The organism is Streptomyces sp. ID05-39B (assembly GCF_033794725.1).
Taxonomy (GTDB): Bacteria; Actinomycetota; Actinomycetes; order Streptomycetales; family Streptomycetaceae; genus Streptomyces; species Streptomyces bobili.
Map to the genome: position 1 here is coordinate 1 of NZ_JARGEF010000014.1, position 57,121 is coordinate 57,121.

General features: G+C 69.0%; 56 protein-coding genes and 1 pseudogene (1 of these 57 cut by a window edge). 31 read left to right on the forward strand and 26 right to left on the reverse strand.

The window, feature by feature from the left end; all coding sequences use genetic code 11:
- From P1P75_RS05755 to ftsH, 6 genes are all read left to right on the forward strand, one after another.
- Positions 1–1,001: hypothetical protein (locus P1P75_RS05755; protein ID WP_319252313.1), on the forward strand; the 1,001-nt coding region annotated here is incomplete at its 5' end.
- Positions 1,002–1,325: 324 nt separating this feature from the next.
- A complete protein-coding gene (locus P1P75_RS05760; RefSeq protein ID WP_319252314.1) occupies positions 1,326–2,666 on the forward strand; it encodes an ammonium transporter in 1,341 nt (446 codons plus the stop codon).
- Positions 2,663–3,001, forward strand: a complete 339-nt coding sequence (locus P1P75_RS05765; protein WP_003997576.1) for a P-II family nitrogen regulator — start codon at positions 2,663–2,665, stop codon at positions 2,999–3,001. The genes P1P75_RS05760 and P1P75_RS05765 overlap by 4 nt, the downstream gene beginning before the upstream one ends.
- 26 nt (positions 3,002–3,027) lie before the next feature.
- Positions 3,028–5,481, forward strand: coding sequence for a [protein-PII] uridylyltransferase (locus P1P75_RS05770; RefSeq protein WP_319252315.1), 2,454 nt, complete (start codon positions 3,028–3,030; stop codon positions 5,479–5,481).
- 155 nt (positions 5,482–5,636) lie between these two features.
- Positions 5,637–7,187, forward strand: coding sequence for a signal recognition particle protein (ffh, locus tag P1P75_RS05775; RefSeq protein ID WP_319252316.1), 1,551 nt, complete (start codon positions 5,637–5,639; stop codon positions 7,185–7,187).
- A 98-nt stretch (positions 7,188–7,285) separates the two neighbouring features.
- Positions 7,286–9,229: an ATP-dependent zinc metalloprotease FtsH gene (gene ftsH, locus P1P75_RS05780; RefSeq protein WP_319252317.1), complete on the forward strand. Its 1,944-nt coding sequence runs from the start codon at positions 7,286–7,288 to the stop codon at positions 9,227–9,229.
- A gap of 22 nt (positions 9,230–9,251) precedes the next feature.
- Here ftsH and P1P75_RS05785 read toward each other — a convergent pair whose 3' ends face one another.
- The gene (locus P1P75_RS05785; RefSeq protein WP_319252318.1) at positions 9,252–10,109 is read right to left on the reverse strand and encodes an SAM-dependent methyltransferase; all 858 of its coding nucleotides are present in this window, start codon (positions 10,107–10,109) and stop codon (positions 9,252–9,254) included.
- Positions 10,110–10,309: 200 nt separating this feature from the next.
- Here P1P75_RS05785 and proS point away from each other — a divergent pair, with 200 nt between their 5' ends.
- From proS to P1P75_RS05860, 15 genes and pseudogenes are all read left to right on the forward strand, one after another.
- A complete protein-coding gene (gene proS, locus P1P75_RS05790; RefSeq protein WP_319252319.1) occupies positions 10,310–11,725 on the forward strand; it encodes a proline--tRNA ligase in 1,416 nt (471 codons plus the stop codon).
- Positions 11,726–11,985: 260 nt separating this feature from the next.
- On the forward strand, positions 11,986–12,582 hold the full coding sequence (locus P1P75_RS05795; protein WP_086769908.1) for a hypothetical protein: 597 nt from the start codon (positions 11,986–11,988) through the stop codon (positions 12,580–12,582).
- Positions 12,583–12,915: 333 nt separating this feature from the next.
- On the forward strand, positions 12,916–13,335 hold the full coding sequence (gene rpsP / locus P1P75_RS05800; protein WP_086769907.1) for a 30S ribosomal protein S16: 420 nt from the start codon (positions 12,916–12,918) through the stop codon (positions 13,333–13,335).
- A 5-nt stretch (positions 13,336–13,340) separates the two neighbouring features.
- The gene (locus P1P75_RS05805) at positions 13,341–13,580 is read left to right on the forward strand and encodes an RNA-binding protein (protein WP_005479813.1); all 240 of its coding nucleotides are present in this window, start codon (positions 13,341–13,343) and stop codon (positions 13,578–13,580) included.
- A 121-nt stretch (positions 13,581–13,701) separates the two neighbouring features.
- Positions 13,702–14,286: a ribosome maturation factor RimM gene (gene rimM, locus P1P75_RS05810; RefSeq protein WP_319252320.1), complete on the forward strand. Its 585-nt coding sequence runs from the start codon at positions 13,702–13,704 to the stop codon at positions 14,284–14,286.
- Entirely contained in the window at positions 14,286–15,119 is an 834-nt protein-coding gene (gene trmD, locus P1P75_RS05815; RefSeq protein WP_319252321.1) for a tRNA (guanosine(37)-N1)-methyltransferase TrmD, read from the forward strand. Before rimM ends, trmD begins: the two co-directional genes overlap by 1 nt.
- Before the next feature lie 133 nt (positions 15,120–15,252).
- On the forward strand, positions 15,253–15,603 hold the full coding sequence (rplS, locus tag P1P75_RS05820) for a 50S ribosomal protein L19 (protein WP_007493339.1): 351 nt from the start codon (positions 15,253–15,255) through the stop codon (positions 15,601–15,603).
- Between the two features lie 45 nt (positions 15,604–15,648).
- Entirely contained in the window at positions 15,649–16,383 is a 735-nt protein-coding gene (gene lepB / locus P1P75_RS05825; protein ID WP_319252322.1) for a signal peptidase I, read from the forward strand.
- Positions 16,376–17,470, forward strand: coding sequence for a signal peptidase I (gene lepB / locus P1P75_RS05830; protein WP_319252323.1), 1,095 nt, complete (start codon positions 16,376–16,378; stop codon positions 17,468–17,470). Before lepB (P1P75_RS05825) ends, lepB (P1P75_RS05830) begins: the two co-directional genes overlap by 8 nt.
- Positions 17,358–18,338: a signal peptidase I gene (gene lepB, locus P1P75_RS05835; RefSeq protein ID WP_319252324.1), complete on the forward strand. Its 981-nt coding sequence runs from the start codon at positions 17,358–17,360 to the stop codon at positions 18,336–18,338. The genes lepB (P1P75_RS05830) and lepB (P1P75_RS05835) overlap by 113 nt, the downstream gene beginning before the upstream one ends.
- Before the next feature lie 108 nt (positions 18,339–18,446).
- The gene (lepB, locus tag P1P75_RS05840) at positions 18,447–19,229 is read left to right on the forward strand and encodes a signal peptidase I (protein ID WP_319252325.1); all 783 of its coding nucleotides are present in this window, start codon (positions 18,447–18,449) and stop codon (positions 19,227–19,229) included.
- Complete coding sequence (locus P1P75_RS05845) at positions 19,219–19,743, forward strand: NUDIX hydrolase (protein WP_319252326.1); 525 nt, start codon at positions 19,219–19,221, stop codon at positions 19,741–19,743. The genes lepB (P1P75_RS05840) and P1P75_RS05845 overlap by 11 nt, the downstream gene beginning before the upstream one ends.
- 56 nt (positions 19,744–19,799) lie before the next feature.
- Entirely contained in the window at positions 19,800–20,108 is a 309-nt protein-coding gene (locus P1P75_RS05850; protein ID WP_003965949.1) for a DUF2469 domain-containing protein, read from the forward strand.
- 88 nt (positions 20,109–20,196) lie between these two features.
- Positions 20,197–20,598 carry a YraN family protein gene (locus tag P1P75_RS05855; protein ID WP_319252327.1) on the forward strand — a complete coding sequence of 134 codons (402 nt, stop codon included), beginning with the start codon at positions 20,197–20,199 and terminating at the stop codon, positions 20,596–20,598.
- 1 nt (position 20,599) lies between these two features.
- Positions 20,600–21,712 (forward strand): annotated as a pseudogene (locus P1P75_RS05860) (YifB family Mg chelatase-like AAA ATPase); the annotation flags it as partial.
- A 666-nt stretch (positions 21,713–22,378) separates the two neighbouring features.
- On the opposite strand, the gene P1P75_RS05865 reads toward P1P75_RS05860, so the two are convergent.
- Together P1P75_RS05865 and P1P75_RS05870 are read right to left on the reverse strand one after the other, a co-directional pair.
- Positions 22,379–24,133, reverse strand: a complete 1,755-nt coding sequence (locus P1P75_RS05865) for an ATP-dependent helicase (protein WP_319252328.1) — start codon at positions 24,131–24,133, stop codon at positions 22,379–22,381.
- Positions 24,130–25,914 (reverse strand): AAA family ATPase, encoded by a 1,785-nt coding sequence (locus P1P75_RS05870; RefSeq protein ID WP_319252329.1) that lies wholly within the window; start codon positions 25,912–25,914, stop codon positions 24,130–24,132. The genes P1P75_RS05865 and P1P75_RS05870 overlap by 4 nt, the downstream gene beginning before the upstream one ends.
- Before the next feature lie 761 nt (positions 25,915–26,675).
- On the opposite strand from P1P75_RS05870, the gene P1P75_RS05875 reads away from it, so the two are divergent.
- Both P1P75_RS05875 and P1P75_RS05880 read left to right on the forward strand, forming a co-directional pair.
- The gene (locus P1P75_RS05875) at positions 26,676–27,398 is read left to right on the forward strand and encodes a hypothetical protein (RefSeq protein WP_319252330.1); all 723 of its coding nucleotides are present in this window, start codon (positions 26,676–26,678) and stop codon (positions 27,396–27,398) included.
- Positions 27,399–27,576: 178 nt separating this feature from the next.
- A complete protein-coding gene (locus tag P1P75_RS05880) occupies positions 27,577–27,786 on the forward strand; it encodes a hypothetical protein (protein ID WP_319252331.1) in 210 nt (69 codons plus the stop codon).
- A gap of 109 nt (positions 27,787–27,895) precedes the next feature.
- Here P1P75_RS05880 and P1P75_RS05885 read toward each other — a convergent pair whose 3' ends face one another.
- From P1P75_RS05885 to P1P75_RS05960, 16 genes are all read right to left on the reverse strand, one after another.
- A complete protein-coding gene (locus P1P75_RS05885) occupies positions 27,896–28,303 on the reverse strand; it encodes a hypothetical protein (protein WP_319252332.1) in 408 nt (135 codons plus the stop codon).
- Positions 28,300–30,420: a hypothetical protein gene (locus P1P75_RS05890; RefSeq protein WP_319252333.1), complete on the reverse strand. Its 2,121-nt coding sequence runs from the start codon at positions 30,418–30,420 to the stop codon at positions 28,300–28,302. The genes P1P75_RS05885 and P1P75_RS05890 overlap by 4 nt, the downstream gene beginning before the upstream one ends.
- A complete protein-coding gene (locus tag P1P75_RS05895) occupies positions 30,420–33,239 on the reverse strand; it encodes a hypothetical protein (protein WP_319252334.1) in 2,820 nt (939 codons plus the stop codon). The genes P1P75_RS05890 and P1P75_RS05895 overlap by 1 nt, the downstream gene beginning before the upstream one ends.
- Positions 33,236–34,708 (reverse strand): site-specific integrase, encoded by a 1,473-nt coding sequence (locus P1P75_RS05900; RefSeq protein WP_319252335.1) that lies wholly within the window; start codon positions 34,706–34,708, stop codon positions 33,236–33,238. The genes P1P75_RS05895 and P1P75_RS05900 overlap by 4 nt, the downstream gene beginning before the upstream one ends.
- A gap of 68 nt (positions 34,709–34,776) precedes the next feature.
- Complete coding sequence (locus P1P75_RS05905; RefSeq protein ID WP_319252336.1) at positions 34,777–35,901, reverse strand: hypothetical protein; 1,125 nt, start codon at positions 35,899–35,901, stop codon at positions 34,777–34,779.
- 102 nt (positions 35,902–36,003) lie between these two features.
- Positions 36,004–36,222, reverse strand: a complete 219-nt coding sequence (locus P1P75_RS05910) for a hypothetical protein (RefSeq protein WP_319252337.1) — start codon at positions 36,220–36,222, stop codon at positions 36,004–36,006.
- Positions 36,223–36,240: 18 nt separating this feature from the next.
- Positions 36,241–36,690: a hypothetical protein gene (locus P1P75_RS05915; RefSeq protein ID WP_319252338.1), complete on the reverse strand. Its 450-nt coding sequence runs from the start codon at positions 36,688–36,690 to the stop codon at positions 36,241–36,243.
- A 223-nt stretch (positions 36,691–36,913) separates the two neighbouring features.
- Positions 36,914–39,217 carry a hypothetical protein gene (locus P1P75_RS05920; protein ID WP_319252339.1) on the reverse strand — a complete coding sequence of 768 codons (2,304 nt, stop codon included), beginning with the start codon at positions 39,215–39,217 and terminating at the stop codon, positions 36,914–36,916.
- 94 nt (positions 39,218–39,311) lie between these two features.
- Positions 39,312–39,812 carry a hypothetical protein gene (locus P1P75_RS05925; protein WP_210960319.1) on the reverse strand — a complete coding sequence of 167 codons (501 nt, stop codon included), beginning with the start codon at positions 39,810–39,812 and terminating at the stop codon, positions 39,312–39,314.
- A 2-nt stretch (positions 39,813–39,814) separates the two neighbouring features.
- Positions 39,815–40,501 (reverse strand): hypothetical protein, encoded by a 687-nt coding sequence (locus P1P75_RS05930; RefSeq protein ID WP_319252340.1) that lies wholly within the window; start codon positions 40,499–40,501, stop codon positions 39,815–39,817.
- Entirely contained in the window at positions 40,489–40,692 is a 204-nt protein-coding gene (locus P1P75_RS05935; protein WP_319252341.1) for a hypothetical protein, read from the reverse strand. The genes P1P75_RS05930 and P1P75_RS05935 overlap by 13 nt, the downstream gene beginning before the upstream one ends.
- Positions 40,692–42,275, reverse strand: coding sequence for a hypothetical protein (locus P1P75_RS05940; RefSeq protein ID WP_319252342.1), 1,584 nt, complete (start codon positions 42,273–42,275; stop codon positions 40,692–40,694). The genes P1P75_RS05935 and P1P75_RS05940 overlap by 1 nt, the downstream gene beginning before the upstream one ends.
- Entirely contained in the window at positions 42,272–42,451 is a 180-nt protein-coding gene (locus P1P75_RS05945) for a hypothetical protein (protein WP_319252343.1), read from the reverse strand. Before P1P75_RS05945 ends, P1P75_RS05940 begins: the two co-directional genes overlap by 4 nt.
- Positions 42,448–42,666 carry a hypothetical protein gene (locus P1P75_RS05950; RefSeq protein ID WP_319252344.1) on the reverse strand — a complete coding sequence of 73 codons (219 nt, stop codon included), beginning with the start codon at positions 42,664–42,666 and terminating at the stop codon, positions 42,448–42,450. Before P1P75_RS05950 ends, P1P75_RS05945 begins: the two co-directional genes overlap by 4 nt.
- Positions 42,666–43,205, reverse strand: coding sequence for a hypothetical protein (locus tag P1P75_RS05955; protein ID WP_319252345.1), 540 nt, complete (start codon positions 43,203–43,205; stop codon positions 42,666–42,668). Before P1P75_RS05955 ends, P1P75_RS05950 begins: the two co-directional genes overlap by 1 nt.
- Entirely contained in the window at positions 43,202–43,567 is a 366-nt protein-coding gene (locus tag P1P75_RS05960; protein WP_319252346.1) for a WhiB family transcriptional regulator, read from the reverse strand. Before P1P75_RS05960 ends, P1P75_RS05955 begins: the two co-directional genes overlap by 4 nt.
- Before the next feature lie 254 nt (positions 43,568–43,821).
- Here P1P75_RS05960 and P1P75_RS05965 point away from each other — a divergent pair, with 254 nt between their 5' ends.
- The 3 genes from P1P75_RS05965 to P1P75_RS05975 all read left to right on the forward strand — a co-directional run bounded on the left by P1P75_RS05965 (position 43,822) and on the right by P1P75_RS05975 (position 45,269).
- A complete protein-coding gene (locus P1P75_RS05965) occupies positions 43,822–44,640 on the forward strand; it encodes a GntR family transcriptional regulator (RefSeq protein ID WP_319252347.1) in 819 nt (272 codons plus the stop codon).
- Entirely contained in the window at positions 44,637–45,029 is a 393-nt protein-coding gene (locus tag P1P75_RS05970) for a hypothetical protein (protein ID WP_319252348.1), read from the forward strand. The genes P1P75_RS05965 and P1P75_RS05970 overlap by 4 nt, the downstream gene beginning before the upstream one ends.
- A gap of 66 nt (positions 45,030–45,095) precedes the next feature.
- Entirely contained in the window at positions 45,096–45,269 is a 174-nt protein-coding gene (locus P1P75_RS05975; RefSeq protein WP_319252349.1) for a hypothetical protein, read from the forward strand.
- A gap of 68 nt (positions 45,270–45,337) precedes the next feature.
- Here the strand turns inward: P1P75_RS05975 and P1P75_RS05980 are convergent, their stop codons facing one another.
- Entirely contained in the window at positions 45,338–46,018 is a 681-nt protein-coding gene (locus P1P75_RS05980) for a YdcF family protein (protein ID WP_319252350.1), read from the reverse strand.
- Between the two features lie 236 nt (positions 46,019–46,254).
- Between P1P75_RS05980 and P1P75_RS05985 the strand changes: the two genes are divergently transcribed.
- Genes P1P75_RS05985 through P1P75_RS05995 form a run of 3 tightly spaced genes read left to right on the forward strand, consistent with a single transcriptional unit; the run spans position 46,255 to position 50,006 of the window.
- Positions 46,255–46,572, forward strand: a complete 318-nt coding sequence (locus tag P1P75_RS05985; RefSeq protein ID WP_319252351.1) for a hypothetical protein — start codon at positions 46,255–46,257, stop codon at positions 46,570–46,572.
- Positions 46,573–46,614: 42 nt separating this feature from the next.
- Entirely contained in the window at positions 46,615–48,534 is a 1,920-nt protein-coding gene (locus P1P75_RS05990) for a DEAD/DEAH box helicase family protein (RefSeq protein WP_319252352.1), read from the forward strand.
- The gene (locus P1P75_RS05995) at positions 48,531–50,006 is read left to right on the forward strand and encodes a hypothetical protein (protein WP_319252353.1); all 1,476 of its coding nucleotides are present in this window, start codon (positions 48,531–48,533) and stop codon (positions 50,004–50,006) included. Before P1P75_RS05990 ends, P1P75_RS05995 begins: the two co-directional genes overlap by 4 nt.
- Before the next feature lie 139 nt (positions 50,007–50,145).
- On the opposite strand, the gene P1P75_RS06000 is transcribed toward P1P75_RS05995, so the two are convergent.
- The 5 genes from P1P75_RS06000 to P1P75_RS06020 are packed head-to-tail and all read right to left on the reverse strand — an operon-like array spanning position 50,146 to position 54,354.
- The gene (locus P1P75_RS06000) at positions 50,146–51,276 is read right to left on the reverse strand and encodes a hypothetical protein (protein ID WP_319252354.1); all 1,131 of its coding nucleotides are present in this window, start codon (positions 51,274–51,276) and stop codon (positions 50,146–50,148) included.
- Entirely contained in the window at positions 51,273–52,208 is a 936-nt protein-coding gene (locus P1P75_RS06005) for an NAD(P)-binding domain-containing protein (RefSeq protein ID WP_319252355.1), read from the reverse strand. The genes P1P75_RS06000 and P1P75_RS06005 overlap by 4 nt, the downstream gene beginning before the upstream one ends.
- Positions 52,205–53,419 (reverse strand): phosphotransferase, encoded by a 1,215-nt coding sequence (locus P1P75_RS06010; RefSeq protein WP_319252356.1) that lies wholly within the window; start codon positions 53,417–53,419, stop codon positions 52,205–52,207. The genes P1P75_RS06005 and P1P75_RS06010 overlap by 4 nt, the downstream gene beginning before the upstream one ends.
- Before the next feature lie 30 nt (positions 53,420–53,449).
- Positions 53,450–53,908, reverse strand: a complete 459-nt coding sequence (locus tag P1P75_RS06015) for a hypothetical protein (RefSeq protein WP_319252357.1) — start codon at positions 53,906–53,908, stop codon at positions 53,450–53,452.
- The gene (locus tag P1P75_RS06020) at positions 53,905–54,354 is read right to left on the reverse strand and encodes an ATP-binding protein (protein ID WP_319252358.1); all 450 of its coding nucleotides are present in this window, start codon (positions 54,352–54,354) and stop codon (positions 53,905–53,907) included. The genes P1P75_RS06015 and P1P75_RS06020 overlap by 4 nt, the downstream gene beginning before the upstream one ends.
- A gap of 242 nt (positions 54,355–54,596) precedes the next feature.
- Here P1P75_RS06020 and P1P75_RS06025 point away from each other — a divergent pair, with 242 nt between their 5' ends.
- On the forward strand, positions 54,597–56,189 hold the full coding sequence (locus tag P1P75_RS06025) for a hypothetical protein (RefSeq protein WP_319252359.1): 1,593 nt from the start codon (positions 54,597–54,599) through the stop codon (positions 56,187–56,189).
- Here the strand turns inward: P1P75_RS06025 and P1P75_RS06030 are convergent.
- Entirely contained in the window at positions 56,150–56,704 is a 555-nt protein-coding gene (locus P1P75_RS06030) for a GNAT family N-acetyltransferase (protein ID WP_319252360.1), read from the reverse strand. The genes P1P75_RS06025 and P1P75_RS06030 overlap by 40 nt on opposite strands.
- A gap of 385 nt (positions 56,705–57,089) precedes the next feature.
- Between P1P75_RS06030 and P1P75_RS06035 the strand changes: the two genes are divergently transcribed.
- Positions 57,090–57,121: the start of a hypothetical protein gene (locus P1P75_RS06035; RefSeq protein WP_319252361.1), read on the forward strand. Its footprint extends 577 nt past the window's final position; the window shows 32 of its 609 coding nt (coding positions 1–32); its start codon is at positions 57,090–57,092; the stop codon falls past the right edge of the window.

A 57,121-nucleotide genomic window follows, 5' to 3' on the forward strand; every position in this document is an offset into this window, starting at 1 on the left:
CCCCGCACGAGGACAAGGACTCCCTCCCCACCAGCCGCGCCCGCGGCCGGCTCTCCAGGCCCGAACTGGATCTGCTGGAGTCCACCACCGTCATGTTTCGCCAGTGGGACGCCCAGTGCGGCGGCGGACTGCGCCGCAAGGCGGTCGTCGGTCAGCTCCACGAGGTGACGGACCTCCTCCAGGAACCCCAGCCCGAGGCCACCAGCAGGAAGCTGTTCAAGGTCGCCGCCGAGCTGGCCGAACTGGCCGGCTGGATGTCGTACGACGTGGGGCTCCAGCCCACCGCGCAGAAGTACTTCGTCCTCGCGCTGCACGCCGCCAAGGAGGCCGGTGACCGGCCGCTCGGCTCGTACGTGCTGTCCAGCATGAGCCGTCAGATGATCCACCTCGGACGGCCCGAGGACGCCCTGGAGCTGATCCACCTCGCGCAGTACGGCAGCCGGGACTGCGCGAGCCCGCGCACCCAGTCGATGCTGTATGCGATGGAGGCACGCGCCTACGCCAACATGGGCCAGCCCGGCCGCTGCAAGCGGGCCGTCAGGATGGCCGAGGACGTCTTCGCCGACGCGGACGACTGGGACGAGCCCGACCCCGACTGGATCAGCTTCTTCTCCGAGGCCGAGCTGTACGGGGAGAACTCGCACTCCTTCCGCGATCTGGCCTATGTGGCAGGCCGCAGCCCGACCTACGCCTCGCTGGCCGAGCCGCTCATGCAGAAGGCGGTGGACCTGTTCGCGAAGGACAGCGATCACCAGCGGTCCTACGCGCTGAACCTCATCGGCATGGCCACCGTGCACCTGCTGCGCCAGGAGCCCGCGCAGAGTGCCGTACTGGCCGCACAGGCCATGAAGGCGGCCAAGCGGGTCCGCTCCGAGCGTGTCAACACTCGTATCCGAAAGACCGTCGACACGGCCGTCCGCGACTTCGGGGACCTCGCCGAGGTCGTCGATCTCACCGACCGGCTCGCCGTGGAGCTGCCGGAGACCGCGGAGGCGGTCTGACACACGGCGAAACCCCTGAACCCCGGCCGCGGCCGGCCCTCCCGAACCGCCCGACTCGGCTCCCCCGTGCCAGGTCATCGGAAGGCCGACCGCGGCCGGTTTGCGTGTTCCGACGAAGGTTGCGCCACGATAACGATCCACTCGCACAACATCAGCCAGTTCATCGAGGCGTAACCCACGAGGTGCCTTCGTCACGGCGGCGAAACAACGAGGGGCGTCGACCGAAACGGCGCTGCGCCAATCTCATGGCGCATAACCGGCCCACCCCCGAATCCCGCTCTGGCTTCGCCCGCACGGGGCCGTACCAACGACGAGGAGACGCCGATGGCACCAGCCATCACGCTTGCGGCGGACGCACCCACGCTGTCGTCCGCGAACACAGGCTTCATGCTCATCTGTTCCGCCCTGGTGATGCTCATGACCCCGGGCCTGGCCTTCTTCTACGGAGGCATGGTCCGAGTCAAGAGCACCCTGAACATGCTGATGATGAGCTTCATCAGCCTGGGGATCGTCACGATCCTCTGGGTGCTCTACGGCTTCTCCCTCGCCTTCGGCACCGACTCCGGCTCGCTGATCGGCTGGAACTCCGACTGGGTCGGCCTCAGCAACATCGGCCTGACGCAGCTGTGGGACGGCTACACGATCCCCGTCTTCGTCTTCCTGGTCTTCCAGCTGATGTTCGCCATCATCACGCCCGCCCTGATAAGCGGTGCGCTCGCGGACCGCGTGAAGTTCTCCGCCTGGGCACTGTTCATCACCCTGTGGGCCACGATCGTGTACTTCCCCGTCGCCCACTGGGTCTGGGGCGCCGGCGGCTGGGCCTTCGAGCTCGGCGTGATCGACTTCGCCGGTGGTACGGCGGTGCACATCAACGCCGGTGCCGCGGCCCTCGGCGTGATCCTGGTCATCGGCAAGCGCGTCGGATTCAAGAAGGACCCGATGCGCCCGCACAGCCTCCCGCTGGTCATGCTCGGTGCCGGTCTGCTGTGGTTCGGCTGGTTCGGCTTCAACGCCGGCTCGTGGCTCGGCAACGACGACGGCGTCGGCGCGCTGATGTTCGTCAACACCCAGGTCGCCACCGCCGCCGCCATGCTGGCCTGGCTGATCTACGAGAAGATCCGCCACGGCGCGTTCACCACGCTGGGCGCCGCCTCCGGCGCGGTCGCCGGTCTGGTCGCCATCACCCCCTCGGGCGGTGCGGTCTCCCCGCTCGGCGCGATCGCCGTCGGCGTCATCGCCGGTGTCCTGTGCGCCATGGCCGTCGGCCTCAAGTACAAGTTCGGTTACGACGACTCGCTCGACGTGGTCGGCGTTCACCTGGTCGGCGGGGTCGTCGGCTCCCTGCTGATCGGCTTCTTCGCCAGCGGCAAGGGCCAGTCCGAGGTCCAGGGCCTCTTCTACGGCGGCGGCCTCGACCAGTTCTGGAAGCAGTGCGCCGGAGTCTTCGCGGTCCTCGGCTACTCGCTGGTGGTCTCCGCGATCCTCGCCTTCCTGCTCGACAGGACGATCGGCATGCGCGTCCCCGAGGACGACGAGGTGGCCGGCATCGACCAGGCCGAGCACGCCGAGACCGCATACGACTTCAGCGGTGCGGGTGGCGGTGCCGCCCGGTCCAACGTCACGGGCCCGGTGGCCGACACTGCGAGCAAGAAGGTGGACGCATGAAGCTCATCACCGCCGTCGTGAAGCCCCACCGGCTCGACGAGATCAAGGAAGCCCTCCAGGCCTTCGGGGTCCACGGCCTCACGGTCACCGAGGCCAGCGGTTACGGTCGTCAGCGGGGACACACCGAGGTCTACCGCGGTGCCGAGTACACCGTCGACCTCGTCCCCAAGATCCGCATCGAGGTGCTGGCCGAGGACGACGACGCCGAGCAGCTGATCGACGTCATCGTCAAGGCGGCCCGCACCGGCAAGATCGGTGACGGCAAGGTCTGGTCCCTCCCGGTCGAGACCGCCGTACGGGTCCGCACCGGCGAGCGCGGCCCGGACGCGCTCTGACCGCAGAACAGAACAGGAGCCACTGGGTGACGAGTACGGACGTGCGCAAGGATGCAGAGGACTCGGGACCCAGCGGCTACGCGGCGGCCCGGCTGCGCCTCCTCACCGAGGAGGCGCGGTCCGGGCCGCCGCGCCGTTCCGCCCTCTCCGAACTGACCGACGACTGGCTGGCGGGCCTGTTCACCGCCGGCAGCGAGGAACTCAGGGGCGTCTCCCTGGTCGCCGTCGGCGGCTACGGCCGCGGCGAACTGTCCCCGCGCAGCGACCTCGACCTCCTGCTGCTGCACGACGGCAGCGACCCCCAGGCCGTCGCCGCCCTCGCCGACCGCCTCTGGTACCCGGTCTGGGACCTCGGTCTCGCCCTGGACCACTCCGTGCGCACACCGGCGGAGGCCCGCAAGACCGCCGGCGAGGACCTCAAGGTCCAGCTCGGTCTGCTCGACGCCCGCCACCTCGTGGGCGACCTCGGGCTGACGGCGGGACTGCGCACGGCCGTACTGGCCGACTGGCGCAACCAGGCGCCCAAACGGCTGCCCGAACTCCAGGAGCTGTGCGCCGAGCGCGCCGAGCGCCAGGGCGAACTGCAGTACCTGCTGGAACCCGACCTCAAGGAGGCCCGCGGCGGCCTGCGCGACGCCACCGCCCTGCGCGCCGTCGCCGCCTCCTGGCTCGCCGACGCTCCTCGCGAGGGCCTCGACGACGCCCGCCGCCGCCTCCTCGACGTCCGTGACGCCCTGCACCTGACGACCGGCCGCGCCACCGACCGGCTGGCTCTCCAGGAACAGGACCAGGTCGCCGCCGAACTCGGCCTCCTCGACGCCGACACCCTCCTGCGCCAGGTGTACGAGGCCGCCCGCGTCATCTCGTACGCCAGCGACGTCACCTGGCGTGAAGTGGGGCGCGTGCTCAAAGCGCGCTCGGTGCGGCCCCGGCTGCGCGCCATGCTCGGCGGCGGCAAGCCCGTCGCCGAACGCTCCCCGCTGGCCGAAGGCGTCGTGGAGCAGGACGGCGAGGTGGTGCTCGCCCGCGCCGCGCGCCCCGAACGCGACCCCGTGCTGCCCCTGCGGGCCGCGGCTGCCGCCGCCCAGGCCGGCCTCCCCCTCTCCCTGCACGCCGTACGGCGTCTGGCGGCCACCGTGCGCCCGCTGCCCACACCCTGGCCCGCCGAGGCCCGCGAGCAGCTCGTGACCCTGCTCGGCTCGGGGCAGCCCACGATCGAGGTCTGGGAGGCGCTGGAGGCCGAAGGGCTGATCACCCGGCTGCTGCCCGACTGGGAGCGGGTGCGCTGCCGGCCCCAGCGCAACGCCGTGCACATCTGGACCGTCGACCGGCACCTCATCGAGACCGCCGTGCGCGCCTCCGAATTCACCCGCCGCGTCAGCCGTCCCGACCTGCTGCTCGTCGCCGCCCTGCTGCACGACATCGGCAAGGGCTGGCCCGGCGACCACTCCGTGGCCGGCGAGATCATCGCCAAGGACGTGGCCGCCCGCATCGGCTTCGACCGCACCGAGGTGGCCGTCCTCTCCACCCTCGTACGGCATCACCTGCTGCTCGTCGAGACCGCCACCCGGCGGGACCTGGAGGACCCGGCCACCGTCCGCTCGGTCGCCGAGGCGGTCGGCTCCCAGGGCACCCTGGAACTGCTGCACGCGCTGACCGAGGCGGACGCGCTGGCCACCGGCCCCGCGGCCTGGTCGTCCTGGCGGGGTTCGCTCGTGGCGGACCTGGTCAAGCGCGTCTCGGCGGTGCTCGCCGGGGAGCTTCCGGAGGAGCCCGAGGCCCCCGCGGCCACCGCAGAGCAGGAGCGGCTCGCCATCGAGACGGTCGCCACCGGCAGTCCCGTCCTGTCCCTGCGCGCGCAGACCGAACCCCAGGCCGACCCCGCGGACCAGCCGGCCGGCGACCCCGAGCCGCTCGGCGTGGAGCTGCTCATCGCCGTACCCGACCAGCCGCGGGTGCTGCCCGCGGTGGCCGGCGTGCTCGCCATGCACCGGCTGACCGTGCGCACGGCGGAGCTGCGGGCCCTGCCCCTGCCGTCCGGTGTCGAGGGCTCCGTGCTGCTGCTGAACTGGCGCGTCGCCGCGGAGTACGGCTCACTGCCCCAGGCCGCCCGGCTCCGCGCCGACCTGGTGCGCGCCCTGGACGGCTCCCTGGACATCGCGGGCAGGCTCGCGGAACGCGACGCGGCCTATCCCCGGCGCCGGGGCGTGGTGGCGCCCCCGCCGCGGGTGACCGTCGCCTCGGCGGCCTCCCGCCTGGCCACCGTCATCGAGGTACGCGCGCAGGACGCGCCGGGCCTGCTGTTCCGGATCGGGCGGGCGCTGGAGGACGCGGGGGTGCGGATGCGCAGCGCACACGTGAGCACGCTGGGCGCGAACGCGGTGGACGCGTTCTACGTCACGGGAGCCTCGGGCAGCCCGCTGCCGCGCGACGAGGCGGCCGCGGTGGCGCGGAAGCTGGAGGAGATGTTGCGGGGGTGACCTCTTGCGGTGCGGGAGGTCACCCGGTGTGCTCCCCGCCGACGCGGGGGTTTCGTCCCCGCCCGCTGTAATGCAGCGGGCGGGGACGTTTGTCTTGCGGGCCAGATACTCTGGAGGGCGACCCACTGCCCCCGACTTCGAGGACCGACGCCACCGTGTTCGATACCCTCTCCGACCGCCTCAGCGCGACTTTCAAGAATCTCCGCGGCAAGGGCAGGTTGTCCGAGGCGGACATCGACGCCACGGCCCGCGAGATCCGCATCGCGCTCCTCGAAGCCGACGTGGCGCTGCCCGTCGTCCGCACGTTCATCAAGAACGTCAAGGAGCGTGCCCTCGGCGTCGAGGTCTCCAAGGCCCTGAACCCGGCCCAGCAGGTCCTGAAGATCGTCAACGACGAACTCGTGACGATCCTGGGCGGCGAGACCCGGCGCCTGCGCTTCGCCAAGAACCCGCCCACCGTGATCATGCTGGCCGGTCTCCAGGGTGCCGGTAAGACGACCCTCGCGGGCAAGCTCGGCCGCTGGCTGAAGGAGCAGGGCCACTCGCCGCTGCTCGTCGCCGCCGACCTCCAGCGCCCCAACGCCGTCAACCAGCTCAGCGTCGTCGCCGAGCGGGCCGGCGTGGCCGTCTACGCCCCGCAGCCGGGCAACGGCGTCGGTGACCCGGTCCAGGTCGCCAAGGACTCCATCGACTACGCGAAGTCCAAGGTCCACGACATCGTGATCGTGGACACCGCCGGCCGGCTCGGCATCGACGCCGAGCTGATGCAGCAGGCCGCCGACATCCGCGACGCCGTCTCGCCCGACGAGATCCTCTTCGTCGTCGACGCGATGATCGGCCAGGACGCCGTCAACACCGCCGAGTCCTTCCGGGACGGCGTCGGCTTCGACGGCGTGGTGCTCTCCAAGCTCGACGGTGACGCCCGCGGTGGTGCCGCCCTGTCGATCCGGCAGATCACCGGCAAGCCGATCATGTTCGCGTCGAACGGCGAGAAGCTCGACGACTTCGACGCGTTCCACCCTGACCGGATGGCCTCCCGCATCCTCGACATGGGTGACCTGCTCACCCTCATCGAGCAGGCGGAGAAGACGTTCAGTCAGGAAGAGGCCGAGAAAATGGCCTCCAAGCTGGCGTCGAAGAAGGGCCAGGACTTCACCCTGGACGACTTCCTGTCCCAGATGGAACAGGTCAGGAAGATGGGGTCGATCTCCAAGCTGCTCGGCATGCTGCCGGGCATGGGCCAGATCAAGGACCAGATCCAGAACATCGACGAGCGCGACATCGACCGCATGGCCGCGATCATCAAGTCGATGACCCCGGCCGAGCGCCAGGATCCGGCGATCATCAACGGCTCGCGCCGCGCCCGTGTCGCCAAGGGTTCCGGTGTCGAGGTCAGCGCGGTGAAGGGCCTGGTCGAGCGGTTCTTCGAGGCCCGCAAGATGATGTCCCGCATGGCCCAGGGTGGCGGTATGCCGGGCATGCCCGGGATGCCGGGGATGGGCGGCGGTCCCGGCCGCGCCAAGAAGCAGCCGAAGAAGGCCAAGGGCAAGCAGCGCTCCGGCAACCCGATGAAGCGCCGGCAGCAGGAGCTGGAGGAGGCCGAGCGCAGGGCCGCCGGAGCCCAGGGCGGCGCCCTCGGCCTGCCGGGCCAGCAGGGAGGCCAGGACTTCGAGCTCCCCGACGAGTTCAAGAAGTTCATGGGCTGATCACGGCCGTACGGTGTCGGGGGCGCCCTCCTCAAGGGGGGTGCCCCCGTTGCGTTCCCGCAGGTGCTCACGGCTGCGGTGTGTCGTAACGTCCCGATATGACCAATGCTGCGCCGCCACGGAAGTCGCCCGACCAGCCCTGGCGTACCGAGGGTGCCCCGGAGGAGCCGCCCAAGCCGCCGCCGGGCGGGCGGCGGGTGCGCGGCGGCTGGTGGAGCCTGATCCTCGCCGCGCTGGTCGTGTTCCTGATCGCGCTGCTGGTGCTGTCGTTCTTCAACGAGGGCGACGAGCCGACCATCTCGTACACCGAGTTCAGCCGGCAGGTCGACGAGGGCAACGTCAGCAAGATCTACGCCAAGGGCGACGCCATCCAGGGGCAGCTGCGGAAGGGGCGGGACAACCCGGAGGGCGACGGGACGTACACCAAGTTCCGCACCGAGCGGCCGACCTTCGCCGACGACCGGCTCTGGGACGAACTCACCGAGCACGACGTCACCGTCACGGCCGAGCCGGTCGTCAAGCAGCGCAGTTTTCTCGCCAATCTGCTGATCTCCCTGGCGCCGATGGTGCTGCTCATCGCCGTGTGGGTGTTCATCGCCCGGCGGATGCGCTCGGGGGGCCTGGGCGGGGCGGGCGGCATGCTCGGCCGCAAGGCGCCGCCCAAACCGGTCGAGCTGGAGCCCGGTCAGGAGCGGACCACGTTCGACGACGTGGCCGGCATCGACGAGGTCGCGGGCGAGCTGAGCGATGTCGTCGACTTCCTGAAGAACCCCGACGCCTACCGCCGCATGGGCGCCAAGATGCCCCGCGGAGTGCTGCTCTCCGGGCCACCCGGCACCGGCAAGACGCTGCTCGCGCGGGCGGTGGCCGGGGAGGCGGGGGTGCCGTTCTTCTCCGCGTCGGCCTCCGAGTTCATCGAGATGATCGTGGGCGTCGGCGCCTCCCGGGTGCGCGAGCTGTTCGCGGAGGCCCGCAAGGTGGCCCCGTCGATCATCTTCATCGACGAGATCGACACCATCGGGCGGGCCCGCGGCGGCGGCTCGGCGATGGGCGGCCATGACGAGCGCGAGCAGACCCTCAACCAGATCCTGACCGAGATGGACGGCTTCTCCGGCTCAGAGGGCGTGATCGTCCTCGCCGCCACCAACCGCGCCGACATCCTGGACCCGGCCCTGACCCGGCCGGGCCGCTTCGACCGGATCGTCAGCGTCTCGCCCCCGGACCGCGGCGGCCGCGAGGCGATCCTCGCCATCCACACCCGAGAGATCCCGCTCGCCCCGGACGTCGACCTCGCCCAGGTGGCCCGTACGACCCCGGGCATGACCGGTGCCGAGCTGGCCAACCTCGCCAACGAGGCGGCCCTGCTCGCCGTCAAGCGAGGACAGCACCAGGTGAGCCGGAGCGACCTGTCCGAGGCCCTGGAGAAGGTGCAGCTCGGCGCGGAACGCTCCCTGGTGATGCCCGAGGAGGAGCGGCGCAGGACGGCGTACCACGAGAGCGGGCACGCGCTGCTGGGGATGCTGCAGCCGGGCGCCGACCCGGTCCGCAAGATCACCATCGTGCCGCGCGGCCGGGCCCTCGGCGTGACGCTGTCGACGCCGGACGCGGACCGGTATGCGTACACGGAGGAGTACCTGCGCGGCCGGATCATCGGCGCGCTCGGCGGCATGGCGGCCGAGCACGTCGTCTACGACATGATCACCACCGGCTCCGAGAACGACCTGGAGCAGGTCACCACCATCGTGCGCGGCATGGTCGCCCGCTGGGGCATGAGCGGGCGCGTGGGCCGCATGTCGGCCCTGCCCGGCGACGCCCAGCAGGCCTACGGGCTCTCCGCCGCCCCGCGGACCCTCGACGCCATCGACGACGAGATGCGGCGCGTCGTCGACGAGTGCTACGAGGAGGCCTGCCGCAAACTCCGCGACCACCGCGACCAGTTGGACGCCCTCGCCCAGGCGCTCCTGGAGAACGAGACGCTGGACGAGGCGGACGCGTACCGCATCGCGGGCGTCACCAGGCTGAGCAAGGACACCCAGAGCTAGCCGTTCTCAGGGCCACGAGCTGTCAGGGGACCCTGGCGATCAGGTACCTGAAGACGTTCGGCATCCACACCGTGCCGTCCGCACGCCGGTAGGGGTGGAGCGCCTCGGTCACCTCCTTGTCCACCTGCGCCTGGTCCGTCGCGGAGATCGCCGCGTCGAACAGGCCCGTGGACAACAGACCCTTGAGGGCGCTGTCGACGCCCGCGTACCCGAACGGGCAGGCCACCCGCCCGGAACCGTCGGGCCTGAGCCCGGCCCGCTGGGCGACCTCCTCCAGGTCGTCGCGCAGCGCGGGCCGCCAACTCCCCGCGGGCCGCAGCGGATCGGCCAGCCTGGTGGCCACCCGCAGCACGGACGAGGTCGCGCAGCGCTCCGGCGGGCCCCAGCCCACCAGCACCACGGGCGCCCCGCGCTCGGCCAGCGGAGTGGCGGCCGTGAGCAGCTCGCCGAGCCCCTCCGAATCGCCGGCCAGACATCCGATCGGCTCGAAGGCGGTCACCAGGTTGTACGCGGGTGTCTCCGCGTCGGCCGCGTCCTCGGGTGAGCCGTCGACGAGGCGCAGGGCGCCCCGCGCGCGCGTGCCCCAGGCCTCCGGGGCCAGCCGCTGCCGGGCGAGGGCCAGCCGCTCCGGGGCCAGTGCCTCGACGCCGGTGAGGGCCGCGCCTCTGGAGGCCGCCATCAGCAGCGCCAGCCCGGAGCCGCAGCCGAGGCCCAGGAGCCGGGTGCCGGCCCCCACTTCAAGTCGCTCGTAGACGGCCTCGTAGAGCGGGACCAGCATGCGCTCCTGGATCTCGGACCAGTCACGCGCGCGTGCGCCGAGGTCCACGCGGAGCACCGGCCCCGTATGAGACAGGTGCTCCCGCACGAGCGTAGGTGTCATGGATAAGCGCCCCAATCCGCCGAGAGTTTGCCGCAGTACCCGTTCAGGTGGCCCCCGTCAGTGCGCCGGCACTCCCTCCCGTATGCCAGGTAACTCCCCACTCGACCCCGCGTCCAGGGGTTGCGGAGGCCTGCTTGCGCGCTGTCAGCGCTTGTGGCGAGATTTCACATTCCGGCAACCTGGGCCCGTACCATCGCGCCATGGCAAAGGCACCCGTTCTCACCCCGCAGGCGGAGGACTTCCCGCGCTGGTACCAGGATCTGATCGCCAAGGCGGAACTGGCCGACAACGGACCGGTGCGCGGCACCATGGTGATCCGGCCCTACGGGTACGGGCTGTGGGAGCGGATGCAGGCTGAGATGGACGCCCGCATCAAGGAGACGGGCACCCAGAACGCGTACTTCCCGCTGCTGATCCCGCAGTCGTACCTCGCTCGCGAGGCGGACCATGTGGAGGGCTTCGCGCCCGAGCTGGCCGTGGTGACCCACGGCGGCGGCAAGGAGCTGGAGGAGCCCGCGGTCGTCCGGCCCACCTCCGAGATGATCGTCAACGAGTACTTCGCGAAGTGGGTGCAGAGCTACCGCGACCTGCCGCTGCTCATCAACCAGTGGGCCAACGTCGTCCGCTGGGAGCTGCGGCCCCGCCTGTTCCTGCGCACCACGGAGTTCCTGTGGCAGGAGGGTCACACCGCGCACGCCACCTACGAGGACGCCCGTGACTTCGCCGCGCGCATCCACCGCCGGGTGTACGAGGACTTCATGGTGAACGTCCTGGCCATGGACGTCGTGCCCGGCCGCAAGACCGTCAAGGAGCGGTTCGCCGGTGCCGTCAACACCCTCACGCTCGAGGGCATGATGGGCGACGGCAAGGCCCTGCAGATGGCCACCAGCCATGAACTGGGCCAGAACTTCGCCAAGGCCTTCAACACCTCGTACCTGTCGAAGGACGGCACGCAGGAACTGGTCTGGCAGACCTCCTGGGGCTCGACGACCCGCATGATCGGCGCCCTGGTGATGATGCACGGCGACGACAGCGGGCTGCGCGTCCCGCCGAGGCTGGCGCAGATCCAGGCCGTCGTCCTCGCGATCAAGGGCGACGAGGCGGTTCTGGCCAAGGTCCACGAGGTCGGCGACCGGCTGAGGGCGGCCGGGATCAGGGTCCATGTCGACGACCGCACCGACACCCCGTTCGGCCGGCGCGCGGTCGACTGGGAGCTGAAGGGCGTCCCGGTCCGCGTCGAGATCGGCCCGCGCGATCTGGCGGACGGCACGGCGATGCTGGCCCGGCGCATCCCCGGAGGCAAGGAGCCGGTCGCCCTGGACGCGCTGGCCGGCCTGCTGCCCGCGATCCTCGAGGAGGACCAGGCGCTGCTGCTCAGGCAGGCCCGGGAGCGCCGTGAATCCCGTACGGCGGACGTGTCCACGCTCGGCGAGGCCGTCGAGGTGGCCACCGCCGGCGGCTGGGCCCGCATCCCCTGGGCCGATCTCGGCCCGGACGGCGAGAACGCCCTCGCCGAGCACGCGGCGACCGTACGGTGTCTGGTCGCCGAGGACGGGTCGGTGCCCGAGGCCGAGGACGCGCCCGGTAACGTCGCGGTCGTCGCGCGCGCTTACTGAGTCGACGCCCTCCGGGTGGAAAGCGACCGAAACGCCCCTTGCGCCCCGGCGGAACATTCCTCCCTCCGCCTGTGGACGTGGTCTACAGGCGGAGGCGTACGTGGGGCTACGCACCAGCTTGATATGAGCTGTGAGGCTTCTCCGCAGATCAGCGCACCCGCCCTCGTCAGGACGCATCAGCGGCAACTGACGGGTACGTGCAAATTATTTGGGATGCCCCGGAATAGGAACACAGCGGTACCCCCGCTCGTTGTCATTACGTGAGCACGACACAGACACCACCTGTTCTCGCCGCAGAGCTGGCACAGGCGTGGGCCGACATTCAGCGGTACCACCCCGAGCTGCCGGACCTTGCCGCGCCAGAGTCACTGATCGGGGAGTCGTCGTCCGCCTGCGGTCACGAACTCTCCTTCGAGCGACTGCTCCATGAGGCAGTCCACGGCATCGCCGCCGCCCGCGGTGTCCGCGACACCTCCCGCGCCGGCCGCTACCACAACCGCAGATTCCTGGCGATCGCCGAGGAGCTGGGCCTGGACCACCCCGAGGAGCCGCATCCCAGCAGTGGCTTCTCGCTGGTCACGCTCAACCCCGAGGCCAAGCGCCGATACCGCCCGACGATCGAGCGCCTGCAGCGGGCGCTCAAGGCCCATGTGGCCGCCACCACCGCCGAGACGACCCGTGCCTTTCGCGGCCCGGCCGCCCGGCACGGCTCCTCCGGCGGCGGTGTCCGCGTCAAGGCCGTCTGCGACTGCGGGCGCAACGTCCGGGTCGTTCCCTCGGTCCTGGCCCAGGCTCCGATCGTGTGCGGCGGCTGCGGCAAGCCGTTCCGCATCCCGGAGGTCATGGGCGCGGCGTAACCCGCGGGCGTGGACGCACCGGCATCTCGTGGCTGCCGGTTCGACAGCCGGCGCGGGGAGCCGTCATCCGACGGCACCCCGCGACTCGGCGTGCGCACCCGGCGTACGGCCGCCGCAGGGCGATCGTGGTGTCCGGGTGCCGTTCCCGCATGCCCCGCACACCCTGCGGCTCAGGAGGGCCCGCGGGGTGTGGCAGAATGGTCAGCTGTACTCGACAGCCGCATAGGACCCCTCTCTCCTCCGGCTGACGCGTCCATCGGGCACTCGGGTACCGCAACCCCACGCGGCAATCTCGCCGTGCCCAAACACGTCAATTCAGGAGAAGTCACTCCAGTGGCAGTCAAGATCAAGCTGAAGCGTCTGGGCAAGATCCGTGCGCCTCACTACCGCATCGTCGTCGCCGACTCCCGCACCCGTCGTGACGGTCGTGCGATCGAGGAGATCGGCAAGTACCACCCGACGTACAACCCGTCGGTCATGGAGGTCGACGCCGACCGCGTGGCCTACTGGCTGGGTGTCGGCGCGCAGCCGACCGAGCCCGTCCTCGCCATCCTGAAGAAGACCGGCGACTGGCAGAAGTTCAAGGGCGAGCCCGCCCCGGCTCCGCTGCTCGTCGCCGAGCCGAAGAAGGCGCGCCCGCTGTTCGAGGCCCTCGGTGGCGACGACTCGGGCAAGGGTGAGGCCATCACCCAGAAGAAGAAGGCTGAGAAGAAGGACGAGGCCGCGGCTGAGTCCGAGTCGACCGAGGCCTGAGCAGCATGCTCGAAGAGGCGCTTGAGCACCTCGTGAAGGGCATCGTCGACAACCCTGACGACGTGCAGGTCGCCTCGCGTGACCTGCGCCGTGGTCGCGTGCTCGAGGTCCGGGTCCACCCGGACGACCTCGGCAAGGTGATCGGCCGCAACGGCCGCACCGCACGCGCTCTGCGCACCGTCGTGGGCGCCATCGGCGGCCGTGGTGTCCGTGTCGACCTCGTCGACGTGGACCACGTCCGCTGACGCATCTGCAGCACCGGCTCGGGCCGGGGAGGGCCACTGGGCCGTCCCCGGCCCGCAGTCGTTACGGCACACGTACGACCGGCATGACAGGTACGACAGGTACGACAGGAGATCTTCGACAGTGCAGCTCGTAGTCGCACGGATCGGCCGCGCTCACGGCATCAAGGGCGAGGTCACCGTGGAGGTCCGCACCGACGAGCCGGAACTGCGGCTCGCCCCCGGCGCCGTACTGGCCACGGACCCCGCCGCCAAGGGTCCGCTCACGATCGAGACCGGCCGGGTGCACAGCGGCCGTCTCCTCCTGCGCTTCGAGGGGGTCACCGACCGCACGGGGGCCGAGGCTCTGCGCAACATCCTCCTGATCGCCGACGTGGACCCGGAGGAGCTCCCCGAGGAGGAGGACGAGTACTACGACCACCAGCTCATGGACCTGGACGTGGTGACGAAGGACGGCGTCGAGGTCGGCCGGATCACGGAGATCTCGCACCTGCCCTCGCAGGACCTCTTCATCGTCGAGCGGCCGGACGGGAGCGAGGTGATGATCCCCTTCGTCGAGGCGATCGTCACCGAGATCGACCTGGAGGAGCAGCGGGCGGTCATCGACCCTCCGCCCGGACTGATCGACGACCGCGCCGAGATCGCCTCCGCACGCGACGACGAGGCGGCGGCGGAGAAGACGGACGACGAGACCGGGGGCGGCTCCTGATGCGTCTCGACGTCGTCACGATCTTCCCCGAGTACCTCGACCCGCTGAACGTCTCCCTGGTCGGCAAGGCACGCGCGCGTGGGCAGCTGAACGTCCAGGTGCACGACCTGCGGCAGTGGACGTACGACCGGCACAACACGGTCGACGACACTCCGTACGGCGGCGGGCCCGGCATGGTCATGAAGACCGACCCGTGGGGCGACGCCCTCGACACCGTCCTCGCCGACGGCTACGAGAGCGGCGCCCACGCCCCCGCGCTCGTCGTCCCCACCCCCAGCGGCCGGCCCTTCACCCAGGAACTCGCCGTCGAACTCTCCGAGCGGCCCTGGCTGATCTTCACCCCGGCCCGCTACGAGGGCATCGACCGGCGCGTCATCGACGAGTACGCCACCCGGATCCCGGTCTACGAGGTCTCCATCGGCGACTACGTCCTGGCCGGCGGCGAGGCGGCCGTCCTGGTCGTCACGGAGGCCGTGGCACGCCTGCTGCCCGGCGTGCTCGGCAACGCCGAGTCCCACCGCGACGACTCCTTCGCGCCCGGCGCCATGGCGAGCCTCCTCGAAGGCCCGGTCTACACCAAGCCGCCCGCCTGGCGCGGCCGGGGGATCCCCGAGGTGCTGCTCAGCGGCCACCACGGCAAGATCGCCCGCTGGCGCCGCGACGAGGCCCTGCGCCGTACGACGGCCAACCGGCCCGACCTGATCGAACGCTGCGACCCCAAGGCCTTCGACAAGAAGGACCGCGAGATGCTCTCCATCCTGGGCTGGTCACCGGATCCGGAGGGTGAGCCCTACGGCCGATTTTGGCGCAGGACCGACGGCGTGGAACAATAGGCCGCTGTTGTGCGCCGTCCGGCGTGCGCCCCTGCCACGGGGGGACACGACGCCCGCCCCGACAGCACGACTCTCCTTCAGAACTCCTAGTTTCCGTTGATGACCTGTGGCATCAACGAGGAAAGCAGACGAAATGTCTCACCTGCTCGACACAGTCGACTCCGCGTCGCTGCGCACCGACGTCCCGGCCTTCCGCCCGGGTGACACCGTCAACGTCCACGTCCGCGTCATCGAGGGCAACCGCTCCCGTGTGCAGCAGTTCAAGGGCGTGGTCATCCGCCGCCAGGGCGCCGGTGTGCGCGAGACCTTCACGGTCCGCAAGGTCTCCTTCTCCGTCGGCGTCGAGCGCACCTTCCCGGTGCACACGCCGATCGTCGAGAAGATCGAGCTGGTCACCCGCGGTGACGTGCGTCGCGCCAAGCTCTACTACCTCCGTGAGCTGCGCGGCAAGGCCGCGAAGATCAAGGAGAAGCGCGACAACTGAGCGTCTTCAGGAGTTCATGGCGGGGCCGGATAGCATCTGGCCCCGATGGACACCGAAGCTCAGCCGACGGAGCGCGACCGCTCCTCCAGCCCTTCCGATCCCGGAGCGATCCCGGACCCGGAGGGACCGGAGGGCCGGTCGCGTTTCGCGTTGGTGGCGGGGATCACGCAGTGGCTGCCGGGCGGCCGGATCAGTCTCACGCTGCTGATCTGCCTGCTGTTTTCGCTGCTTCTCAACCTCTTCGTGATGAAACCGTTCCAGATTCCCAGCGGATCCATGGAGAACGGATTGAGGATCGGTGACCGCGTTCTCGTAAATAGGTTGGCGTACCGTTTCGGTGCCGAACCGCGGCGCGGCGACGTCGTCGTGTTCGACGGCACCGGGTATTTCGGGAACGCCGACTACGTCAAGCGCGTCGTGGGTGTGGGGGGAGACCACGTGGTCTGCTGCGACAAGGAGGGGAGGATCCAGGTGAACGGCCGGCCGGTCGACGAGTCGACGTTCCTGTATCCGGGCGACAGTCCGTCCACGGTGCCCTTCGACGTGGCCGTGCCCGAGGGCACCCTGTTCCTCCTCGGCGACCACCGCAGCCACTCCCGCGACTCCCGCGACCACCTCGGCTCACCGGGCGGCGGCATGGTCCCCGTCGACGCCGTGATCGGCCGCGCCGACTGGATCGCCTGGCCCTTCGCCCACCTCACCCGCCTGCACCGCCCGAGCGGCTACGCGCGCGTGCCGGAGGCGAGCACCGCGTCGGACCCGGCGGGCGCCCATGGGTAACCGCGGAAGGCCACGCGGTGTGTCCGACAACGCCGCGGACAACCTCCTGCCCACCGGCGTCCGGCGCGCCGCCGGCTCGTCCGGTGGCCGCACGCGCGCGGAGCGGCGCAAACTCCAGCGCAAGGTCAAGCGCAAGCGCAGGCGCAGCGCCGTCCGGGAGATCCCGCTCCTCGTCGGGGTCGCCGTCCTGATAGCGCTCGTCCTGAAGACCTTCCTGGTGCAGGCCTTCGTGATCCCGTCCGGCTCGATGGAGCAGACGATCCAGATCGGCGACCGGGTCCTGGTGGACAAGTTCACCCCGTGGTTCGGCTCCAAGCCGCAGCGCGGGGACGTCGTCGTCTTCAAGGACCCCGGCGGCTGGCTCCAGGACGAGCAGCCCACCACGAAGAAGGACGACCCCATCGTCGTCAAGCAGATCAAGGAAGGGCTCACCTTCATCGGTCTGCTGCCGTCCGACAACGAGAAGGACCTCATCAAGCGGGTCGTCGGCGTGGGCGGCGACCACGTCCAGTGCTGCGACACGCAAGGGCGTGTCACGGTCAACGGCGTCCCCCTGAACGAGGCGGACTATCTGTACCCCGCCAACGCGCCCTCGATCACCCCCTTCGACATCACCGTGCCCCAGGGGCGCCTGTGGGTGATGGGCGACCACCGGGAGAATTCCGCGGACTCCCGGGCCCACCAGGACACGGACTACGGCGGCACGGTGTCCGAGGACGGCGTGGTGGGGCGCGCCATGGTCATCGCCTGGCCGCTGGGCCACTGGAACTCCCTCAAGGAACCGCAAACCTTCTCCTCCGTGACCGACTCGGTGTCCGGGGCGACCGCGCGGTCCGACGGGTCGCATAGGGTTGCCCCCGACGATCCGAACGGAACGATCCGACTCCCGAGCCCTGCGGAACTCCCGCTCGTTATGGGAGTGGTGGGCCTGCGTCGTATGTGGGGCAGGCAGCGGCACAGAGTAAGGAGTTGGCGTGGGGGATGTGGCGGTTGGCGCACGGTCCGGGCACGACGGCGAGGAGCACCGCGGACACCCCGTGGACGAGGCCGGCCCGACCCAGGACAGCGCTGTGACCTCCGGGAATGACTCCCCGGCGGCCGGAGACGACGGGCCGGGGGACGGGCAGCCCCCGGTGACGGGACAGGGCTCCGGTGACGGGGCCCCCAAGGCGAAGAAGCCACGCTCCTTCTGGAAGGAGCTGCCGATCCTGATCGGCATCGCGCTCGTCCTGGCGCTGCTCATCAAGACGTTCCTGGTGCAGGCGTTCTCGATCCCCTCCGACTCGATGCAGAACACCCTCCAGCAGGGTGACCGTGTCCTGGTCGACAAGCTCACCCCCTGGTTCGGCTCCGAGCCCGAGCGCGGGGAGGTCGTCGTCTTCCACGACCCGGACGCCTGGCTCGCGGGCGAGCCCACGGCCGATCCGAACGCGATCCAGACCTTCCTCAGCTGGATCGGCCTGATGCCGTCGGTCGAGGAGAAAGACCTGATCAAGCGGGTGATCGGGGTCGGCGGCGACACCGTCTCCTGCAACAAGACCGGCCCCCTGAGGGTCAACGGCAAGGCGCTCAACGAGCCGTACGTGTACCCGGGGAACACCCCGTGCAGCATGGACGACCAGGGCGGCCAGTTCACGGTGAAGGTCCCCAAGGGCTTCATCTGGGTGATGGGCGACCACCGCCAGAACTCGCGCGACTCCCGTTACAACCAGTCCGACAAGAACCACGGCATGGTCCCGGTCGACGAGGTCGTCGGCCGCGCCATCGTCAAGGCCTGGCCGATCAACCGCTGGGACACGCTGCCGGTGCCGGCCACCTTCGACCAGGACGGTCTCAACGCCGGGTCGGCGGCCTCGGCCGCTCTCACGGTCGCGCCGCAGGGCGCGGCCCTCGTCGGTGTCGTCCCGCTGGTCCTGTGGCGCCGTCGGCGCGCCGAGCGGTCCGGGAACCGCTGATCCGCCCGCGGCCCGCTGCTTCGCCGGGCAAACGCTTGCCCAAGGTTGCGGCCGGGCCGGGGAAGAGGGGCTGCCCCGGCTCGGTACCGCCGGGTAGGGTGCGGATCCATGGGTGGCGAGAGCACGACACGTACGGCCCCGCACGGCGGCGGTGGCACCAGCAGTGGCCCGGTGGGCAGCCGGACCGGACATGTTCTGTCCGGTGTGGCCGTCGCGCTGGGCCTTGCGCTGTTTCTCGGCGGATTCGGCTGGGCCGCGCTCATCTACCGGCCGTACACCGTGCCCACCAGCTCGATGACCCCGACGATCGACGCAGGCGACCGGGTCCTCGCCGAGGTCGTGGACGGTGACGAGGTGCGCCGCGGTGACGTCGTCGTCTTCACCGACAAGACGTGGGCCGACAACGCGCCCGTGGTCAAGCGGGTCGTCGCGGTGGGTGGCGACACCGTCGCCTGCTGCACCGAGGGCAAGCTGACCGTCAACGGCAAGCAGATCGAGGAACCGTATCTGCCCGAGGGCAGCCTCGCCGAGATCAAAAACTTCCCGACGGTGAAGGTCCCCGACGGACGCCTCTTCCTGCTCGGTGACGAACGCCAGGGCTCCCTGGACTCCACCGCCCACCTCACGGACGCCGCCGGCGGAACGGTCGCGCGCACCTCGGTCAAGGCCCGGGTGGACGCCGTCGTATGGCCCATGAACGGCATGCTCGAGCGCCCCACCGGCTTCGAGTCGCTGGGCACGCTCTCCGAGCCGGGTCCGCTGCGCACGATCGGCTGGCTGATCGCGGCCGGCGCGGTGCTCGTCCTCGGCGGCGGCGCGTACGGCCCGGTCGCCAAGCTCGCCGCCCGCGGCCGCACCGGCACCCGCTCGGAGCCCGCCGGTGCCCGCTGAGACGACGGACGCGGGCGTCGACTCCTATGAGGGCGGGTTGCGCAGGGTCGCCCGGATCGTGCTCCTTGACCCCGACGACCGCATCCTGCTGCTGCACGGCCATGAGCCGGACGACCCGGCCGACGACTGGTGGTTCACTCCCGGCGGCGGAGTGGAGGGCGACGAGACCCGTGAACAGGCCGCGCGGCGGGAACTCGCCGAGGAGACCGGCATCACCGACGTCGATCTGGGCCCGGTGCTGTGGCGCCGGAGGTGCTCCTTCCCGTTCGCCGGCCGCCGCTGGGACCAGGACGAGTGGTACTACCTGGCCCGTACGACGGTGACGGCGATCCGGGCGACGGGCCTGACCGAGCTGGAGCGGCGCAGCGTCTGCGGAGCGCGTTGGTGGACGTGTCGGGAACTGACCCAGGCACATGAGACGGTGTATCCGACCAGACTCGCCGGGCTGCTGCGCAGGCTGCTCGACGAAGGTCCCCCGGCCCTGCCCGTAACCCTTGACACGGAAATCGTCTAGCGGCCCACGGGACTGGCGCACAATGGGGGGATCGCACGGCTGAAGGGGAACATGCCATGAGCGCCGAGGACCTCGAGAAGTACGAGACCGAGATGGAGCTGAAGCTCTACCGGGAGTACCGCGACGTCGTCGGTCTGTTCAAATACGTGATCGAGACCGAGCGGCGTTTCTACCTGACCAACGACTACGAGATGCAGGTGCACTCGGTCCAGGGTGAGGTGTTCTTCGAGGTGTCGATGGCGGATGCCTGGGTGTGGGACATGTACCGGCCGGCCCGGTTCGTGAAGCAGGTGCGGGTGCTCACGTTCAAGGACGTGAACATCGAGGAGCTGAACAAGAGCGACCTGGAGCTGCCGGGCGGGTGACCGTCCCGGACCGTCGCCCCTTGTGGGTGACGGAGTTTTCCACAGCCGCCGAGTTGTGCACCAAGATCCTTTTCGGTGCGGCGGATGCGTGAACGTTGGTGCCGGAGGTGGTGCCGACATGAACACGGATCTGGCACGAGGAGCACTCGGCAGGTACGGCGAGGAACTGGCCGCACGGCGGCTGGCCGACGCCGGGATGACGGTCGTGGAGCGCAACTGGCGCTCCGGCAGGACCGGAGAGATCGACATCGTCGCGCGGGACGGCGACGTGCTGGTCGTCTGCGAGGTGAAGACCCGCAGGGACGGCGGCTTCCAGCACCCGATGGCGGGCGTGACGCCCGAGAAGGCCGAGCGGCTGCGCGGCCTCGCCCAACGGTGGATCCAGGCCCACGGGGGAGCCCCACCGGGCGGCGTCCGCATCGACCTCGTCGGAGTCCTCCTGCCCCGGCGCGGGGCCGCCCTCGTCGAGCACGCGCGGGGGGTGGCCTGAGATGGGTTTCGCACGCACCTGCTCGGTGGCGCTGGTGGGCGTCGAAGGCGTCGTCGTCGAGGTCCAGGCCGACCTGGAGCCCGGAGTGGCGGCCTTCACGCTGGTGGGACTGCCCGACAAGAGCCTGAGCGAGAGCCGGGACCGGGTGCGGGCGGCGGTGGTGAACTCCGGCGGTGAATGGCCGCAGAAGAAACTCACCGTCGGCCTCAGCCCCGCCTCCGTGCCCAAGGCCGGCAGTGGTTTCGACCTCGCCATCGCCGCAGCGGTGCTCGGCGCGGCCGAGCGGATCGACCCGCGGGTGCTCGCCGACATCGTGATGATCGGAGAACTGGGCCTCGACGGACGGGTCCGCCCCGTCCGCGGGATCCTCCCGGCGGTGCTGGCGGCGGCGGACGCCGGTTACGAACAGGTGGTCGTGCCGGAATGCGCCGCGGCCGAGGCCTCGCTGGTCCCGGGCATCTCCGTGCTCGGGGTGCGCAGCCTGCGGCAGCTGATCGCGATACTCGCCGACGAGCCGGTGCCCCACGAGGAACCGGACGAGCCGGGCCGGCCCGACCCGCTCATGGCCGGCCTGCGGCTGCCCGGCACCGGCGCCGTCACCGGCGTGCACGGCCTCGGCGCGGCCCCGCACGACCAGGGGCACGACCTCGCGGACGTCGTGGGGCAGCGGTCGGCGCGCACGGCGGTCGAGGTGTCGGCGGCGGGCGGACATCACCTGTTCCTGGAAGGCCCACCGGGTGCCGGCAAGACCATGCTCGCGGAGCGCATGCCCGCCGTCCTGCCCCGGCTGAGCCGCAAGGAGTCCCTGGAGGTCACGGCCGTCCACTCGGTCGCGGGACTGCTGCCGCCGGGCAAACCGCTGATCGACGTTCCCCCGTACTGCGCCCCGCACCACTCGGCCACGATGCAGGCACTCGTCGGAGGCGGACCCCATATCGCCCGGCCCGGAGCCGTGTCGATGGCTCACCGCGGGATCCTCTTTCTCGACGAGACCCCCGAATTCAGCACCCATGCCCTCGACGCCCTGCGCCAGCCCCTGGAGGCCGGGCACGTCGTGATCGCGCGCAGCGCCGGGGTGGTGCGGTTCCCCGCACGGTTCCTCATGGTGCTGGCTTATGCGGGTGCGGACATGTCCGACAGGGGGTGAGTGAGTTGTCCGCCTTCTCTCAGGGGACACGGGTCCACTTCTTGGTGGGCAGAAGCCTTCTCGTACAGTCGTTACTCTTTGTGGAAGTGCGGTGCCGTCGGCTTGTGCGCCGAGCCTGTTGGGTACCGTCGGCATACCGTTTCTGTGCGTGACCTCATTGGTCCTCGCGCCCGTCACTAGAGACCGCCTCGGCCAAGCTGCTCCTGCCCGTAACCAGACGGCCGTCAGGTCGCCTCTGCGCTTGTATCCGTGACGGCAAGGGGGTCGGGCACTCAGGTCCGATTCTGGCCCGGCAGAGGGCCGTTCAGGCCGCGCCGCGTTCCTACCCCAGCGCACGGGTGATCGCCAGCGTCAGCTGTCGTGTCACACCGACGCGGCCCGGCTGGTAGCACCTGTTCGTTACTGTCGTCAGGCAAGCGAGGCAGCTGCGGTCGCTTACAAGGACGCCACAGGGGAAGACCTTCCCGCTGACTACACCTGGCGCAGAAGGTGTTCCCGGGGCGGTTCCTCGGGAGCTCGGACTCCCTTCCAAGCCGCAGCCTGAGCACCTGCGCGAGCGCCATTCCTGAACGATGCCAGCGGATGCCCTGTAGGACGGTCGGATCACCGCTGAAGCGTCAGTACTTGTCCCTGCTACACGAGCCTCATTTGGCGCAGGAATCTACTTGGTCCGCTTGGGCGGCTATTGCCAGTGGTTAGCCATTCAATCCGTTCAGAATAGTAGATGTGTGTTTCCTGGCGGGCACGTGTGACGGACACATAAAATTTGCGCTGATCCTCTGCCATCTTTGATGCTGAGTACTGTGAAGAAAAGTGAGGGATCATGCCATCGTTGGCGCCGACTATGAAGACGTAGTCGAATTCAAGTCCCTTGCTTGATGACATGGTGCACACCTGTACCTGCCCTTTCCTTCGGCCGCGCTCGCTCAGCTCATTTGTGGTCCACTGGGCCAACTCGCCGCCGGGTGCGAACATTTCCGTCAATTCTGCGCACGATGCCTGATCTTCGGATCGAAGCAGACCGGATTCGCTGCCAGGGCCACTGGACATTAGGCGCTGCAGGAAGGATGCGGCAGATTCGCCAGCGGTGGACTCGCGTATGGCCTTCAGTAGTGAAACTTCCGAGTCAAGCCCATCCTGTGTACTCTCGTGCAGGTACTTCCAATCAAGGAGTAGTCGAGAAGGATCAACTGCATCCTCACCCCCGTGCACCACCCAAACTGCCAGCTGCTCAATCAGTGCTGTAAAGACAGTGGATACGTAGGGGGATCCTTGATTTACGGCTGGTATCCCGAGGCTACGACACACTTTCACAAAGAGAGCGGAATGCTCATTCGTTGGGCAGAGCACAGCTATCTCGTGTTCAGGTTCCCCTGAAGCGATTAGGTCAGCGATGGTGTCAGCTACCTTGTCATACTGCCTCAGGATTCCTCCGGGGCAATAGTGCGCTTCGACGGATCCGCCGCTGCGTGTTCCTTCAACACCGCCAACTTCCAGGAGTCTATTGGCGGCATCGATGATTTCTTGAGCGCAGCGATAGTTTACTTTGAGTTCAACAGGTGATACGCCCTCTAGTTGACCTATTTCTTTCAGGAGTTCTGGCCTACTTCCAAGCCACCCATAGATGGCCTGGTTGTAGTCGCCCACAGCAAAGAGAAGCGATTTCTTGCCTTCTCCAAAGCACAACAGGCGGACTATCTTGTCCAGGGCTGGCGCTAGATCTTGATACTCGTCGACATAGATTCGGGGGAACTTCGCGACTAGTAGATTTCGGGCGAATCTGTTCTGTTCCGTAATGCTCAACGCGGCTCGGATGAGTGAGTCGAAGTCGACGAGCCCTTGGTTTGCCAAGATCTCGGAATAGCGTTGAGCAACCAGCTGAATCCGCGCCCCTGCTTTTCCCCATTCGTCTGCAGTCGCTAGCATCGTGAGATGCTGCTTGGCGGTTGAGATTACGTTTCTAGTATCTTCGCCCCGAGGGTAAATCTCTGCGACAGCCGATCGATAGGCGGCATTCACTTGCTTGTTCGTCGCAATCTTCCGAGTCAGTAGATCTGGGAAGCCGCATACGGTGGCGAACGGGCGAATGATTTCTTTAAGCGCGAATGCATGTACCGTGCCAATGAATAGATTTCTGCGGCGCTGATCTGTTAGGGAAATAACTCGACGGGCGAGTTCGCCGGCGGCAGCATTGGTGAGTGTTACGCATGCTACCCCTTGGGGAGGTGATATGTGTGTGGCGAGGTCAAAAGCGACGCGAGTCGAAAGCAGCTTGGTCTTTCCACTGCCAGGCGGCGCAGTTACCACGCAGTGGCTTTCTGTGTTGAATGCCTCCCATTGCCGTTCGTTCGTCTTGAGCTCTTCGATGGAAGCTGACAGAGGCTTCACTGTGCCACCAGGTGCTCAATAGCGTTTTGAACGTAGGCGGGGCAATCTAGTTCGTGGCCTAGAACGGCGTTGGCGTAGCGGCCCTTTCCGCCCACTCGTCTGATCATGCCAAGGTACTGCTTGTAGGTTGGCAGCAGACCACCCCAGGAAGTGATGTCTTTGAGGGCTTGTTGAGTTCGCGCAAGGCCTTTTAGCGTGGCGATTCCTGCTTGAAGATTGGCGTCTGATGCTGAGGCCAGATCGAACTCAAACGTTGTCTTTCCTACGAAGATTCCGGATTCTTCCGCAGTGCCGCTTTCTTTGAGGGAAGTCAACCATCTACGCGCCCGAAGATTTCCGGTTACCACCTTCCTTCCTATTGTTTTCGACGCGGTTTCATCACCGTCGGTGATGACTGCGTAAGGGATGCCTACAGCCTTGCAAAATGAAATATAAGGAAGGAAGTGGGTGCCATGGATCGCGCATACCGTGATGCCGTATTTATCCAGGTCGTACCCTAGGCTTTCAGCCAAAGCAGGCACGATGGCCTGCTCCGCGTATCCCTCGACAAGTAGCACGCGCTTAGCGAAGATCATTTCCGCGCGGGTCACATCCAAGTACCTCGCGATGTCTTCCCAGTCTTCGTCGCTTAGATTCGCGTCGGCTGCGGAAAGTGTATCGGTGGACTTTCCGTTATCTCTGAGAAAGATGATGTTCTGTGGCCCGGCGGCGCTGGCAATATGGGGAGATTGCGTGGTCACGAAAACGGTGTGAGTGTCGCTTGCGTTCTCCAGTAGGCGGCGAAATACCAGGCGCTGTAGATGAGGGTGGAGATGAGCCTCTGGCTCTTCAATAGCTAGGATTGAGTGGGCGATTTCCTTACTGAGTCGCCGCTCTAGTCCAAGCTCCATAAGCGTGAAGTACAGAATGTTGAGGCTGCCGAGACTGGCGCTTGGAAGGGGACGTTTGTTATCGCCGTCGACGAAAAGCCGTAGTGTCCTGATTAGTCTCTGGGGATCCGGTGATGCGACTCCAAGCTCTGACTGGAGAGCGTGTGAGGGTCCCACCATGTCCGTCATGAGCTTCGTGATCTTATCGCCCAGATCCTTAATAGAGGGTAGGGAGCTGACTTGACTGTTGGCTTGCTCGATAGAGTCGGCAATCTTCGTGAGCTCGGTCGCGGTGGATGACTCAGCTGCGGCTTCCAGGAGCTGACGTAGTGGAGAGCGGCGCCAATTTGTTACGTCTGATTCAACATCTCTGAGGGCATGTAGAAATGCCAGATGCAAGAAGGAGCGAAGCTCCGAAGGCATGAAGTTGCTTTCATCGTCGCCCTGGAAGATGAAAGCGCGATAAGCGGAATCGTCTGTCGTGTCGCCCGGAAGTTCTTTTGGTGCGTACTTAAATGTGATCCGCGCTTTGACGGGGGATCTACTGACGAGAGCGCCCGCCAGGACGGCTGAGGCCCGGTCGTCATCTTCGAAGTCTTCTATGTCTACAGAGACAGAGATTTCAGCCTTCTCCGTGAACGGGTCCCAGTCCATGCGGCCATTCGCCAGTCCATCCCAAAAATCTTCTCGTCGGAGATTCCGGTCACTGTTTGGAAGCGTAGGGTCAAAAAGCAGACGCAATGCATGGATGAGATTGGATTTCCCAACCCTGTTCTCGCCCACGAATACGTTGTAGGCGCTTAGTGGAACATCGACGGAAGCAAGATTACGAAAGTTCTTAATCCGCAGTCTTGTAATGCGCATAGCCGATGTCCTCCGAATGATGAGCACTCCAAAGCGTGAGCGCCTCATTTTAAGGTGGCTACCCCACGCTGGGAACAGGTTTCCCAAAACTCACTTAGGCATCAAACTGGCGTTCGGTTATGAGGCGCGGGTGCGAGTCTCCGTGGGTCTTGCTCGTCGCGCGGACAAGCCCGCTGACGATCGGTGATGGAGGGCGTCGCGGTAGTCGCAGTCTGCTGACTCGTGGGGCGGCGTCTCGAACATGCGGAGCAGAAAGTGAGTCCCGTTCAAGCTGCTCTCCAGGAGGAGGCCTTTTCTCTGTCTCGATGATGACCTCCTGGCCGTCGTGTGGACCACCCTCGATCGCAACCCCAGCATCGTGCCAAGCCGAACGGACGCCAGCGGAATTCATCCCCCACGCTGCCTGGTGCCGGCTGCCCGTACAGGTGCGAGGATGATCATTTCGCCTCTCGGTCCTACCCGCCTGCTCGCCCCCGAGGCCCGGAGGGCGGGCGGTCATTCGCTGTTTGCTGCCCTGCCAGAGGTTGGCGTTCCCATCGACGGAGCAACAGTCTGAGCGTCTCCCGTGCGTCGCTACGCCGTTTCGGTGCGCTTGAGATCACGGAAATGATGGCGACTACTGTCACGGTGGCCCCATACAGCACGGCGCTTGCGCCAGCCACGAAGACACCACCTGCGGTCAGTTGATGGACAAGAGCGCCCACGGCCAGTCTCCCTCTACTTGAGTGCACGACGTTGCGTACATCGTGACCGCGATGGGTGCTCCGACCGGTAGCGTTCCCTCTCTCATGTCCACCTAAGGTGGACAGATGCCCAACGATGACGCGTTGCCCGTGATGCCCTCGGACTCCTGGCGCTGGATTTCGTACAGCGATCCGGCCTGGAGCGAGGTTGATGCGTACAAGTACAGCGGCGATCCCTCAGACTTTGCCCAGGCTTGCGTACGCCGTGCGGTCGACGAGGTTCGTCGGGCGTTGGGCATCTCCACTATCGAGGCGGCGGTGATGGTGGAGGGAGAAGCCAAGACAGTGCTGACAGACGTTGTGGCTGAGTCACGTTGTCAGCCACGAAAGATGACGTGGGCAGAGATCGGGGCGAAGCTCGGCGGGGCGGCCCGCCAGACGGTGCAGAAGCGATTTGGGCGTGGAATCTCCCCGCAGCGCGTTGGACACCTACGGCGTCAACTCGTCCAGTTCCGCGAGGCGTACCTAGACGAGGGCAGGGCTGAGAATCAACCACAGGCACGGGACCGGAGGCTGATTGCCGAGGCCATCCATGGCCTTGCGCTATCGCGGAGCTACGGCGTAAGCGCCTACCTCGACCCGCAAGCGGGAGGCTACGACCTGCCACCAGCCCACACGCAAACCGTGCAGCAGGCCCAGCAGAATCCCAGACCGGAAGTCACCTTCGTGGTCACACGTGATCGGTGGGCAGAGATGAAGTCTCCCTCGGCGATCCAAGACCAGGCCCTTCGGGTTGAAGGCGATCGACTCGTCCCCCTGGAGCCGAACCGCGACACCGCAGAGGATTGATCCATCCGCTACAGGGGATTGCGGCAGAGCCCAGCAGGCTCCGTCATGTGCGCGGTGGGGCGCGGCTGACTCTGCGCTGGGAGTCTCGTTGGGGTGATCTTTCCAAGAGCTGCGAACTGTGCGATGGCCGGTGGTGTCTCCTCGGCTGAGCGTGTTGCCGACTGTGCTAGGAGTTCCAATGACCGCCGCTGACCCCTGGGCCGCTCTTCGGGAGAACGGAGTGGTCCACCTCATGATCACCGCTGCGGACGTGAGCACCGTCCGTGCCGTTGTTGACAGCCTTGGCCAGCACCACACGGTGCAGGAGCCCGACGTGCGGTCGACCAGCGATGGTGTCATCGAGTCGCAGCTCTACCTGCATGTTGGGGGATCAGCCCGGCGGTCCTGAGTCCCTGACGCCAGGGGCGAGGCCCGCTGTCTGAACTTGGTTCTGATAGTGCGGAGGCGCCGCCCAGATGTTGGGCGGCGCCTCCGCACTGTTGGTCTTGAACTCGGAATCAGTGCCGACGGCCGCGGTGGGACGCGAGGTCGGTTACCTCGGCTGATTGCTGGACATGGCTGCGTACTTCCTCGTAGTCGAGGGTGAGCTGGCGCAGTGCCTCGGCGTAGATGGCGAGAGTGCGGCGCAGCTGGGTGTTCTCGCGGCGGACGTCGGTGATGGTGTCTTCCGGGGCGTTCTTCTGCTTGGTGTCCCGTTCCGGCTTGAGGGAGTTGCGCTGGGCGTCGGCCCGTTCCTGGAACCAGGTGATGAGGCCGGGGAAGTTCCGGTAGAAGGTGGCGTGTTTGACGTCCAGGCGCCGCTCCACGGCCGTGATGGTGGGGCGCCGGCCCGTCTCCTGGGCCTCGCGGAGCACCAGGTTCATGGCGAGCTGTACTTCGTCGTCGGTGAGGGTGGGCCGGGTCACCGTACGGTCTCCTTGGTGTTGCTGGTCGGGACGTTGTTGGCTTCGAGGAACTCGGTGAGTTCGGTACGGCGCTGTTCCATGCGGTCGCGGACGTACGGCGCGAGGATGACGCCGTTGGCGAGGGCGCGTTCGAGGCGCTGGAGCCAGGCGAGGAAGGCGTCGGCGTTTTCTGCGGTCAGTGCGACGTTGCGGCACTTGAGCGGCTGGCAGTCGGGCAGGGACGGTCCGTCGGAGTCGCTTCGTCGGCACAGGGCTCGGTCTGGGTTGTAGACGCAGGTGACGAACTTGCCGGGGTAGATGTGGGGGTCGTGGCGTCGCATGTGCCGGGCGAGCCGCTTGGGGTCGGTGATGACCTTGCCGGAGAAGTCGATCTCGTCTTCCAGGGCGGCGAGGCGGGCTTCGGCTTCGTCGGCGGCGGGGCCGGTGAGCTTTTGCGGGGCGGGGCTGAGGATGATGTCGCCGAGCTTCTGTCCGCGGGCGATGGCCTGCTCGGCCTCGACCTCGGGGCGGAAGCCGGAGGCGGAGGTGCCGGCGTAGCCCTCGAACATCTGGATCGAGTGGTGGCGGTATTGGATGGCGCCGGCGATGGTGCCGCCGGGCTGCCGTGCGATGCACCAGGCGAGCGTGCGGCGGAACTGCCGGGTCTGGAGTTTCCAGGGGCGCCCGTTGACTTCTGGGATGCCGTCGGGACGGCCGAGGCGGGTGCAGTAGTCGTTGGTCCACTCGATGAGGTAGGCGAGGTTCCGCCGGGTGGTCTCGCTGGTCTGGGCCGAGTTGGTCCTGGTCTTGGGGTGGGCGCGGGAGGAGGGCGGAACAGCGAACAGGTAGGGCTGGTCGGCGGGCTGAAGTGTTTCGAGTACCTTGATGGCCTTGGCCACGGAGGCGTTGACGATCCAGGTGGCTTCGACGCCCTCGGGGGTGCCCTCGCCCTTGAACGCCTGGCTGGTGACCCGGTAGCGGACGGGGCGGTCTTCCTCGTCGCGCCAGATGGTCATGCACCCGCGCTTCATGTGCTTGACCTCGCTGTCGCGCATTCCGGACAAGTAGGCGATCACGACGTAGCAGGCGCCCTGCAGCAGGCGCGCGTAGTCCTCGGCCATGTCCCAGCGCAGGGCGGGCAGCCAGGGCTGCCCGTCGAGTGTGCCGCGGATCGGGGTGCGCAGGTACGTCGTGTCGTCCAAGCCGAGTTCGTCCGCTGCGGCGTCGATGAGCTGCCGGTGCTCGGACTGTTTGTTGAACGTGCTGACATGTACGCCCGCCTCGCGGGCGAGCTGCGTGAGGTTCACGGCCATCGGCACCTTGACGGCCTTGGAGCCGAAGGAGACGCGGGGCAGTGGCCGACCCTCGCGGCGGTAGCGGTCCAGGACGGCGAGCAGCCGGTCGCGCGGCGTCTCGCCGTCGACCGTGCTCCTGGACAGCTTGGTGGAGCGGGCCTGCTGCCAGTCGCTGAGGCCGGCCAGGATGTCGTCGGCGAAGTCCTCCAACCAGCGCAGAGACCAGGTCAGCAGCGGTCCGACGACTTCCTCGGGGATTCGGTCGGTGGCGTTCTCACGCGCGCCGCGGCGGTTGCGGCCGCGGTTGCCGTACGTGGTGGGGTCGTCCCACACGATGTATGGGTCGACGGAGAGCGTGTCGCCGGTCAGTTTCGTCCGGTACACCCACAGCTGGCGGACCGTGCCTCGCTTGTTGGACTTGTTGAGCAGCGAGTTGCGGCCCGCGTCGATGAACGCGCGGTACTGCGTCAAGTCGTCCAGGGTCAGGGCGCTGAGTGCCGTCACGCCGCGCTGGTCGGCCCAGTGGAAGAACTCCTTGAGCTGGCTGAAGCGGCCCCGGATGGTGACGATGCCCAGCTCGGTCTGGCCGTCGGGATGGTCGTGGCGCAGGAGGACGAAGAAGAACTCCTTGGCGGTGCGCCGGAACTGGGCCGGAATGGTCAGGAAGTTCAGGCTCAGGGCCTGCTGGTGCTGCTGGTGCACGGCAGGGGTCAGGTCCCACTTGTCGTCACCGAACCGTGCGGTGTCGGCCAGCTGGAAGCCGGCCACCAGTGGGCGCTTGGCCAGGACCAGGGCGTCGGCTGGGATGCCCCGGACCAGGGCGTATGCGGTTGCGGTGCTCATCAGATGTCCTTCGGTACGTCAAGGAGGTCCAGGCCAAGGTCCTGGGGCGCGGGCTTGGCCTGGGCGGCCTGGTCGCGTTCGGCGTCGGTGAACCGCGGCAGGATCAGGCGGGTCAGGGCCAGCCAGGTGCGGCCGTGCTCGCTGACCCACGCATCCATGTCCATGGACTGCCGGGCGGTGTCGAGGGTGTCGACGAGCGCCAGGAGTGCGGGCAGGTGATCTTCGGTGATCAGCGCGTTCGGGCAGCGCAGGCACGTCAGGAACGACACGTCGCACCGGCCGTCGGTGAACGGGCTGTGCTCGATGTCCAGGCAGGAGCTGGCGACGGTGTCGAGTTGTCCGTCCAGGGCCTGGTGCAGGGTTTCCTCGGTGGTGCCCAGTACGGCGGCGGACTGCCCGGGCGCCTGGGCGGCGGCCTGGGCCTTGGTCAGGACGCGGGGCCGAAAGCCGCGCGCGGTGTCCTCCGCCTCGTTGATGGCGGTGGTCAGGATCTCGTCTGCCCAGTCCCTGACGACGGGGTCGCCCTTGAGGTAGTTGGCGAACGATACGTCGAGGGTGTTGGTGCGGGACGCGGACGGCAGGTGGCCGCCCATTGCCTTGGTCCTGCGGACCTCGACGGTGGTCTTCAGCCGGTTCATGTCGATCGGCAGCGTCTTGCCGGAGTCATCCAGCAATCCGTGGCGCTGCCCCCACTTGCTGAAGCCCATGACGCGGCCGAGCCGGTTGGCGTAGGGGTCGATGTGGCCGTGTGCGGCGGCCTTGGCCTCCCAGTCGACGCCCTTGGTGCCGCTGGCTCCGGTCCAGATGCTCCAGAGCCGCTCGCTGCCCGAGTGGCGGCGTCCGCGGGCGGTGAGCTGGTGCAGCAGCAGGTAGAGGCCGCCGGGTGTGTGGAGCTGGCGGCTGTCGCTGCCTCCGGTCTCCCAGTGCACGGTCTCCCGGGTGGTGGCCTTGGAACGGCGCCGCTTAATCAGGTCCACCGCGACCGCGCGGTCCTCCAGCATGCGGTGGGCGTGCGGGAGCTCCTTGACGGTCTCGACGTTGCGGCCGGTCAGGCCCACGGCGAGCACGGTCAACGGCGCCAGGTCGGCATCGGTGAGGAACAGCTGCCGGGCCAGTTCCAGGCGCCCTTCCACGATGTTCTGCCGCAGGTGGGTGCGCACAGCTGACACCCGTCCGGTGCGGTCCATGACGTCCAGATGCTCGGCCAGGAACCGTTCGTCTGAGCTGAGTGCCTCCGGTGCGGCGCGGAACGCCTCTAGCAGCCGCTCGGCCTTGCGGATGCGGTCCCGGATGGCCACGACGTCACTGCGGGCCGCGGCCATCAGGTCGCGGAGCTCACGGTCGGAGTAGCCCGGGACGCTCGCCGTGGTCGTGCGCCGGCGGGTGTGGCCGGGGCGGCGCAGGTAGTCGCGCAACTCCGCGGACAGGACGCTGGAGGGTGTGATCTCCTGCAGCAGCAGGCGCACACTGGTCAGTTCGGACAACACGCCTGGTTCCTTGACGGTCTCCAGCCGGTGCAGGCGGTAGCGCTCCAGGTGCCGGACCGTGAGGTCCCCCACGGACTTCGGGGGGCGGGCGAGAGCGTCAAGGAAGGCGAGGAAACGCTTGATGGCGGAGAAGTCAGTCCTCGCGCTGGCCTCGGTACGCAAGGTGCCGGTCGGGCCGACACGGACCGCGAACGCCGAGGCGAACTCGGAGTGGAGTGCAGGAGAGGGCAGCTCGGCGAAGTTGTAATGCCAGCGCCTGCCATCCTCGCCGGTGAACGGCACGGCCAGCGTCGTGGGGATGCTGGCGCGTGCCGCTTCCGGCTCGTACGGGCCGTCGGGCATCGCGGAAGTGCGGCCCCTGCCGGGCCGTGCGGGTGCGGCGCTGGGAGCAGCCACCTGGGTGGCTGTCCCGTGTTCGAGGCAGGCCCGGAAGTCCGTGGAGAACTGCTCGTACGGGGTGACGTGCCGCAGTATCTGTCGGATCAACGCGAGTTGACGATCCGCCCACTTGCGCGCGTACGTCTGCCGCAGCGTGCGGCGGATCTCATCGAGGTGGGCGGGCATCATCTGGGCCATGGAGCGCGGCGGCTGGTCCGTCCCGGCCAGGTACGTCAGGAAGTTCTCCAGGGCCAGGAACAGAGAGGTGGCCAAATCAGAGGAGACCCCGGCGCCTTCCGGGCCGAGTTCGGCCCGGAAGGCCGCCGTCAGGGCCGGGCGCAGGTCGGGCAGCGGCAGAGGTGTGAAGTCGAAGGCGCGCCGAGCGCCGTCGGGGTCGATGAACGGCACGATCAGCGGATTGTCCGGGTCCTCCTCATGCCGCAGGTAGGCGAACTTGTCCCGCTGGCCGGTCTGGCGGCCCGGCCAGGCGGTACCCGCGTCGAAGTCGGAGTCGTTGCGGGACAGCGCCAGGTAGCCGCGCAGTCCGGGCATGAGCCGCTCGCTGGGCTCGATGTGCCGCAGCAGGCGGCATACATCCCACAGGGCGCTGCGGGCGGTGGTGAGGGTCGTGCTGTCGACGCGGAAGTACAGCAGTTGCCGCATGTGGTCGGGCGTCAGCTTGCCGATACCCGACGGGGGCTGCTCCAGTTCGGAGAGGAAGGTCAGCAACCGTGTGGCCGACCGGAACAGGCTGTCGGCCGACTTGACCGAGTTCAGGGCCTGGCACCGGGCTTGGAAGGCGGCGGCCAGGTCGGCGTGGAAGTCGGGCATCGGGAGCGAGGCGAAGGAGAAGACCTGCTGCATGCCGTCGGTGCCGGTGAAGAGGACATCCAGCGCGTCGGACACGTTCTCTGCCAGCGGGACGCCGGACGTGGGGGCCAGGGGCGGGGTCATGCGGATTTCGCCTCCGATGCGAGCTTGTTGAGTTCGGACGAGTCGATGCCGGCGGGCTCCCACGCGTCGGGGATCAGGGCCAGGCGGGTCTCCATTTCCAGCTCCTCCAGGGCGTGGAGGTAGCGCATCGTGGTGACTACGCTCTGGTGGCCGAGCCGGATGCGGACCCAGTTCAGCGGGTCGCCGAAGACCATCTGGTGAGTCATGCGCTGGCCCGGGTTCATCGCGGCCATGTCCTCCAGGTGGCCGCGCCAGAGCTGCTCCAAGGTGATGACCGCGAAGCTGTGGCGCAGAGCATGGGGATGACAACGCAGCTGCTGACCATGGCCGGTGCAGCGCCGGTTGGCGGCCTTGAAGACCTCCTGCCAGCAGGACCGCCCGCTGGGCAGCCCGCGCTCGTTGAGCCATAGCGCAGCGGGCTCCAGGCCGTCCGGAGTGTCGATCAGCAGCCGTCGCCGTTCGGCGTGGTCGAGCTGGTCGACGGTCAGCTTCTTCCCGCCGACGATGACCTTCGGGTCGCTCCGGTCGGTGATGATCAGCGGGTTGCGGATGCGCTCGTAGACCCCGTCGTCACGGGCATCCTCGATCGCCTCGGCCCGCTCTTCCTCGATGTAGTCCCACACGGCCTTCAGAGAGGAGGCCGGGAAGTACATCCAGCGGGCCGAGCCGTGCTTGGCGATCGTCCAGGGCAGCCAGCTGCGGAGGTTGGCCTTGCCCGGTACCGGACGCGGGATCTCGAACAGCGACAGTGAGGTCTGCTCGCACAGCCGCAGCCCGGTGCGGATCATCAGGTCGGAGTAGGTGGCGTTGCGGGTGCCGAAGCGGCCCCGGAAGGAACGGTCACGCAGTCCCAGTGGCGTGTAGCCGCGCAGCCCGATGTCCCGCCAGGCGCGGTACATCTCCGGCGTCAGCCACACGATCTTGTTGCGCGAGCCGGTGTGGGAGGCCTCGGCGGGCGTCGTGCCGCCGCGGCGGCGGCCGTGGCTGTCGCGGGCCCGGCTCTCGCGCTGCAGGATCGGGTTCTCCGCCGCGTACTTCCTGCTCGGGTGGATCGCCCAGTTGTAGAAGGAGTTGACGGTGGCGACCTCACGGTCCCACGTCTGCCAGTCGACGTGCGGGCCGCTGGGGTCTGCCGTCCGCCACTGCTTGTAAGCGGCCCGGTCCTCCGCAGTGGCGTTGCGCCAGTCCTTGCGGCCCCGGCTGCGCCACAGGAAGGACAGCCACAGCTTCAGGTCCGAGGCGTGGGCGCGCTGGGTGCCCTCGGGCGCGGCGGCCAGCTGGGTGAGGTACTGGTTCAGCTCGATGTCGTAGCGCCCGTCGGGGCTGATCAGATACGGCGTGCCCTCCAGCACCTTGTGCTCTTCCAGCCACTCGTCCAGATCCCACAGCATGTCGATCAGAGGGTCGGCCGTCTGCGGCCGGGGCAGGCTGTAGCGGGTGTAGAACACCCGCCAGTCAGGGTTGGTCATGGTTCCTGTCGTCGTTCGATCGGGAAGCAGAGCCGTGCGGCTCCGCCGGGAAAGCGGGCCGGTCAGCCTCAGACGGCGACGGCCTTGGCCGTGGCCCGCAGCCGGGGCATCTGGACGGTGAGAGGCCTGCCGTCGTCCGCGGTCAGGTGGTGCCGGTGGACCCAGGTGTTCAGCAGCGGCGAGGCGGAGTTGCCGGAGAGCGGGGCGTGGCCACTGAGGTTGGCGCTACGACCGGTCCACAAGTTCCACAGCTGGGGCGTGCCGGAGAAGCGGCGGCTGCGCTCGGTGAGCCGGTGCAGCAGGAGGTAGAAGTCTCCGGCGCCTTCCAGCGGGTCGTGGCCCTCGCTGCGGATCTCCCACCGGACAGTGCCCGCCTTGTGCCGGTCAAGGTGGAAGACGACGTCGCCGTGATGGACGACGTGCTCGGCAGGCAGCTCGACGGTCTCCGTGACTCGCAGCCGGCCCAGCGCCATGGCCACCACGAACAGCGGGGCCACATCGCCCAAGGTGAGGAACAGCAGCCGGGCGGTGTCCTGCTTGCGCTGACCCTCGACGTGGGGGATGCGGCCAGTGCGATCCATGACGTCCAGCAGCCGGGCTACGGCCTGGTCCTCCTCGCCGAGCGAGTGCGGGGCAGCGCGGAAGGCGGCCAGGAGCTGCGCGGAGGCGGTGAGGCGGGCGACGGTCCGGGCCGCATCGGTGCGAGCCGCCTGGAGCAGCGCGCTGTACTCGCGGTGGGAGTACAGCTGCACCGGATTCCGGGGCGGCTGCGGCCCGGTAATCCTCCGGGGGCCCCTGATCAGATCCCACACGCTGGAGTGGAGGGAGCCGTAGGGGGCGTCCTGCAGCAGTCGGCACAGCTGGGCGATTTCCCGCCCGATACCCGCCGCGGAACGGGTGGCCCCCTCGACGTCCCGGTAGGTGTACAGATGGCGGGGACGCAGATCATCCAGGCAGGTCAGCGGCTGGTCCTGCATGCTGAGGAAGGCCAGGAAGCGGCGGATGGTGCCGAAGTAGGTGTCCGCGGCGGCGAGGGTGAGTACCTTGCCGGTGTCCGGTGCGAGGCGGGCCTGAAGGGCGGCGGCCAGCGGCGCGTGCAGCGGTGGGCACGGCAGCAGGGCGAAGTCGTAGGTGCGTTCGCGGCGGTCCAGCGCGCGGAAGCGGACGACGGGTCCAGCGGTGTTCTCGGACATGGTGGGCCTTTCCGATAAGCGGCACATGCCGCGGTTGGGGCGATTGGTGGATCCGGTCAAGGTCGCCGGGCGAGCTGGGCGTTTGCTGTGCGGGACCTGTGGTCACGGTGACGGTGTCGGGCCGAGGGGGACGACGACCGACAGGTAGGCGCGGGTGACGTTTCCGTCGCGCATGGGTTTGTAGGTGGCCGGGCCGCAGGCGGCGGACTGCTGGAGGGCGGTGACCAGAGCGCGGACGGCGCGGTCCTCGCCCATGAGCCGGACGTCGACCGGCTGGGCGCTGCCCGGGGTGGAGGAGGTGGCCGGGGTGAGAGAGTTCACGGTGTTCTCCGGCTGGGATCAGTGGTCGGGGATGAGGTCAAGGACGGCCTGGTGCTCGGCGGCGGTCAGGCCGAGGCGGTGCCCGGCGACGGGTTCGGCCTGGTAGAGGCGGTGCTGGCCGTCGGCCCAGTCGTGCAGCAGCTGCTGGGCGGCGGGGATGTCGGTGTCGAGCGCGTCGGCGATCTGCCGCCAGCTGGCGCCGCGGCGCCGGGCGTCGTGGGTCAGCGACCCGCGGTAGTGGCCGAGCTGTGTGCGCATGGCCTCGCCGAGGGCGAGGCAGGCCAGGGCGTCGGTGGGGCCGTGCCGGTCGGGGGTGCTGCCGCTGAGCAGGAGCGCCAGACAGTGGTCGCCCCGGCGGTTCTCCATCCACGCGATGGGGGTGCGCATCGGTACGTCGTCGGGGCGGGTGACGGGCTGGATCGACGTCCACGTCGCGTACGCGGCGTCGGCGGGGGCGTGGTCGGTCACGGGGTTCCTCGCAACAGGGATGGGGCTCGGTCGAGCCGGGTGGCGGCCAGGGAAGGCCGGGCGGGCACGGCAGGCCCGGACATGGGTCCGGGACCGCCGAAACCGGCCGGAGAAGGGGGTGGAGCGGTTCGGCCTGCGGAACCTGTCGCCGCAGGTCAGAACGTGTACGGCGGCCTGCCGTCGGCCTGCCGGAGGTGTGCCGGGGTGGCAGGCCGCGGGCAGGTCACGAGAAGGCCTCCAGCGCCGCTTTGACGTCGGCCAGGAGGTAGCCGGTGGGCTCTCCGGGCAGGTGCCGCAGCCGGGTGGAGGACAGGTCCACGCCGGCGTCGGTGAGGGCCTTGCGGAGGTGACGGCCGATCATGGCGAGCCAGTCGGCCCGGTCGTCCCAGCGGCCCCACCGCTCGGCGTCGTCGGCGGTCAGATGCTCGGCGAGCTGGGCGCCGGTCAGGGCGTCGGGGTCCTGCTCGGCGCGGAAGGCTTCGCGCAGGGTGAGCAGGATGGCGGGCGGCTCCGGCGGCGGCGCGTGGCCGACGCGGCAGCGGGCGAGGAGGTCCTGGTAGGTCTGCCACAGCCCGGCCTCGGTGAGGGTGTGGGCCAAGTCCGGCAGCTCGGCGGCGGCGCGTTCGGCGCCGAGCTGGGCGGCCTGGGCGTCGGTGACCTCGCGGACCTGGTAGCGGATGGGCCGGTTGGGCATGCCGGGCAGGCCCTGGGCGTAGATCTGGCCGGCGTCGTTGACCTGGGTGTGGGTGGCGGCCTGCAGCAGGTCGGCGCGGTAGCCCTCGGCGATGGCGCCGCCTCCGAGGAGTTCGGTGACGTCCACGCGGCGGCAGGCGCCCAGCAGGCGGGCGGAGAGCTTGGGGCCGATGGCCTGGCCGAGGTAGTCGCGGGTGCCGAACTGGCTGCCGGCCTCGAACCACACGGCCTCCTTGCGGCCGAGCAGCAGCGCGCGCACCAGCTTCGCCTTGGCCTCCTCGCTCAGCTGCGGCCACTCGTCGACGAACACCACGACGGCCGGGTGCTGCCCGCTGACGCGCCACTTGTTGCCCCAGCCGTAGCGGGCGCGCTGGCGGGCGCGGGCCGAGCACAGGGCCAGCAGGAAGTCCAGGACGTCCTGGATCAGCTCGTCGTCCATGCACGCTGACAGGGTGATCGCCTCGCCCAGGGCGCCGACGCCGGTGCCGACCGGGTCGAGGTTGAACGCCACGGCATCCCGGCAGGCGGTGACGGCCTCGGCGAGCGCGAGCATGACCCCGGACTTGCCGCCGCCGGAGTCGGCGACCATCAGCAGCATCAGCCCGGCCAGGGAGAAGACGAGCGGGGTGCCGTCCATGGCCACGCCGAAGTCGGCCGCGTCCACGATCGACATCGACAGCGGCGGCCGGTACGGCAGCGGTCCGACCACGTCCGGGGCGAACGGGTCACGCAGCAGAGCGCGGACGAACGCGCTGTCCCCGGCCTCCGGGTCGCCCTCGATCAGCAGACCGTTGCGGCGCAGCCGCAGCCGGGTGATCAGGGCCTTGTAGACGTCGTCCTTGTTCAACTCGTCCGGGCTGCCGGTCGTGAACCGCAGGTAGAACGACCAGCCCCACGGCTCCTCGACCGCCTTGGCGACCGCGGCCAGGTCCCGGCCCTCGGCGCGGACGGCCCCGGCGAGCACGGCGGCGGCCTGCTCCCCGGTGCGCGCGTCGGCAAGCGAGCCGGGAAGCTGCTCATCGGCGGGGGTGGCCTCGGCGCCGTCGGCCGGGCGCAGCTGGGCGGGCGCGTCCGGGCCCTCGGTGGTGGAACGGGGCTCGTCGAGCTGGTAGTCGGCGGGGGCGTCGAGTTCGGGGATGAGCAGCTCGGCGGGGACCGGCCGGGCGGTGAGCGGGATCGGGTGGCGGCTCAGCCACCAGCCGCCACCGAGCAGGGCGGGACCGGTGATCAGCGCGGACACGGGCGCCGTGACCGTGACGGTCACCAGGGCGCCGAGGGCGGGCACCACGGCGCAGGTGAACCGCATGGCGCCGCGTGTCCCGCGCCACCGGCCGATCTGCTCGGCGGTCGGCTGGTCCGGGGCGAACGACATGGAGTTGAGGACGGCCAGGCCGTTGCGGCGGCGGTCGGCCTCGGTCCCGAGGTCACGCAGCCGGTTCTTCTCCGGGCCGCTCAGGCCGTCCTCGGCCGCCTTGTCCACCAGCTTGGACATCTGCTTGAGCGTGGTGTTCCGGGCGGTTACGGCGTCGTCGCGGCGCTCGGTGAAGTGGTCGAACTGCTTCTTGACGATGCGGCGGCGGATCTCGTCGCCGGTCATGTAGCGCAGCGCGGCCCAGTGCACGGTCAGGGCCCATGCGTTGCGCAGACCGGGCAGGGTGCGGGCGGCGGCGAAGCGGGCGGCGGTGGCCGCCGCGTGGGCGATGCGCCGGGCCGTACGGCGGGAGGCCGCCGACGGTGCCGGTCCGGCGTCCGGCTGCGGTTCATCGTCGTCGACGAACTCGCCTTCATAGACGATGACTTCGGGCAGGAGGCCACTGTCGTCGTGGCTGGTCATGGCGGGGTACTCCAGAAAGGCGCGGGGAGGAACAAGCAGGGGAAAAAGGGCCGCGGGTTCCCGCGGCAGGGGGCGCTGTGAGAGAGCTGACAGATCAGCCGCCGAAGACGTACAGGCCGATGTTGTTGCCGGTCAGCGTGGTGGCGCTGACAATCCACCCCATGAAGCCGAGGCTGGTGCCGTAGCAGACGGCCACGAGCGTGCCGCCGACCATTTCCTTCCAGTCCTTGGGCTTGCCGCGGGCCGCGATGAGCTTGATGACGTACCAGGTGATCCCGGTCAGGCCGATGGCCGCGCCGCCGGCGGAGACCGGAGTGACCGCAGTGCGGGGCGGGTTGGCGGTCACCGTCGCTCCGGCGGTCTTGTCCACGGCCTGCTGCCCGGCGACGTTCATGCCGTGGCGCAGGGCACCGGCGATCTCGCCGAGGAAGCCGCCGGAGTTCACGGTGATCAGCAGCATGAAGAAGCCGACCAGGAACACCGTCTTCTTGTTGCGCAGCAGCTTGTACTTGAACCCGGCGATGATCGCGACGGTGGCGACGGCGCCGAAGACCAGGGCGCCGAAACCGGCGTTGGCGGGAGAGTTGTCGAACATGATCAGGAAGCTCCAGTCAGGAAGTGGGTGGCAGCGCGCCAGGAGACGATCAGGACGCCGATTCCGGCGGCCCACAGCGCGGGGCGGGTGATGATCCAGCCGCGGGGCGAGCGCACGAGGCGCACGAGGCCCCGGCCGGTGAGGACGAGCGCCTTCCAGGCCAGTGCGCAGACGAAGCCGGTCAAGCCCGGGACGAGCTGGCCGAGGAAGACGGCGCCGGTGCCGGCGAGGACGAAGCCGAGCGGGGTGAGGACGGGGGCGGTGATGCCGCTGCTGCTGATGCTGTCCGCGACCCAGCGGGCGGCGGTCGTGCCGCCGACGGGCAGGAAGCTGACCACCGCGATGGACAGCAGGTTGCGGAAGGGCTGCAGCCGTCCCCAGTCCGGGTCGTTGCCACCGCCGTCACGGCTGGGGGCCTGCTCGGCGACGGCCGCGGTGACGTCCGCCCAGCTCACCGTCTCGGCCATGGCCACCACCGGGTCCTGGCCGACGGACTCGGCCAGGTCCGGGGCGATGCCGGGCGGCGGCGGGGGCGGCTGGTCGCCGGTCACCGCGCACCGAAGCGCGGTCTGCGAGCGCAGCGGGCAGCCGGAGGCCACCGGGCAGACGGAGCAGCAGCCCACCGGCTCCGACCTCTGCCCGTCGGCCCACCAGGGCTCGTCATCGTGGTTCTTGTTCAGCGGGGCCATCGCACGGCCTCCCCGAGCAGGGCCAGCAGCCGCTCGCGCACCTTGATCTCGTCCGCGTCCAGTTCGGCGCCGGCTACCGGTTCGGGCTGCCGGCCCTCGGGCAGCGGCGGCACCGGGGGCAGAGGGCGGCGGGACCGGCGGCGGGGAAGGACCAGCCGGACGGCGGGGCGGTGGGAACGTCGGAAGAACATCAGGCCCCCTCTTCCGCAGTGGGGACCGTGGCCGGCTGGTCCGCGAGGGCCTTCTTCACCGCACGGATCTGGTTGCGGACCCACTCCGCGTCCGCGCCGAATTCGCGGCCGAGCTCGGTGGGCGACGGCGTCTGGCCGTCGGCGAGCAGGGCGGTGATCCGTTCGCGCACCGCATCGCGCAGCTCCTCGCGCCCGGTACCGCGCGATGCGCGGTCACCGCCTCGGCGCGAGGCCCGGCGTCCGGTACGGCGCTGGCGGCTGCCGCCCGCCGCACCGGACTCGCCGGACGGGGAACCACCGGTAGCGGAGGCGGGATTACCGGCTGCGGACCCGGCGCCGTTACCGCTCGCGCTACCGGTAACCAGTGCGGAGTTACCGCTACCGGTAGCCGGGCCCTCACCGGTCCCGTTACCGGTGCCGGTAACCGCGCGCTCACCGCCCGGGTTACCGGCACCGGTACCCGGTGGCAGCGCGGGCGGTGCGGCAGCGGCCGTGACCGGCTCCGCGTGCTCGTCCGGTGCCGGGGAGGCGACCGGTGCGGCAGCGGTGGCGGGGTGGTCGCGCAACGCATGGACCCGCCACAGCACGAACGGTCCGATGGAGACGACGAGGGCGACCAGCCACCAGGTGGGCCGGACGTTGTCACCGGTGCCGGTGACGCCGAACAGCCCTGCCTCGGCGAGATGCACCAGCACGTTCGCGATCACCATCAGGCTGATGGCGGTGAACGTGTCACGGTGGCGCCGGAAGGCCGCGACCACGTACACATCGATCGCGATCGGCAGCAGCGGCGCCACCCACACCGGGAAACCGACCAGCATCGCTAGCGACCACTCGCCCGACGCGGTCAGTCCGATCGCGGCGAACAGGGCGAACGTCGGCAGCTTCTTCGTCAGCTTCTCGCCGCGCTCCTGGCGCTGCTCGGTCTCGGCGTGGGCCTGCTCCAGCAGTTCGTCCGCCTCGTCCTTCTCCCGGCGGGCCTGGGCCAGGGCCGCGTCCGCCTTCCGGCCGGTGTCCTCGGCTTGCCTGCGGGCGTCGTTCACCAGGGACTCGGCCCGGCTTCGGGCGTCATCCAGCAGCCGAGCGGCTTCCGCCTCGGTTGCCTGGCGGAAGGTTTCGGCGTCCTGCTCACGGCGGCGGGTCCGGGCATCGGCCTGCCCCCGCAGCGTCTCGGCTTCCTGCTCGATGCGGCGGAGCTCCTCCTGCCCGGTCTCCCGGACCCGCGCGGCTGTCGTGCGGGCGTCGGCCAGGAGCTCCTCGGCCGCCTCGCGGGCCTGGTCCAGGACCGTCCGGGCGGCGGTGACCTGCTTCTCGGCCGCCAGATGGGACTGCTCGGCGTGCAGGTCGGCGACGAGTTTGCGCTGCTGGGCGCCCTCGGCGTCGGCCTCGGCCTGGGCTGCGGCGGTGGCCGCCTCCCGCCGCAGCGTCTGTGCCTCCCGGCGGGCGCCGGCCAGCAGATCGGTCGCCTCGGCGTGGGCCGCCTCCAGGACGTCGGCGGCCGTCGGCTCCAGGACGGGGGTGTCAGTGAGGAGGTGGGCGCGGTGGGCGCCCGGGATGTTCGGTACGCGGTGGTGCTCGATCACTGGGGATCTTCTTCCTGCTGTGTCCAGGTGGCGGCGAGACGGTCGGCGGCCTGGGCCGCATCTGTCCTGCTCAGGGCCTGTTTCATGCGGGCGGTGGTCTGCTCGGCGTCGGTGGCGGCCTGGCGGGCCTGCTCGGCCCGGCCGATGGCCGCCTGCCAGGTGCGCACGCGGGTCACGAGAACCACCCCCGGCGACCTCCGCGGCCTTCCTGCCGCTCGCGCTCCTCGTCGGCCCACTTCCAGCCCTTGCGGTCGGCCTCGACGACGCTGCGGTGGTGGCGCTCACGGCGCCGCGCTTCCACGCGCTCCCGCTTCTCGCTGGCCGACTCCTTGCCCGCGTAAGTGGTGGACGCCATCTGCCGGTCGTTGCCGATGAGCCCGAAGAACGCCATCACGCACCCCCCGAGGTCATCGCGGTGATGTGGATGGTGGAGCTGCCGCAGATGCCGCGGGCCTCCAGGTAGTCGCCGCTGGGCCGCAACCCGGGGGCGTGGATGGCCTGGGCGAGGGTGTCGATGAGCGAGGCGGGCAGCGGGCGGCCGACGTGCACGGCGACATCGGCGTCCAGCGGGGCCGCGTCGCTGAACAGGTCGAGCAGGTGCGCGACCAGGTCGGCGTCGTCCAGCACGGTGCCGGTGGTCGGCGCGGGCGGGACGGCGGCCGGGATGGTGGCGGCCAGCAGCCGGGCCAGGCCCGCCCGCAGCTGCAGGATCGCCATCACCAGCGCGTCGGTGTCCATCTCCTTGAGCGGCAGCGCGATGGCCTCCGCCAGCAGATCACGGGCGCTTTCCGCAGCCTCGACCCGGCGCGCGGCCGGGGACGCGGCAGCCAGGCCGTTCCACGCCATCCGCATGTACTCGGCCAGTTCCGGGAACACCGGCTCCGCCAACGTGCGTACACGCTGCGGCAGTTCGCGGTTGTACGCGTTCACACCGCACCCCCGCTCCGCGCCTGCTGGCGGGTCCGGTAGGTCTCCCGGCGCTCCTCCTGGCGCACCCCGCCGAAGACCCCGTTGATGCGCGTGATCTCCGACTGGGCCAGGTCCCGCTCCAGGCACACCGCGCGGACCTGGGCCGGGCACACCGCGCACACGGCCAGCGCCGCCCGCTCACCCTTGTTGGGCTGCTGGTCCAGCTCGGACGGGCGGGCGAAGAAGATCTGCGTGTCCAGGCCCGTGCAGGCGGCCTGCGGCCGGCCCTCGGCATCCACGGGCGACGCGCCGAACGGCAGTCGCAGTAACGAACCGGGCGAACGCCGTACCGCGGCGGCCGGCACACTCGTAGGCTTGGGCATGCGGAAGTCACTCCTCGAATCGGGTGGGCTTTCCGCGCGAGGACCCCTGAGATCGGTCGAAGGAGATCAGGGGTCCTTTTGCGCGTTTCGGGCAAGGCGGAGCTACGGGCGCAGGGCAAAACAGTCCCAACGTCCCGCCGACTTCACTAGCGAAGTTGGTGAGATCGACGGTAGACGGAGATCGGCAACCCCGTCAAGACTTCACTAGTGAAGTGCTTGTGACTTGCCTAGTGAAGGTGCTCTACTCTGTGCCCATGACGGCAAAGGACCCGAGGCCGCGCGGAGCGCAGCGGATCGCCGACGATCTCAGAGCAGAGATCGAATCCGGCGCCATCGAGCCGGGAGAAAAGCTCCCGACCACGCGCGAGCTGGTGGCGAAGTACCAGGTGACAGGCGAGACCGTGCGCCAGGCGATCCTCCGGCTGAAGAACGCCGGACTGGTCACCAGCAGGCAGGGCGGCGGCGTCTACGCCCGCGACCGCCCGCCGCTCAAGCGGCTCGGGATCCAGCGCTACGACAAGGCGAAATGGCGCGACAGCGACGAGGTGGCGTTCATCGCCGATCGGGTCGCCTCGGGCCGCGAGTACAGCCGCACCGACCAGACCCAAACCGTCAGCCGGGTGCCGGCCACCCGGGAGATCGCTGCCGCCCTGGGCATCCCGGAGGGCTCGGAGGTCTACGCGCGAGCCCGCTTAGTGAAGGAGAAAGGTCAGCCCACCCACACGCTGACCAGCTACTACCGGCCCAGCCACGTCGAGGGCACCCGGCTGGTCGACCCCACACCCGGCCCGGCCGGGGCCGGGGGCGGCTTCCGCGTGTTCTACGAGCTCGGCCTGGAGCCCGACCACATGACCGAGGAACTACGGGCCCGCATGCCCACCCCAGCCGAGACAGAGCAGCTGGAGCTGCCGCCCGGCGAACCCGTTGTGATCCTCAAACGCACCACCTACACCGCCGACGAGACCGTGATCGAGTACGCCCTCGGCGTCCACGCCGCCAGCCGCTTCAGCTGGAGCTACAGCTTCCAGATGCCCGACTCCGCCCGTGACCAGGCCGAAAGGCAAGAACCATGACCAGTGAAGGAAAGCCCCACGCGCTCGACGTGGCCGAACTGACCGCCCCCGGCGACGTGCCGTCCGCCGACGTGGTCGACATGGCCCACCGCCGCCAGCGCCACCAGGACCGTCTCACAGGCACCCTCCGCGGCCTGCCGCCGGAGGACACCGCCACCGCGGCCGGCTCCGACGCGATCGCGGCTCTGGTCCTGGGCACCGCGATCACCGTGCAGATCGGCGACGAACAGCCGCCCCTGATGCGCCAGGCCCTGCAGCACGGCCGCACCTGGAGCGAGATCGCCACAGCCGCCGGACTCACGGTCGACCAGGCCCGCGCTGCCTACATCACCTGGGCGGACACCCTCGACGACAGCGACCGCGCCGAGGCTCTCGGCCTGGCGGGGTGAGACGTCCCCCGCCCCCTGTCAGTACGGGAACAATCCGGAGGAACAGTGGGAAGGAACAAGGACGCGGTGCGCCTCGGTGAACTGCGCGGCATCGCCTACGCCGATGCACTGCGGAAACTGAGGCAGGAGAACGACCGCCACGGTGACGAAACACTCCATGAGACAGGCCTGCGGATGATCGCCGAAGCCGAGACTGCGCCGGGCAGCCCGCCCGAAGCAGGAGATCACCGGGCCGAGTGACAGCCGCCCCGTATGTGCTGGTGCCCCGTGAAGCGCGACTTCACGGGGCACCAGCACATACGGGCAGGTCAGCGGGGAAGGAGGAGGCGGCTGTCGAAGCCGGCATCAGCCAGCCACTTGAAGGCCGCGGCCACGTCCTCCGGGACGTCCTGGGGGATCGTGAAGCCCTGCTCGGGATACACCATCACCCGCTGCAACGTGCCCACCAGCATGTCGATGACCAGCTTCGCGTTCCCGATCCCCTCGACATACGTGGCCAGCCCCACCGGCTCCGAGGCGCACACCACTTCGACCTCGGGCCACATCTTCTTGAACGTCGCGTATGAGCGGCGTTCCTCGTACGGCTTGCACACCACCAGCACCGATTCCGGCACGATCCCGGCCCTGGCCAGCACCTGGCGGGAGAAGACGGCGTTCTGCCCGGTGTTCGCCGCCCTCGGCTCCACCAGCACCGCCTCCTCGGGAACACCGAGCCCGAGGGCGTGCTCGCGGTAGTGCACCGCCTCGCCCCGCGGGAAGCGCGCCTTCGTCGTCGGGCTGTTGCCGCCGGTGAACACCATCACCGGGAACAGACCCTGCCGGTAGAGGTCCACGGTGTGCGAGGCGACCCCGAGATCGTGGCTGCCCAGCCCGATCCCCACCGAGCACGGCCGCACCTCGTGGTGCATCTGGTGGTAGTCCCAGATCAGCTCCGCATCCCGCCACTCCTGGGCGGTAATCACGCGCTGCTGTCCTTCGGCGTCTGCCACGGTCGCCACTCCCCGGTCGCTCTGTGTCCGGCGCACGGCGCATCCTTCCGCTGCCTCGTGATCGACGGCGGGCCCGTACCCCCCTCGGTGCGTCAACTATAGTTTCGACGCCCGGGGAGGGTACGCCGGGCACCACGCACGCCTCCTGCCCGCCAACTTCGCCGATCCGGATGTATGGGCAGGTCAGCGGCGGCAGACTGGGAGCTCTGCCCACCGTGATCGGGAGGAATCACCCGGTGCCGTACGACCCCAGCCCTCTGTCACGGGACGCCGCGAAGACCCTGCGCGAGATTGCCCAGGACCTCGAAAGCGGCAAGGCCGAGTACGACAGCCCCCGCAGCGCGGCCCGCGTCCTGCGCGACCTCCACGAGCTCGCCGAGCGCCTGCCCCAGATCCTGCTGCAGACCTCCGCCGCGGTGGACCGGATGGCCCGCGACCGGGACGATGCCACCGGCGTGGCCCGCGTCATCGGCGAGGCCGCCACCACTGCCACGAACCTCACGGACCAGCTCCGCCGTGCACACGAGGCTGCCCAGGAGGTCCGAGGGCGATGAAGGACCGCTTCGTTGTCAGTGCCCACCGATACTCTGCCGCTCATGGCAGGAGTCTCCGACCAGTCCCGTGATCGCCGCCGCTCGTTCAACAGCGCGGAGCGTGTCGCACTGTTCCTTGCAGCCGGCGGATGCTGCGTCAACTGCGGAGTGGAGCTTGAGCCTGGGTGGCACGGCGACCATATGGCGCCGTGGTCCAAGGGTGGTCCAACCGATGTGCTGAACGGGCAGGCGCTCTGCCCTCAATGCAACTTGCAGAAGGGATCCAACTCCATGACGAACTCCTCCGGTCTTCGTGACTGGCAGCGCGATGCGCGCGAGCGCTACCACTCCCGAAACGGCGGCGTCAACGGCAACTTTCTCGTTGTTGCCACCCCTGGGGCCGGAAAGACCACCCTTGCTCTCGCCATCGCTCAGGACTTGATCGACCGCAGCGTCGTCACGCGGATCGTGGTCATCGTCCCCACCAAGCACCTCCGTCGCCAGTGGGCGGAGGCGGGGGCCCGCAGGGGCATCAAGCTTGATCACGTCTTCGAGAACAGGAACGGCGCAGTCGGCGCCGACTTCGACGGTGTCGTGGCGACCTACCAGGGTGTTGCCTCCTCGCCGCTGCTGTGGCAGAGACTCACTGGCAGCAAGCGCACTCTCGTCATCTTCGACGAGATCCATCATGCTGGCGACGGCGAAGACCTGCGGTGGGGCGAGGCATTGAAGGAGTCCTTCGAGCCTGCGGCTCGACGCCTTCTCCTTTCGGGCACGCCGTTCCGCACCGACGGCAAGCCGATCCCGTTCGTCACCTACGACGAAGAGCGCCGAGCCGTCGCCGGCTTCAACTACGACTACGGCACAGCCCTCATCGACGGGGGAGTCGTCCGGCCAGCCGTTTTTCCTGCCTGGGACGGGAAGTCGAAGTGGCGCCGTTCGGGACAGCTGGCTGTGACGTCCGTTGACCTGAGCGAAGCCGACAAAGACGAAGTGCCTCCGGCGCTGAAGGCGGCCCTCGACCCCAACGAGGAGTGGATTCCCTCCGTACTCCAGGAGGCTCACACGGCCCTTCTGCAGATGCGCATCGACACTCCGGACGCGGGCGGCCTGGTAGTGGCCAGCGATCAGTTCGCAGCCAATGCCTACGCGAAGATCCTCGAACGCATCGCAGGCGTGCCCATTCCCGTCGCTATCTCCGACGAGCCGAACGCCTCACAGATCATCAAGGACTTCTCGAAGGGGACCGCTCCTTGGGTCGTGGCGGTGTACATGATCGCCGAGGGTGTCGACATTCCGCGTTTGGGGGTCGGGGTCTACGCCTCCCGGGTGAGAACCAAGATGTTCTTCACCCAGGTCGTGGGGCGGTTCGTGCGTATGCGTGGTGAGGACGACCCCACTACAGCACGGGTGTTCATCCCCTCCCTCCCAATCTTCCTCGCCCACGCGCAAGACATCGAAAAGACCGTTGACGCCGCACTCGCTGAACAAGAGAAGAAGATCCGCGAAGGCCAGAGCAGCGACGGTGAAAGCGACTCCGGCACTCTGTTCCCTGCCTACGAGATCGTCGGATCCTCCGACGCGACACACCATGCGACCATTGCAAGCGGCTCGAAATTCACCCCCGAACAGCTGGCATATGCTCAGCGCACCATGGAGATGTCTGGTCCAGCGCCGGCCTCCGTCACAAGCGAGTGGGTGGCGAGCCTGCTCAGCTCCGCCGGGGCGTTCAATCCGCAATCGATGCCGCCTCAGCGAGTCGTCGACGACAGTGAGCCGCTCGGAGACCAGAAAAAGACGCTCCGCAAGCTGATCCATCGAAAGGTGGGTCGGCTGGCCGCGCTCACCAATCGTCCCTACCAGCACATCAACGGAGAGCTGAACCAGAGTCTCCAGAACAACGTCACGACTGCCACCCTTGAGCAACTTCAGAAGCGCTTGGTGACAGTTGAGGCCGCGATTAGGGTGGAGCAAGCGAAGTGAACGAGCCTCACAGCGCGACCGGAAACGCGGTGTTGGTCAACGCGCTCAGCTCCTCGATGCGGTCCACGCTGAACGGCATGGAATCCGTCCCCGGCCTGGTGCGACAGGTAGTCGAAGAGGGGTCCTGGCGAAACTTCACCACTCCCCGGGGTGAGCATGTGACGCACAAGTCTTTCGAGTCGTTCGTCACGGCAAAGCCGACCAGGGGGCTGGGCTACAGCATCGACGAACTGATGCGCCTGGTCGCCGACGACGCCGAGACTCTGCGCCTCGTCACGGACCTGATCGGGCGTCCCGAATCGGACTTCGAGCGCCCTGAATCGCAAGAGAACGTCTGGATCGAGCCGGAAGCACAGGACGTCGCGGGAGAGAGCCAGCAGGAGCTGGTGTGGCGTGATCCCTCCGACGACCCGGAAGCTCTCCAAGAAGCGGAAGCGGCTGCAGAGCCTGACGCCGATCTCAACGACCCCGTCAACCGCGATGCCTTTGAGCTCCGCTTGGTCGGCAAGTCCGGCGGATGGGTGTGGGCGCTCAAAGTCGCGCGGAGCGTACAACCGAGCAAGGCTGGCGGGCACGAGGAGAGCGATCACCACGATCCGAATGAAGGCGGTCCGGGGCGGAAGGTCTCCGTCTCGGAGTTCGCTCGCCTGACCGGATGGAGTACTCGCCGTGTCATGCGATACCACCGCGCGTGGGAGAGGGGCGTCGAGATGCACGCTCTGCCCTCGTTCGACCAGCTCAAGCCCGGTATGGATGTTCCGCTCCCGACTGCGAAGACCTGGACGGAGTGCTTCGCCCCTGGCGATGTCAGCCCAGAGCGTGCCGAAGCCCTGGTGACCGGAGCTCACGAGGCGGGCATCAGCGTCCGGAAGGTGATCTACGCGGCGAAGAGCCCAGGTGCCATGAAGGCTGCAATCCTTGCGGACGAGAGTACTGCGGAAGCCGCCCGCACGGCGCTTCTGGAACGCGCACGAAACGACAGTGAGTTGCGCACTGCTCTCGCCCGCACCATTGCCGACGACCCGGTGTTCCGCAAGGAAACCGCGGTTGAGTCTCGGAAAGCCGAACGCGCCGAGTACGTTCGTCATGTTGCGGGAGAAGGCAAGGTGCGTACGCCGGCCGGTCAAACCCTCGCGCTGCCCCAAGACGCCAGGCAGGAAATCGCCAAACTCCTTGAGGTAGTCAACGGACCCGATGCGACCCCGGAAGCCGTCGCCGAGGCGTACGGGACCATCCAATCCTTCACGACACTCGCGGTCGAAGCCGACCCAGAGGTTCAACTCCGCGAGCAGCGCACCAAGTTCTCGAAGGCTCTGAGTACCACGGCCAAGAGCATCCAGGCGATCGATCCGAACGATCTCGCAGCCGTTGCTGACGACGACCTGCGCGAAAAGCTGACTGAACTTCAGAAGCAGGTGAACGAACTGGCCACCATGATCGTCAATGAGGAGCGGGCTCATCCGAGAAGCTGAGCTATCCCGAACACTCCGTACCAGTCCGTAGAGCAGTCTCAACCTGGCCGCGCGCCGGATGAGGAGAAAGGGCTGTGTACATCCACCGTACCGTCGACCTGCCGGGCGCCGATGGTTGGCGCCCGGCAGGGGCTTGGGGCTACTCGCTGAGCAGCTGGTGGAGGAAGGCGGCGTTGGCCGCCAGATCATGGCCGAGGACCACGGTGTGGTGGGGCAGCTTGTCGAGGTAGTGGGCGACGCTATGACGGGCGTCGCTGCTGCCGCTTCCGCCGGCCGGGGCGAGGCCGAGGATGTCGGGGTAGCGGTCCTCGGTCGCGCCGTGCATGAAGTCGGCGTCCCCGAGTGTGCGGCGGCAGCCTTCGACGGCCGGGGCGGCGTCCCGCTGGATCTGCGGGAACAGCACGGCCTGGGCGAGGCCGCTGGTGGCCAGCTTGAGGCCGAACCAGCTGGCGAACTGGTCGGGGTAGACCTGCACCTTGCGTTCGCGCTTGCCGTCGGGCTCCCACAGTGGTTCGCGCCGCCCGGCCAGAACAGCGTCGGTGACGTCCGGGTGCTGCGTGGGGTGGAGAGCCTCGCCGGCCTCAAGGCGCTTGCGGGCGACGTCGTGCCAGCCCAGCGCGTCCAGCAGACCGAGGCCGATCGCGGCGGCCGAGGGCCAGGGCAGGACCTGCAGTTGGCCCTTGTCGTCCGGCCGGACGAAGATCCGGTCGTTGGCCAGCAGCTGCCAGCCCAGATTCGCCAGGGCGAGCGCGGTGGTGGTCTTGCCCGCGCCCTTCTCGCCGAAGGCCAGCACGGTGCGGCAGTTGTCGGATACGGCGGAGGCGTGCAACAGCGTCCAGCCGTCCCGCACGAGCAGACCGCGCAGGGCATCCCGGGCGATCCGCGCGGCGGCCAGCGCCACGGGCTCACTCTCGGTGCCGATCACGGACAGGCGGCCGGTGGACGGCTCGTGCCGGTAGGCCAGCTTCTGCGTGGGGCTGACCGCGGTGATCGTGCCCTCGGCGTCGCGGGCCACGAGCGTGGCGGCCTTGGCGTAGGTGGTCTCCTCGTGCGGGCACGTCTCCATCAGGGCCTGGAGGGTGGCGTACTGGTCTTCGTCGACGTCCGCGAAGACCACCGGGGCGGCGCACACACTGGCGGTTGGCACCTCGAAGGCGTTCCACCACGAGCCGAAGTAGCGGCGCGCGTAGTCGGTGACGGCTTGAGTGTTGCTGACCATCGTGATGTTGACGTCCGCGGCATGCAGCCGCGTCGCGGTGAGGGTGTTCATGAAGCCCTTTCGCTGTCAGAAGATGAAAGTTCGGGCAGGGACCGCACGGACTGGTAGGCGGTGCGGAGCTTGGTGTCGGCCGCGGTGAACTGCCGCTGCTCGGCCGCGTCGAGGGAGGGCAGGCACGCTACGGGCTCGCCCCGGGTGAAACGCAACGGAATTCCCAGCCAGCCGCCCCCGTAAGGGGCCGACAGCTCCTCGATCCCGTCGTCCACCGCGAGCGTCTTGCGCAGGGCGGAGAGCACGGCGCCGGCAGGCCCGGAGCGCGTGCGGCCGATCCCCGCGCTGATGCGCCCGGCCCTGGTGGCGAGCTCGTCACGAAGCTGCTGCAGCGGCAGGGGGACTCGCTGGTGGTTGACCGTGGTGGCCGATGCGCACATCACGGCGGCGTCCCCGTGCTCGCCGATCACGTGCCCGTCCACCGCCGCGGCCGGAACGTGCAGATGGCGGGCGAGCGCGGCCCGGTAGCGGGCGCTGTCCAGGTTCGATCCGATGCCGAACACCCGCTCGCAGCCGGAGAGTTCGGCGAACAGCCTGCTTATTACGTCCACCGGGTTGGTCACCACGAGCACGGTCCCGGTGTACCCGTACAGAGCGGCGGCCAGCTGGCCGATGGCCGGCGCGTTCGCGACCGCGCCGCCCATGCGGACGTCGGCACTCCGGGTGTTGGTGAAGGACGCCCGCACGGCGATGACCACCGCCTGGCAGTCGGCCAGGTCCGCCACCCGGCCCACGCGGGGGCGTACGGGTGAGGCGGTGGCCTGCCGCATGTCGTCGATGTCCGCCGCCAGGGCGCCGGCCTGTTCCGGGGTGCGGCTGGCGATCAGCAGACGGCGGCTGAAGCCGGCCGTGCACAGCGCGGCGGCCACGGCCTGGCCGACCGCCCCCGCCCCGATGACGCCGACCGCATCCACGACGGGTGCCCGGGTCATTCGGCCACCGCCTTCGCCTGAGCCAGCGCGGTGCCCCACACGCGGTGCACGTCCAGTCCGCCGCCCAGAGCGGTGCTGATGCGATCAGCCATGGTGCACACCACCGCGGCCCGCTCCACCAGCGAGCGCCCGCGCGGCGGCAGCGGCAGCACCTCCGGGGCTGACAGGAAGGTGGTGAGGATGTTGACGGTGTCCATCAGCCACACGATCAGCAGCTCGCGCAGCCACGAGCGGGCCGCCTTGGGCGCCATCGGCCGCATCCGCTGCTCGGCGAACGTCCCCAGCCCCTCCACGATCTCCTCGGCCGCCGCAGCACCGGGTCGGGCGGAGGCCAGCAGGAGCACGGTGCGGCTGGTCAGCTTGGCGGCGTCCACCGAGGACCTCGCGCGCAGCAGGCCCGGATCGATGAGGACCGGCCGCCCACCGGGCCCGTCGGGAAACACCAGGTGCTCGGGCTTGAGATCGCCGTACGTCAGCACGGCCTGGCCCGGCGCGAGCACGGTCGGCCGCATCCGGTGCAGCCGGGCGACCACCGCCCGCAGCAGCGCGGTCACCTCGGCCCGCTCGTCCTCGGCGCACCGTTCGGCACCGAGGCGGCTGAGGTAGGCCTGGCCGCTGATGCCGTTGAACTTCCGCTGGAACGTCGCTGCCACGCTCCGCTCGGAGATCGCCCCGGCCGGGGCCAGCCGCTGGGCGGTACGCGAGCGGTGCAGCTGGTGCAGGTCGGCGAAGACGGCCTCGAACAATGCGGCCGTGCCCGCCGGGTCCCGTAACAAAAGTGCGGCCAGCGTCGGCCCGGGCACCGGCGCGGTGAACAACACCCCGCGCGCAAGACCGGCCACCTCGCACACCCGGGGCTGCCCCAGGCCGGCCAGCAGCCGCAGCTGCGCCGCCTCCCGCACCAGCAGCGAATCCGGCCGCTGGATGTACGCGGCCTGGGCACGCTGCACCTCGGCCCAGTCACCAGCGACGCCGCGCAAGATTGACACCAGCGACATCCCCAGGAAGGAATGCTTGGCGTACAGCTCCCGGCCGCCCACCCGGATGCGGTGCACGTAACCGGTGACGCTCGGGATGTGGGAGGACAGCTCCACGCGGCCGCCGGGCCACAGTTCGGCGGCAGCCAAGCGGATCTCGTCCTGGGCGAAGACGAAGACCTCGGCCACGTCCGGCACCGGCCCCGGGGCGGTATGTGCTGCGGCTGTGCTCACGAATGACTCCTTCGCACTCGGCAGGCCGCGTCAGCGGCGTGCGGGCAGATGGGGGTTCTGCGAAGCCGTCAGGGCTGATCGCAGCGCGGCGGGCTGGGACCACTCCAGCGCGCACGGCGGCAGCGCACGGCCGGTGCGGTGGGCCAGCGGCAGGAAACGCACGGGCCGCGCACTCCAGGCCAGCCGTAGCGGTTCGTGCTGCAGCGTGATGGCGAACGACTCGCCGCGTTCCAGCACCGCGGCGGTGGGATTCGAACCGAACAGCAGCCACTCGTGGACCGGCTCGGCCTCGGCCGCGTCGACCACGGAGACCAACATGCGTACGGCGATGCGGATCCAGCGCACCGCGTCGCCGGCGGCATACGCGTCGAAGGAGCCGACCAGCACCGTGCTGTCCGACTCCGCTGATGTCAGCAGGCACTCACACCAGAACCCCGGCCGTACGTCGGCGGCGTTCAGCGGCTCGTGGCCGCCGGGAGACGCCGTCATGCCGCACACCCCGCGGGTGCGGGAAGGGATGCCCACACCGTCTTGCCGCCGCCCTTGCGATGTCTCCAGCCCCACTCGGCGGCCAGGGCCTGCACCAGGAACAGGCCGCGGCCCTCCTCGACCTCCGCGCCGACCCGGCGCGCTACCGGCCGCTGCATGGAGCTGTCATCGACCTCCAGCAGCGCCCGGCCCTCCGTCAGCCGCAGCCGCACCGTGGCCTCACTGCCAGCGTGCTTGAGCGCGTTGGCGGCCAGCTCGGACGCCACCACCGCCATGTCGTCGGCGATGGCGCCTGCGCCCCAAGACGCCAGCGTCGCCCGCACCGAGTGCCGCACCTCGGCGACCAGCGCCTTGTCCGCAGCGATGCTTATCTCCAGGGCTCGGACCGTGGTGGAAGAAGAACCGGCCTGTGTCAGGCCCGGATCGGTATGGGTATTCAGACGCATGACGCTGCATCACCCCGAGGCACGTCGGCAGAAACGGGCGACACCGCGAACCAAGTTCGCTAGTGAAGAGGAGCCCCAACTGTTGCGCCGCCGCAGCACGCAGAGCCATCCCGTCCAACCGCCAACATGAGGCCCCGATCTCCTGGTTCAACCGGGAAAGAACACACGCGTGTTGACACGCACCTCACCGCGCTACCGTGCTGAATAAGGTGCGATCCACACACGGCCGAGAGGGGGGTTGGGTGGCAGCAAGACCACGGAGCCGCAGACAGGAACAGGTACAGTTCGCCACCGAGCTGCGAGCGGCCGGCAAGACCTGGCCCGAGGCAGCCGCCGCCGTCCGGCACCGCTACCGGGTCAACGCCCGCGTGGCGCCCCGGCTGGCCCGCGGCCTGAGCCAGCGCCAGGTCGCCGAGCTGTGGAACGGGCGCTGGCCGGACGACCCCAAGACCTTCAAGAACATCTCCACCTGGGAACTCTGGCCCGCAAGCACCGGGCACGCCCCCTCGCTCGACACCCTGGACCGGCTCGCCCAGCTCTACGAATGCGCCGTGGCCGACCTGCTCGCCGACCTCCCCAACCATGGCCACCCGCCGCCACACCCGTCACCGGCCCCAGCTGGCCTCGCCCCCGCAGTCGGCGCCGACCTCCTGGACGGCCTCGCCGCCGAACCGCTCTTACTCACCCCGCAGCTGGCAGGCACCCTGGTTCACCGGCTGCACGACGTACGCTTCGAGGAACTGGCACAGGCACTGATCATGTGGGTACAGCAGGCCAACCCAGGGCCCAACCGCCGCGAACTGCTCCTGAAGATCAGCACCGCGCTCACCGTGGCCGCCGCGGCGCCTCTGCTGGACATCGCCGATGCCGATGAACGCGACCGCGTCGCCGCCGTCCTGGACGACCCCAGCCGCCTGGACCTGGCCACCATCACCCACGCCGAACGCGTCCTGCAGCACTACCGCCGCCAGGGTGACGTCCTCGGCCCGCAGATCGCCCTGCAGACTGCCCTCGCCCAACGGCACGTCATCGCGGATCTCGTTGCCAGCGCCCCTGAAGACCTCCGCGCCCGGGTGCTGACCGTGTACGCCGAACTCAGCCAGATGGTCGGCTGGCAGCTGTACAACCTCGGCGACTACCGCGCCGCCCAGTACTACTACGACGACGCCCGCACCGCCGCCCACGACGCGGAGAACACCGAACTCGTCACCTACGTCCTGTGCACCATGAGCCAGCTCGCCACCTGGCAGAACAAACCCCGCGTCGGCATCGACCACGCCATCGCCGCCCAGGCCTGGGCCGCCCAGACCGACAGCCCGCACGCCCTCGGCTACGCCGCCGACGTCGCCGCCCGCGCCTTCGCCGCCGCCCAGCAGCACGACAAGGCCCACCGCGCCCTCGAACAGGAACACGCTGCCGTACGCGACATGGCTGCCGGCACCGCGCTCGCCTCCTGGTGGTACTTCTACGACGAGTCCTTCTACTGGGGCACCAACGCCGAATGCGCCCTCGTCCTCGGCGCCCCCGAGAAGGCCCTGGCCGCCGCCCACACATCACTGCCCATGATCGACCCCACCAACGTGCACAACTACGCCCACACCCTCGCCCTGCAGAGCCAGGCCCACATCCAACAGGGTGACATCGCCGAGGCCAGCACCATCGTCGGCGACATTGCTCAGATCTCCGCGGTCAACCGCTCCCCGCGCATCACCCAGCGCATCGCCGACCTCCGCACCGCCCTCACCCCCTGGCAGCGCAGCCGGGCCGTCCGCACGCTCGACGACCTCCTGGCCCACTACCGACTGACCGGCAACTCCAGCACGAACAAGTCGTAGGCCGAGTAGTAGTCCCCCTCGTCCCCGGGAATCCGGCCCACCCGCCGCCACCCCCAGGACTCGTACACCAGCTGCGCCGCGGCGTCCGGGCCCGTCGCCAGCGTCGCCCGCTCCTCGTCCCGCGCGCCGAGCGCCGCGTCATGCAGAGCCCGGCCCGTCCCCCTGCCCTGGCAAGCTCGCCGCACCTCGATTTCCGACAGCACCCAAGTCCGCGACCCGGTCTCCTCCAAGAACTCCGCCGACGGCTCCGGCTGCACCCCACCCCACCAGTGCGTATCCCGGGCCGGGAGGGTGTAGCCGAAGACAAACCCGACCAGCCGGCCCCCATCCCGCGCTGTCACCAGGGCGAAGCCGGGCTGCGCGAACTGCTTCTCCGCCCGCCGACGGAACGCGGCCGTCTTCTCCTCGCCAGGGTCTACTCCGTACGCGTCTGCGTAAACGTCACACAACTCCTCCAGCAGCGCGGCGGCTTCCGCGCCCTCGTGATGCGTCAGGGATGTGTCGTTGATCGTCATGGCGGTTAGGCTAGAACGCTCCCAGAACCGGCGACAGGGCCCGTCCCCGTCCTCCCAAAGGCGTCAGCCACGGTGAGATTCGGCGCTGCCGTCCCTTCTCTGAACTACGTGGCGCCAGAAGGGGATCGAAGGAGTAGCCACAGGCTGGGTGCAGGCGATCAGCGCTCGTGGTCGAGAACTTCATGGCTTCCAGCGGGAGCACGGACGGCTGCCCGCGGAGTTCGTAGACGTCACCGAGGAGATCGTCAGCGCTGTGCAGTAGGGCATAGCCCCTGATCAGCCTCTGTAGCAGTGCGGTCCTACCTGGATCTGTTGTCAGTGGGGGATGGAAGGGTGTCCGTCCAACGGTGCTCAACCTGTGGGAAGGGGCGGCTAGGATCCATGCATGCCAGGTGAGGCCATGCATCAGAAGGGTGC

Coding starts and splice junctions, on each gene's coding strand:
- P1P75_RS05760 (WP_319252314.1), top strand. CDS start 1,326: ATGGCACCAGCCATCACGCTTGCGGCGGACGCACCCACGCTGTCGTCC.
- P1P75_RS05765 (WP_003997576.1), top strand. CDS start 2,663: ATGAAGCTCATCACCGCCGTCGTGAAGCCCCACCGGCTCGACGAGATC.
- ftsH (WP_319252317.1), top strand. CDS start 7,286: ATGACCAATGCTGCGCCGCCACGGAAGTCGCCCGACCAGCCCTGGCGT.
- P1P75_RS05785 (WP_319252318.1), bottom strand. CDS start 10,109: ATGACACCTACGCTCGTGCGGGAGCACCTGTCTCATACGGGGCCGGTG.
- proS (WP_319252319.1), top strand. CDS start 10,310: ATGGCAAAGGCACCCGTTCTCACCCCGCAGGCGGAGGACTTCCCGCGC.
- P1P75_RS05805 (WP_005479813.1), top strand. CDS start 13,341: ATGCTCGAAGAGGCGCTTGAGCACCTCGTGAAGGGCATCGTCGACAAC.
- trmD (WP_319252321.1), top strand. CDS start 14,286: ATGCGTCTCGACGTCGTCACGATCTTCCCCGAGTACCTCGACCCGCTG.
- rplS (WP_007493339.1), top strand. CDS start 15,253: ATGTCTCACCTGCTCGACACAGTCGACTCCGCGTCGCTGCGCACCGAC.
- lepB (WP_319252322.1), top strand. CDS start 15,649: ATGGACACCGAAGCTCAGCCGACGGAGCGCGACCGCTCCTCCAGCCCT.
- lepB (WP_319252323.1), top strand. CDS start 16,376: ATGGGTAACCGCGGAAGGCCACGCGGTGTGTCCGACAACGCCGCGGAC.
- lepB (WP_319252325.1), top strand. CDS start 18,447: ATGGGTGGCGAGAGCACGACACGTACGGCCCCGCACGGCGGCGGTGGC.
- P1P75_RS05850 (WP_003965949.1), top strand. CDS start 19,800: ATGAGCGCCGAGGACCTCGAGAAGTACGAGACCGAGATGGAGCTGAAG.
- P1P75_RS05870 (WP_319252329.1), bottom strand. CDS start 25,914: ATGAGGCGCTCACGCTTTGGAGTGCTCATCATTCGGAGGACATCGGCT.
- P1P75_RS05875 (WP_319252330.1), top strand. CDS start 26,676: ATGCCCAACGATGACGCGTTGCCCGTGATGCCCTCGGACTCCTGGCGC.
- P1P75_RS05880 (WP_319252331.1), top strand. CDS start 27,577: ATGACCGCCGCTGACCCCTGGGCCGCTCTTCGGGAGAACGGAGTGGTC.
- P1P75_RS05890 (WP_319252333.1), bottom strand. CDS start 30,420: ATGAGCACCGCAACCGCATACGCCCTGGTCCGGGGCATCCCAGCCGAC.
- P1P75_RS05895 (WP_319252334.1), bottom strand. CDS start 33,239: ATGACCCCGCCCCTGGCCCCCACGTCCGGCGTCCCGCTGGCAGAGAAC.
- P1P75_RS05900 (WP_319252335.1), bottom strand. CDS start 34,708: ATGACCAACCCTGACTGGCGGGTGTTCTACACCCGCTACAGCCTGCCC.
- P1P75_RS05905 (WP_319252336.1), bottom strand. CDS start 35,901: ATGTCCGAGAACACCGCTGGACCCGTCGTCCGCTTCCGCGCGCTGGAC.
- P1P75_RS05920 (WP_319252339.1), bottom strand. CDS start 39,217: ATGACCAGCCACGACGACAGTGGCCTCCTGCCCGAAGTCATCGTCTAT.
- P1P75_RS05925 (WP_210960319.1), bottom strand. CDS start 39,812: ATGTTCGACAACTCTCCCGCCAACGCCGGTTTCGGCGCCCTGGTCTTC.
- P1P75_RS05930 (WP_319252340.1), bottom strand. CDS start 40,501: ATGGCCCCGCTGAACAAGAACCACGATGACGAGCCCTGGTGGGCCGAC.
- P1P75_RS05935 (WP_319252341.1), bottom strand. CDS start 40,692: ATGTTCTTCCGACGTTCCCACCGCCCCGCCGTCCGGCTGGTCCTTCCC.
- P1P75_RS05950 (WP_319252344.1), bottom strand. CDS start 42,666: ATGGCGTTCTTCGGGCTCATCGGCAACGACCGGCAGATGGCGTCCACC.
- P1P75_RS05960 (WP_319252346.1), bottom strand. CDS start 43,567: ATGCCCAAGCCTACGAGTGTGCCGGCCGCCGCGGTACGGCGTTCGCCC.
- P1P75_RS05965 (WP_319252347.1), top strand. CDS start 43,822: ATGACGGCAAAGGACCCGAGGCCGCGCGGAGCGCAGCGGATCGCCGAC.
- P1P75_RS05970 (WP_319252348.1), top strand. CDS start 44,637: ATGACCAGTGAAGGAAAGCCCCACGCGCTCGACGTGGCCGAACTGACC.
- P1P75_RS05990 (WP_319252352.1), top strand. CDS start 46,615: ATGGCAGGAGTCTCCGACCAGTCCCGTGATCGCCGCCGCTCGTTCAAC.
- P1P75_RS06000 (WP_319252354.1), bottom strand. CDS start 51,276: ATGAACACCCTCACCGCGACGCGGCTGCATGCCGCGGACGTCAACATC.
- P1P75_RS06005 (WP_319252355.1), bottom strand. CDS start 52,208: ATGACCCGGGCACCCGTCGTGGATGCGGTCGGCGTCATCGGGGCGGGG.
- P1P75_RS06015 (WP_319252357.1), bottom strand. CDS start 53,908: ATGACGGCGTCTCCCGGCGGCCACGAGCCGCTGAACGCCGCCGACGTA.
- P1P75_RS06020 (WP_319252358.1), bottom strand. CDS start 54,354: ATGCGTCTGAATACCCATACCGATCCGGGCCTGACACAGGCCGGTTCT.
- P1P75_RS06030 (WP_319252360.1), bottom strand. CDS start 56,704: ATGACGATCAACGACACATCCCTGACGCATCACGAGGGCGCGGAAGCC.